The 57671-nt window shown below is 54.8% G+C and carries 36 protein-coding genes, 2 tRNA genes and 6 pseudogenes (1 of these 44 only partly in view); 14 read left to right on the top strand and 30 right to left on the bottom strand.

Features of this window, described 5'->3' with window-relative positions; all coding sequences use genetic code 11:
- Both QMZ29_RS17630 and gap read left to right on the top strand, forming a co-directional pair.
- Nucleotides 1–760: the 3' portion of a GlxA family transcriptional regulator gene (locus QMZ29_RS17630; RefSeq protein ID WP_173890076.1), read on the top strand. It extends 215 nt beyond the left edge of the window; only the last 760 of its 975 coding nucleotides appear in the window; its start codon lies off the left edge, out of view; it ends in the stop codon at nt 758–760.
- A gap of 77 nt (nt 761–837) precedes the next feature.
- Nucleotides 838–1848, top strand: coding sequence for a type I glyceraldehyde-3-phosphate dehydrogenase (gene gap, locus QMZ29_RS17625; protein WP_025303396.1), 1011 nt, complete (start codon nt 838–840; stop codon nt 1846–1848).
- A gap of 54 nt (nt 1849–1902) precedes the next feature.
- On the opposite strand, the gene QMZ29_RS17620 is transcribed toward gap, so the two are convergent.
- Together QMZ29_RS17620 and mtfA are read right to left on the bottom strand one after the other, a co-directional pair.
- A tRNA-Asn gene (locus QMZ29_RS17620) sits at nt 1903–1978 on the bottom strand.
- Nucleotides 1979–2077: 99 nt separating this feature from the next.
- The gene (gene mtfA, locus QMZ29_RS17615) at nt 2078–2878 is read right to left on the bottom strand and encodes a DgsA anti-repressor MtfA (protein WP_025303395.1); all 801 of its coding nucleotides are present in this window, start codon (nt 2876–2878) and stop codon (nt 2078–2080) included.
- Nucleotides 2879–2970: 92 nt separating this feature from the next.
- On the opposite strand from mtfA, the gene QMZ29_RS17610 reads away from it, so the two are divergent.
- Nucleotides 2971–3060 (top strand) — tRNA-Ser (locus tag QMZ29_RS17610).
- A 140-nt stretch (nt 3061–3200) separates the two neighbouring features.
- Here QMZ29_RS17610 and QMZ29_RS17605 read toward each other — a convergent pair.
- The 10 genes from QMZ29_RS17605 to QMZ29_RS17560 all read right to left on the bottom strand — a co-directional run bounded on the left by QMZ29_RS17605 (nt 3201) and on the right by QMZ29_RS17560 (nt 10217).
- Nucleotides 3201–4031 carry a DUF4942 domain-containing protein gene (locus QMZ29_RS17605; protein WP_282994225.1) on the bottom strand — a complete coding sequence of 277 codons (831 nt, stop codon included), beginning with the start codon at nt 4029–4031 and terminating at the stop codon, nt 3201–3203.
- 98 nt (nt 4032–4129) lie between these two features.
- Nucleotides 4130–4459 (bottom strand): DUF5983 family protein, encoded by a 330-nt coding sequence (locus QMZ29_RS17600; protein WP_282994224.1) that lies wholly within the window; start codon nt 4457–4459, stop codon nt 4130–4132.
- A complete protein-coding gene (locus tag QMZ29_RS17595) occupies nt 4456–4824 on the bottom strand; it encodes a TA system toxin CbtA family protein (RefSeq protein ID WP_282994223.1) in 369 nt (122 codons plus the stop codon). The genes QMZ29_RS17600 and QMZ29_RS17595 overlap by 4 nt, the downstream gene beginning before the upstream one ends.
- A gap of 59 nt (nt 4825–4883) precedes the next feature.
- Nucleotides 4884–5222, bottom strand: a complete 339-nt coding sequence (locus tag QMZ29_RS17590) for a type IV toxin-antitoxin system YeeU family antitoxin (RefSeq protein ID WP_282994222.1) — start codon at nt 5220–5222, stop codon at nt 4884–4886.
- A gap of 28 nt (nt 5223–5250) precedes the next feature.
- Entirely contained in the window at nt 5251–5730 is a 480-nt protein-coding gene (gene radC / locus QMZ29_RS17585) for a RadC family protein (protein WP_282994229.1), read from the bottom strand.
- Nucleotides 5731–5757: 27 nt separating this feature from the next.
- Nucleotides 5758–6192, bottom strand: a complete 435-nt coding sequence (locus QMZ29_RS17580; protein WP_282994221.1) for an antirestriction protein — start codon at nt 6190–6192, stop codon at nt 5758–5760.
- A gap of 202 nt (nt 6193–6394) precedes the next feature.
- Nucleotides 6395–7639 (bottom strand): O-antigen ligase family protein, encoded by a 1245-nt coding sequence (locus tag QMZ29_RS17575; RefSeq protein ID WP_502950677.1) that lies wholly within the window; start codon nt 7637–7639, stop codon nt 6395–6397.
- 51 nt (nt 7640–7690) lie between these two features.
- A complete protein-coding gene (gene rfaQ, locus QMZ29_RS17570; RefSeq protein WP_282994219.1) occupies nt 7691–8851 on the bottom strand; it encodes a putative lipopolysaccharide heptosyltransferase III in 1161 nt (386 codons plus the stop codon).
- A gap of 529 nt (nt 8852–9380) precedes the next feature.
- Complete coding sequence (locus QMZ29_RS17565) at nt 9381–9857, bottom strand: YfjT/YkfB family phage-associated protein (RefSeq protein ID WP_282994217.1); 477 nt, start codon at nt 9855–9857, stop codon at nt 9381–9383.
- Nucleotides 9858–9938: 81 nt separating this feature from the next.
- Entirely contained in the window at nt 9939–10217 is a 279-nt protein-coding gene (locus QMZ29_RS17560; protein ID WP_230201198.1) for a hypothetical protein, read from the bottom strand.
- 1024 nt (nt 10218–11241) lie between these two features.
- Here QMZ29_RS17560 and QMZ29_RS17555 point away from each other — a divergent pair.
- Together QMZ29_RS17555 and QMZ29_RS17550 are read left to right on the top strand one after the other, a co-directional pair.
- Nucleotides 11242–12675, top strand: coding sequence for a YfjI family protein (locus tag QMZ29_RS17555; protein WP_282994216.1), 1434 nt, complete (start codon nt 11242–11244; stop codon nt 12673–12675).
- Nucleotides 12676–13131: 456 nt separating this feature from the next.
- Nucleotides 13132–13716, top strand: coding sequence for an inovirus Gp2 family protein (locus tag QMZ29_RS17550; RefSeq protein ID WP_282994215.1), 585 nt, complete (start codon nt 13132–13134; stop codon nt 13714–13716).
- 89 nt (nt 13717–13805) lie between these two features.
- Here QMZ29_RS17550 and QMZ29_RS17545 read toward each other — a convergent pair.
- Nucleotides 13806–13904: pseudogene (locus tag QMZ29_RS17545) on the bottom strand (integrase core domain-containing protein); the annotation flags it as partial.
- Between the two features lie 325 nt (nt 13905–14229).
- Here QMZ29_RS17545 and QMZ29_RS17540 point away from each other — a divergent pair.
- Entirely contained in the window at nt 14230–14412 is a 183-nt protein-coding gene (locus QMZ29_RS17540; RefSeq protein WP_282994214.1) for a hypothetical protein, read from the top strand.
- Between the two features lie 719 nt (nt 14413–15131).
- Here the strand turns inward: QMZ29_RS17540 and QMZ29_RS17535 are convergent.
- Nucleotides 15132–15512, bottom strand: a complete 381-nt coding sequence (locus QMZ29_RS17535; RefSeq protein ID WP_282994213.1) for a helix-turn-helix transcriptional regulator — start codon at nt 15510–15512, stop codon at nt 15132–15134.
- A gap of 173 nt (nt 15513–15685) precedes the next feature.
- On the opposite strand from QMZ29_RS17535, the gene QMZ29_RS17530 reads away from it, so the two are divergent.
- Nucleotides 15686–15934 (top strand): hypothetical protein, encoded by a 249-nt coding sequence (locus QMZ29_RS17530; protein ID WP_282994212.1) that lies wholly within the window; start codon nt 15686–15688, stop codon nt 15932–15934.
- A 123-nt stretch (nt 15935–16057) separates the two neighbouring features.
- Nucleotides 16058–16207: pseudogene (locus QMZ29_RS17525) on the top strand (transposase); the annotation flags it as partial.
- Nucleotides 16208–16237: 30 nt separating this feature from the next.
- Here QMZ29_RS17525 and QMZ29_RS17520 read toward each other — a convergent pair.
- Nucleotides 16238–17388 (bottom strand): IS3 family transposase gene (locus QMZ29_RS17520; RefSeq protein WP_502950679.1). Its coding sequence is split into 2 segments (ribosomal slippage): nt 16238–17130 and nt 17130–17388, totalling 1152 coding nucleotides; the frame shifts between segments, so codons are not numbered across the junction.
- 80 nt (nt 17389–17468) lie between these two features.
- Between QMZ29_RS17520 and QMZ29_RS17515 the strand changes: the two are divergent.
- Together QMZ29_RS17515 and QMZ29_RS17510 are read left to right on the top strand one after the other, a co-directional pair.
- A pseudogene (locus QMZ29_RS17515) lies at nt 17469–18427 on the top strand (IS3 family transposase).
- Between the two features lie 30 nt (nt 18428–18457).
- Nucleotides 18458–18862, top strand: a pseudogene (locus QMZ29_RS17510) (DDE-type integrase/transposase/recombinase); the annotation flags it as partial.
- Between the two features lie 720 nt (nt 18863–19582).
- On the opposite strand, the gene QMZ29_RS17505 reads toward QMZ29_RS17510, so the two are convergent.
- The 9 genes from QMZ29_RS17505 to QMZ29_RS17465 form a co-directional block, all read right to left on the bottom strand.
- Nucleotides 19583–21739: a TonB-dependent siderophore receptor gene (locus tag QMZ29_RS17505; RefSeq protein WP_282995232.1), complete on the bottom strand. Its 2157-nt coding sequence runs from the start codon at nt 21737–21739 to the stop codon at nt 19583–19585.
- 155 nt (nt 21740–21894) lie between these two features.
- The gene (locus tag QMZ29_RS17500) at nt 21895–23628 is read right to left on the bottom strand and encodes an ABC transporter ATP-binding protein (protein ID WP_072265211.1); all 1734 of its coding nucleotides are present in this window, start codon (nt 23626–23628) and stop codon (nt 21895–21897) included.
- Nucleotides 23625–25391, bottom strand: a complete 1767-nt coding sequence (locus QMZ29_RS17495; RefSeq protein WP_047571354.1) for an ABC transporter ATP-binding protein — start codon at nt 25389–25391, stop codon at nt 23625–23627. Before QMZ29_RS17495 ends, QMZ29_RS17500 begins: the two co-directional genes overlap by 4 nt.
- A complete protein-coding gene (locus QMZ29_RS17490) occupies nt 25388–30799 on the bottom strand; it encodes a non-ribosomal peptide synthetase (protein ID WP_283225786.1) in 5412 nt (1803 codons plus the stop codon). The genes QMZ29_RS17495 and QMZ29_RS17490 overlap by 4 nt, the downstream gene beginning before the upstream one ends.
- Nucleotides 30796–32196 carry an FAD-binding oxidoreductase gene (locus tag QMZ29_RS17485; protein WP_060422555.1) on the bottom strand — a complete coding sequence of 467 codons (1401 nt, stop codon included), beginning with the start codon at nt 32194–32196 and terminating at the stop codon, nt 30796–30798. Before QMZ29_RS17485 ends, QMZ29_RS17490 begins: the two co-directional genes overlap by 4 nt.
- Nucleotides 32196–32906 (bottom strand): VOC family protein, encoded by a 711-nt coding sequence (locus QMZ29_RS17480; RefSeq protein WP_052133504.1) that lies wholly within the window; start codon nt 32904–32906, stop codon nt 32196–32198. Before QMZ29_RS17480 ends, QMZ29_RS17485 begins: the two co-directional genes overlap by 1 nt.
- Nucleotides 32899–35121 carry a bifunctional Gfo/Idh/MocA family oxidoreductase/class I SAM-dependent methyltransferase gene (locus tag QMZ29_RS17475; RefSeq protein WP_282995234.1) on the bottom strand — a complete coding sequence of 741 codons (2223 nt, stop codon included), beginning with the start codon at nt 35119–35121 and terminating at the stop codon, nt 32899–32901. Before QMZ29_RS17475 ends, QMZ29_RS17480 begins: the two co-directional genes overlap by 8 nt.
- A complete protein-coding gene (locus tag QMZ29_RS17470; protein ID WP_060422563.1) occupies nt 35118–36158 on the bottom strand; it encodes a Rossmann-fold NAD(P)-binding domain-containing protein in 1041 nt (346 codons plus the stop codon). The genes QMZ29_RS17475 and QMZ29_RS17470 overlap by 4 nt, the downstream gene beginning before the upstream one ends.
- Nucleotides 36155–43603 (bottom strand): non-ribosomal peptide synthetase, encoded by a 7449-nt coding sequence (locus QMZ29_RS17465; RefSeq protein WP_282995235.1) that lies wholly within the window; start codon nt 43601–43603, stop codon nt 36155–36157. Before QMZ29_RS17465 ends, QMZ29_RS17470 begins: the two co-directional genes overlap by 4 nt.
- Nucleotides 43604–43793: 190 nt before the next feature.
- Between QMZ29_RS17465 and QMZ29_RS17460 the strand changes: the two genes are divergently transcribed.
- Nucleotides 43794–45326, top strand: coding sequence for an MFS transporter (locus QMZ29_RS17460; protein ID WP_052133497.1), 1533 nt, complete (start codon nt 43794–43796; stop codon nt 45324–45326).
- Here the strand turns inward: QMZ29_RS17460 and QMZ29_RS17455 are convergent.
- From QMZ29_RS17455 to QMZ29_RS17440, 4 genes are read right to left on the bottom strand one after another with little or no spacing between them, the layout of a single operon-like run.
- Nucleotides 45311–46060, bottom strand: coding sequence for a thioesterase II family protein (locus QMZ29_RS17455; RefSeq protein ID WP_072021619.1), 750 nt, complete (start codon nt 46058–46060; stop codon nt 45311–45313). The genes QMZ29_RS17460 and QMZ29_RS17455 overlap by 16 nt on opposite strands.
- A complete protein-coding gene (locus QMZ29_RS17450) occupies nt 46057–48453 on the bottom strand; it encodes an ABC transporter ATP-binding protein/permease (RefSeq protein ID WP_052133495.1) in 2397 nt (798 codons plus the stop codon). The genes QMZ29_RS17455 and QMZ29_RS17450 overlap by 4 nt, the downstream gene beginning before the upstream one ends.
- Nucleotides 48446–49417 (bottom strand): ABC transporter permease, encoded by a 972-nt coding sequence (locus QMZ29_RS17445; protein ID WP_047571351.1) that lies wholly within the window; start codon nt 49415–49417, stop codon nt 48446–48448. Before QMZ29_RS17445 ends, QMZ29_RS17450 begins: the two co-directional genes overlap by 8 nt.
- Nucleotides 49414–50958: an ABC transporter substrate-binding protein gene (locus QMZ29_RS17440; RefSeq protein ID WP_282995236.1), complete on the bottom strand. Its 1545-nt coding sequence runs from the start codon at nt 50956–50958 to the stop codon at nt 49414–49416. The genes QMZ29_RS17445 and QMZ29_RS17440 overlap by 4 nt, the downstream gene beginning before the upstream one ends.
- Nucleotides 50959–51113: 155 nt before the next feature.
- Here QMZ29_RS17440 and QMZ29_RS17435 point away from each other — a divergent pair, with 155 nt between their 5' ends.
- From QMZ29_RS17435 to QMZ29_RS17425, 3 genes and pseudogenes are all read left to right on the top strand, one after another.
- Complete coding sequence (locus QMZ29_RS17435) at nt 51114–53300, top strand: TonB-dependent siderophore receptor (RefSeq protein ID WP_060427494.1); 2187 nt, start codon at nt 51114–51116, stop codon at nt 53298–53300.
- 135 nt (nt 53301–53435) lie between these two features.
- A pseudogene (locus QMZ29_RS17430) lies at nt 53436–54944 on the top strand ((2,3-dihydroxybenzoyl)adenylate synthase); the annotation flags it as partial.
- Entirely contained in the window at nt 54942–56291 is a 1350-nt protein-coding gene (locus tag QMZ29_RS17425; RefSeq protein WP_282995240.1) for a salicylate synthase, read from the top strand. The pseudogene QMZ29_RS17430 and the gene QMZ29_RS17425, both read left to right, overlap by 3 nt.
- 706 nt (nt 56292–56997) lie before the next feature.
- Here the strand turns inward: QMZ29_RS17425 and QMZ29_RS17420 are convergent.
- Together QMZ29_RS17420 and QMZ29_RS17415 are read right to left on the bottom strand one after the other, a co-directional pair.
- Nucleotides 56998–57225 (bottom strand): annotated as a pseudogene (locus QMZ29_RS17420) (DUF1525 domain-containing protein); the annotation flags it as partial.
- Nucleotides 57226–57467: 242 nt separating this feature from the next.
- Nucleotides 57468–57671: hypothetical protein (locus QMZ29_RS17415; RefSeq protein WP_283225785.1), on the bottom strand; the 204-nt coding region annotated here is incomplete at its 5' end.

The raw sequence follows: 57671 nt of genomic DNA, 5'->3' as shown, positions 1-57671 counted from the left end.
GCCGCGCGATACCGTCATTGTTGCCGGCAAGGGGGCAACCGAAGAAGAGGGCGCCCTGGTGGCGGATTGGCTGCGCCGCGCGGCGCCGCAGACGCGCCGTATCGCTTCGGTTTGCGGCGGGGCTCTGCTGCTGGCCGAGGCCGGGTTGCTGGACGGGCGGCGGGCGACCACTCACTGGCGGCTGGCGGAAACGCTGCAGGCGCGCTTCCCGCGGGTGCAGGTTGAAAACGGCCCGATCTACGTGCAGGACGGGCCGATTTGGACCTCCGGCGGCGTCAGTTCCGGCTTCGATCTGACGCTGGCGCTGGTGGAGGATGATTACGGCTTCGTGCAGGCGCGCGAAGTGGCGCAGGATCTGGTGATGTTTCTGCGCCGCCCCGGCGGGCAGGCGCAGTTCAGCCGCTACCCGCTCAACCAGGCCAAATCGCCGGGCCCGATCCGCGACCTGCAGTCCTGGATCCTGGAAAACCTCGCCGACGATCTCAGCGTCGATCGGTTGGCCGAACGCGTGGCGATGAGCCCGCGCAACTTTACCCGCGTATTCACCCGCGAGACGGGCATTTCTCCCGCCAAATTCGTCGAAGAAGGCCGGTTGCATACCGCCAGGCAGCGCCTGGAGCAGAGTGCGCAAGGCATCGAGCAGATCGCCCTGGCCACCGGCTTTGGCAACGGCCTTAACCTGCGGCGGGTGTTTGAACGCAAACTGCAGCTGACCCCGAGCGAATACCGCGAACGCTTTCACGCGCGCAATTTGGCGTAAATTGATCGGTAAACGTCATTTACGCCGCCTCGGGGCAGGGCTAGAGTTGAGGCAAAGCCCAAAACGAGGAGTGCATCATGGTGAGAGTAGGCATTAATGGATTTGGCAGGATCGGACGCAACGTGCTGCGCGCGGCGCTGGGGCGCAGCGATTTTGAAGTGGTGGCGATCAACGATCTGACGGACAGCAAAACGCTGGCGCACCTGCTGAAATACGACACGCTTTCCGGCACGCTGGCGGCCAGGGTGGAAGCCGGCGACAACCAACTGCTGCTGGACGGCCGGCCGATTCAGGTGTTTTCGCAGCGCGACCCCGCCGAGATCCCCTGGAGCAGCGTGGGCGTTGACGTGGTGATCGAAGCGACGGGCTTCTTTACCGACAAGGCCAAGGCGGAAGTGCACATCACGCACGGCGGCGCCAAGCGGGTGATTATCTCGGCGCCGGCCAAGAACGACGACATCACCATCGTCATGGGGGTTAACGACCAGCTCTACGATCCGGCGCTGCATAAAGTGGTCAGCAACGGCAGCTGCACCACTAACGGGCTGGCGCCCGCCGCGCAGGTGCTGCATCAGGCGTTCGGCATCGAATACGGGCTGATGAACACTACTCACGCCTATACCAATAGCCAGGCGCTGCACGATCAGCCGGAAAAAGATCTGCGCGGCGCGCGGGCGGCGGCGGAATCGATCGTGCCTTATTCCAGCGGCGCGGCCAAGGCGCTCGGCAAGGTGATCCCGGATCTCGACGGCAGGTTGACCGGTTACTCGCTGCGGGTGCCGGTGCCGGTCGTCTCGATCGTCGATCTGACGGTGACGCTGAAACGCCCGGCGACGGTGGAAGAGATTAACGCCGCTTTCCGCGCGGCGGCGGCATCCGGCCCGCTGAAAGGGATCCTGGGCTACAGCGATGAACCGCTGGTGTCGAGCGACTACCGGGGTGATGCGCGTTCGTCGATCATCGACGGGCTGTCCACGCTGGTGATCGGCGGCAATCTGGTGAAAGTGCTCGCCTGGTATGACAACGAATGGGGTTTCTCCAATCGGTTGGTCGATCTGGCGCTGCTGATGGAAAAACGCGGGCTGTAAACGCCCCATAGCAAAAAGCCCGCTTAAGTTTCCTTAAGCGGGCTTCTCTAAATATGGCTCCTCTGACTGGACTCGAACCAGTGACATACGGATTAACAGTCCGCCGTTCTACCGACTGAACTACAGAGGAATCGTGTGAACGGGGCGCATGATATCCAGCGGCCCCGGGTGTGTCAACGCTAAATTGCCCCAGGCGGTGCGACTGCTCGGTATCTGAGCAATAAGCCCGTCAATCAGCCCATTGCGCGTCGTTTTCCACCTGGCCGCGCAACAGGCGCGCCAGCGGATCCTGGCGGTAGAAGCGGCAAAAGTGCTGATACAGCGCCGGGAAGCGTTCGGCCAGCAGCTCGGGGGCGCTGAAGAAATACTCCGACAGCACGGCGAAGCACTCGGCCGCATCGGTGGCGGCATAGGCATCCATGCTGGCGGCCTCTTCGCCGACCATGTCGATCTCGTCCTGCAGGCTTTCCATCGCGGCGTGCAGATCATGTTCCCAGGCAGCCACCTCGCGCAGCGGGATCGGCGGCACGCCGGTGGCGACGCCGCCGTTGCGCATATCCAGCTTGTGCACCGCTTCGTGGATCACCAGATTGAAACCAGAGAGATCGAAAGAGTCCTGCACGTCTTGCCAGTTGAGCACGATCGGCCCCTGTTCCCAGCTTTGGCCAGACTGCACCACTGGCCCCGAGTGCACCAGGCCGATCTCGTCCTGCCATTCGTCTTCCACCACGAACGGGGTGGGGTAGAGCAGAATTTCGTTGAAGCCGTCGAGGCACTCCGCGCCGAGTTCCAGCACCGGCAAGGCGAACAGCAGGGCGATGCGCGCCTGCATTTGCGAGGTGAGCTGCAGCCCCTGCAGCGGCACGATGCGCTTTTGCTGCAAGATCTGCCCGGCAACGGCCACCAGCCGCTGCTGCTCCTGCTCATTCAGCGGCGAGAGCAGCGGGATCGCCAGCGCGTCCTGCCACTGGGCCTGAGTGTCTGCCTGGGGTTGAGAGGGTTGAGTCGCTTTCCACGGCCATTTAATCATCAGGTTGCTCGTAAAGTCGTCACTTGAACGTTCAGCGGTGTGCTAATGCTGTAAAAATGCCGTAAAAGCGGGCATGATAGCAAGCGTTGTTAGGAGAGATGCCGGAGCGGCTGAACGGACCAGTCTCGAAAACTGGAGTAGGGGCAACTCTACCGGGGGTTCAAATCCCCCTCTCTCCGCCACTAAATTTTATTATCTCATTGAGTTAAATGATTTTTTATCATTTCATTATCTTCCGGTATGCCAATCAGTATGCCATTCATGACTAGCTTGTTTTGATTCCTTTTGGACTCTATTAGACAACTTTCTGCAGAAGACGTTATCACTTAGCCAGCATATTCGGGTAGTGCTTTGCGACTATGTTATTCAATTTGTGAACTAAGTCGTGGCGTTTGAAAGTGATATGCGCGGTCCCTTTCTGGAAGTACTTTATCGTAAACATCTCATCCTCGTAGCTAGTGCTGTTCCTTTGCGCGTGAATGTGATCGCCGAGACGGCGAGTGACATTTTCGCGATTGTCCGGGATCGGTTTGCTATCAAGCAACATCAGCATGCGTTCAAGATCTGTCAGCCGGTCACGTTGCCAGCCCCAGTTCAGACCAAACCCCCATCTGTCGTGTTTTACGACGCCCTCCACAATGATTTTCTTACCAAAATTACAAGGCGAGTTAGACTTGTAATTCCAGCTCAGGCTTTTGAAAACGTTAATCACTCCGCGCTCAAATACCTCCTCTTTGCTCTGGTGTAACTGCTCAAAGGTGCTGAGAATGTTGGCTTCCCTGATGGCAGGGAGCTCGCTCCCTTCAAGATTCCTATCCCACTGCTCGCGGGCCTGGGCGTCCATCAAACTGAGCATTCCCGATTTCTTCATCAAATCTCGCCATATACCGCGATCAAGATTGCAGGTGATCACTTTCATTGCCGTCTCTGCTTTCTCCATAAGCCAGCAGCCGCAGCGGAAATCCTGCTTCATGGCCCAGTCAAGGGTGGTTTTTCCGCTGATATCACGGGTCAGTGTCGAAATGTCGTCAAGCTGGTGGATCAGCGCTTCAATTTGCGCCAGCGCGGCGTTGCGCCCGGTGACGATACGTTCAATGCTGGTCGAGCAAATCACCGCGGTGTAGTCAGTTAATACTTCAGGTTCAGTCTGCATATTTTCTACTCCATAATGAAAACACCCGCCGGTTTAAGGGCTGGTGCTATGTTGTGGTAGCTGTCATTGTGTTCGGGTCAGGGAGCATGCCGGGGCATTCACCAGTCAAAGGTCTCAATCCCCGACAGGATATCGCCTGCTGCATCGAGGTTCAGAAGAGCGATAGGGTGATGGTTCATCAGCGTAACAACCAGCTGGCGGCAGGCTTTTGACACTCCTAACCGTTTAAGATGAAGTACCGGATGTCGCCAGGCATTGAGTCTAATCAGGTAGCCCGTTCCGGTAAAATGGAGCCACTCACCGTGGCCATACTCTTCCTGTTGGTGTGATGCGTGATACAGCAGAGAGTTATCGCCGTCGGTGATGTGGGCGGTACTGCACTGGATACCCGTGAGGTACACATCGATGGGGAGAGTGTCGCAGTTCATGAGCGCTTGCCTCCCTGGATGGCACGTGTGACCTCCCGGTAACCGGCTCGCGTCATCAGGCCGCAGGCCCGGCGGGCACGTAGAATATCTATGGCGTTCACGAGGGGCGATTGCGTCTGACCGGTGAAGCCCCTGCGGTCAATGCGCACCAGATCAAACTTTTCCACCATGGCATTCAGCGCATCCGCGAGGGACATCCCGTTATCGATATGTACCTGTATCACGGCATCGTCGCTGAACTCGGTATCGTTGAGCGTCAGGCCGTAGTGCTGCGCCAGCAGGTAGGTGAGCAAGGATTGCCAGACAGTGATGGGGGACGGGCATGTTTGGGCCGCCCGTGAGGGTGGTGCGGGTACTGTTCGCATAAGGCGTATCTCTTTGTTGGATAATAAGAACGGTGTGAGACTAAAAATGCGGGAGCGTTTTATCTGGGCGTTCCAGGTGTCGGATAAATCGCAATGTAGACGTACCCGTATGAGCCGAGGCTGTCGGCTTCACAGGTCAGGCCATGGCAATACAGCGTGACGCAGTGCTGATGACGCGGATTGAGCTCACCGGAGAGCAACATCAATTCCAGGTGGTTGATGAACTGCGGGAAAGCATTCTCCAAATCATGGCGCTGTGCATCGCTGAAAATCCCGCTGATGTCAGCACGGTCGGCCAGAAAATGCAGTCGTTCACCCTCCTGTACCAGACGGGCGCCAAATTGCGGCGTGACGTTGCGTTTCAGTCCCCAGGCGGGAACATTATGGGTTGATGGCATGTAGCGCCTCCTGATAGCGTCGGATAAATCATAAGAGCCCGTGTTCGGCGAACGAGTACACCGTCATACCGCCGACAATGCAGTGGTCCAGCACCCTGACGTCAATCAGTGCCAGCGCGTCCTGTATCCGTTGGGTGATGAGTCGGTCTGCCTCGCTGGGTTCGGCATGCCCGGAAGGATGGCAGTGCGCCACAATGACCGCGGCGGCATTATGTTTCAGTGCGCCCTTCACTATTTCACGTGGGTGGACCTGGGTGCTGGCGATGCTGCCGCTAAACAGGGTCTCTTGCGCCAACAGGCGGTGCTGGTTATCGAGATAGAGCACCATAAAGACTTCGCGCTCCAGCCGGGCCATCTGCAGGCGCAGCCAGTCGCGCACCATGAACGGGGCGGTGAAGGCTTCACCCGGTTTTCGCAGATGTTGCTCCAGGAGAAATAAAGCGCGCTGAATGGTGCGTTGGGTGGGCAAGGGCAGACCGGCGGTTGCCGGAGATAAGGTGATATTCATCATGATGGAGTGCCGTTGTCTGGAGGGTTAGTCGATGATGCGCATGATGGCGTTGCTTTCGGGATGGCTGAGGGCGTAATCCCGCAGGCGATAGTAGTGTTCGGTCATGGCGTCGCATTCGGTGCGGCAGGCGTGGTGACTGTAGGTTATCAGACAAGCAACGATGCCGGCGGCTTCATGTCCCACCGTTGCGCCATTGCCGTTAAGGGCGTTAAAGAGCGTGTACTCGCCTTCGGTGGACGGGATAATGAATGCTCCCCCGTTACTGAGGGTATAAAACTCCCAATAATCTCCGTGGTAGTCCTTACACAGCAGGTTGAGCCAGGAAAATATCGGTGACTCGATATGAAGCCATTGCGGAATGTCACCAAAGTGCTGTAGCCAAAATGACTGGCGATCCGTATCACTAACGAGGCTCGCTGTCAGTGTTGATGGTGTGTTGTCGGCAGTATTCTCTTTCATAAATATTATCCTTACATCGAGGTTGATTGGGCCGGGCAGCAGCCGACCGCGTTGGGTACAGCGAGAAACGGCGGTATCACGCCATAAAAAATGCCCCGCTCGGATGAACGGGGCATGTTGGTGTTGCTCAGAGATGACAGGTTGTCATTGCCGGGATGAGTCCCTCTGACAAGCCGTAGTTTTGAGGCCTCTCAGGTCATTATCATGTTTGGGGCGGTCGGGCGCCTGTGCGCTGTGGTTGCCGTGCGTTGAGGGAAAGCCCGGCCAGCAAGGCGGCGATAATGACAAACAGGTGCCCTTCGGACGAGTCCAGCAGGAATGAATTGAACAGATGGCAGGCCATGTAGCTGCTGAGCACCGCAACGAACAGATTTCGGCGCGCCGGCGGCAAGCGCCAGGCGACGCGGTAGCAACTCCACATCCAGGTGAGGAACACCATCAATCCCAGCAAACCGCTCTGCACCGTTTCCAACAGGTATTCATTGTGCGGATTATGCACGCCATAGCCGGTGGATGGATTGCCGTACCAAAAGCTGCCGGCGCCGTTGCCCAGCAGCGGGGATTTCTTTATCAGTCGCAGGGCTTCGCGGGCGAAGGCGGTGCGTTGCCCCATGGAGTTGTCGCAGGCCGCATAAGCCGTTTGGGCCGGGGCGAAAACGCACCCCTGAATTTGCTGGACGCCCAGCGTCAGGCGCTCCATGGCGCGATTGGGGGTCATGACCAGCATCACGACAGCCAGTATGCCGCAGGCGAGCACGGCCACTTGCTGCTTGCGCCGGAGTGTGAGCAATAACCAGATGCCCATGCCAACGGCCAATGCCACATACCCGGTACGCCCCTGCACCATCAGCAGAACATTAACCGTCGCCAACAACACCAGTCCCGCATACCCCCAGCGCCGTTTTCCGCTACAGGCAAAAGCACGCGACAACCAGACCAGCGCCGCCAGCGCCATAAACACGTTTTGGGTGATTTGCAGCTTAAACACCGTAGGGTTGTCGGGGTTCAGCCCGCCCAATGTGACATGGCCAAGCCCGCTCATGAAGCTGATGGCCAATATCGCGGCATTGGCCCACAAAAAGCCGCGGACAAATTGCGTCATCAGCCGCGAGTCGGCCAGAAAGAACAGCGCCAGCGGCAGGACATACAGCAATTTTTGGTATTTGCCGACCATTTTGGGGCCGTAGGCGTGAGCATGCGTCAGCAATGACAACGCCAGCAGCGCAAACATCAGGGCCGGCAACCAGACCAGGGGATGACAAGCCAGTGCAGCCCACTGCCGGATATCGCGCAGCCAGAGCAGACAGACGACAATCAGCCCCAGTGAGATATTCATCAGGGGATTGGAGGTCGGGAGGGAGGCTCCCAGCAAAAAGGCGGTAAACGCAAACAACCGTTGCTGAAGGGGCGTTTGTATTGACGAGGAAACTGCTGAGTTGAATAGCATCGTGACGTACTCATTGATAAGAGAAAAAACACGGTGGAAGGCCGCGCAGGATTAACGCTGCGCAGATCCGACGAGGGATGCCAGTTGCCTGTTAACCGCCTGTATCACATCGCCGGCCGGGATGGCCGCGAGGTAACGCTCGCAGGTGTTGGTGTCAACGGCTTCCGGGGCGGGCAGCGGACGATAGTCTCCGGCCCACAGCAACGTGTGGGGCGCCTGCCACGGGGACCATCGCGCGAGGTCGCTGGGCCCGAACAGCACCACCGAGGGCGTATTCAGCGCGGCGGCCATGTGCATCGGCACCGAATCGACCCCAATAAACAGCCGCGCCCGGTCAATCAACACCGCGAGCTCCGGCAGCTCCAGACGCCCGGCCAGATTAATCACCCGCCGCGGTAACAGGCAGCGGGCCATGATGGCGCTTATCATGGTGGCTTCATCTTGCGTGCGTCCGCCGGTGAGCACCACCGTTCTGCCCTGGGCGGTCAGGTGGTTAATCACGGCGCTGAATCCGTCCACCGTCCAGGTCTTGAAAGCCCAGCGTGCGGTCGGCTGTATCAGCACAAAATCGGTCAGGTGATGGCGTCGACTGAGCCGGTCAACGTCATCCACATCAGATTGCCGCCAGGCCTGCGTCACCTGCGTGATTGTCGTGGGCAAGGCCAGTGGCGCCAGAATGCTGAGATTATTCAGCACGGTGTGTTGCGCCGGGCCGGCAACGTCGACCAGTAGCGAATGGCAGGCCCGCCAGAGTCGATTGTCGCGTTTGGGGTAGCGAAACCCCAGACTGAAGGTCGGTTTGAGAAAACGGCAATACAACGCCGCCCGCCACTGATCGGAGAGGTTGATCACCAGATCATAATGGCCGGTCCGCAGGCTGTTCCATAACGCATATTCGCCGCGGTATTGCGCTTTCAGCCCTTGGCGCTTGAGATCTCGATCCACGGTAAAGGCCAGATAAACATCCTGATTGCCGGCCAGCATCGCCTCGGTGCCGTCATAGACCAGCACATCGATCAGCGCATTGGGGTAGTTGACGCGCAATGTGCTGAGCACCGGCGTCATCAACAGGACGTCGCCAAAGTGGCGCAGCTTGATGACGAGAATGCGTTGCACGCTATCCCGGTGCAAAAGCGCATTGGGCACCCGGCGATCGGGGAGTGTGGCCAGCGGGGATACAGGGCGTTTGCCGGTGGTGCGATGGGCATTCATGGTTCGTCGCCTCAGAAAAATACAAAAGGCCGCTGCAGGGCCGAAAGAGTCCGTGAGGATAAAAATAGCGCTGCGCCACGGTTCGAAAACCCGAGAAGGCTGCAGGGAGAAAACGCCGTTCTCTCTGCCGTGCTCTCTGAACCGTCAATCTCGTTATCGCGGGAAAGCGGGCGATTAGCAGACGTTCTCGTCATGGCTGAGTACGGGGGTTTTATCCTGATAAATTGTCGAGCGCTACGTGGTATTCACCGGATGAATAAAGAGTTACCGCCGAATAATATCCTGCCCGATCTTAACGGCGACCGTGCAGCAAAGATAATTGGTTGTGCAGATCAATAAGATCTTACCGATCGTTGAAAACGATCAATCCTTTACAAATTGCAGGGTTACCGAGAAAACTCCTAACCCATTGAGGTTATTAATGCCTTTTATTGCTGCAGCTGCAATGCGGGCTGAACTCACTCCCCGATCGGAGAGTTCGGTACGGGAAGTGAGTTATCGTCAGCGAATAAACGTGGAGGGGGAAAGATTAGTTCTCACCAGCGGGAATGGCGGCGCCGACTTTACAGTCGGATTGTGGAAACGCGGGCAAAACCTGTCCGGCACCTTTCAGTGTAAAACGGGTGGTTTGCATCCCTTCACCGCTAACGACCACCGTCTTGCCTTTGCGCAGCTTGTCCCAGGCGAAGCGCACGCTATCCGCACCCACACGGGAGAGCACGTCATTGAATGGGATGGGGTCACTGCCATCAACAGAGACATAAAATGACCGCGTTTGCGTCTGCGCATCATAATGGGTAAGCGAGCGACCCGCGGTATCGGTGAACATCACGAACATGGCCTTATAGGGATCGCAGCCGATGTAGAGCTGCGATTGTCCCTGGCCACGCACGCTGTACTCTGTCGTTCCCTGTCCCCACCCGCTGGCCCATGTGCCGGTTTCGGCCTGAGCCATAAAAGGTGCCGCCAGGGCACAGCAAAAAAGCCCTTTCATCAGTGTCTTCATGAGGTTGTTTCCTTTCGTTAATCGTGTTTTCCAATTTATTGCGGTAGGTCAGGTGCGCTCACCCCTGCCAGTCAGTCGTTATCAGTGCACTATCAGCGCAATGCCCAAGAATACGCCGCCGGCCAGGCCAATCAGTTGAGGCCCACAAAGCCAGAACAGACGCAGCCCCACCAGGCTGAAGAAGCCGCCGGTGGTATAGACCGCATCGGGATGCGCGAGATTACGCAAGAACTGGCCCAGCAAGGCACCGAGGCATCCCAGCGCCGTGCCGACGATAACCGCGAGTATCAGCGTACCGGTGCCGGCCTCCTGGATCTGGCCGGCGGTATTGCGCGTGACCACCAGAAGTGAAAACAGCAAAGCACCAATACCCCAGCCAAGTAAAGAAGGGGTAAGGCGTGAAGATGCATTCTGTGGGGAAGTCTCCATAGACGGTTGTCTCCTGTGTGACAGTCATATCGTGAGGAAAGGCTATCCGGCTTCCTGCTGCCGGGAATGGTGGTGTGCCAACGCACGGGGAAAGTGATGCCGGCGTGGCCGTTTGAAGGGCTGAAATCCCGTTGGGAGGAGAGAAATACGGTATCCGCAACGGCGCCCAGGCCGATCTTAATGACGGTTGAAGGCCAAAGATAATGGGTTGTACAGATCAATAACGCAAAACCGATCGGTGAAAACGATCAATCGATGAGTCTGCGACGGCGCGGATACGATAACGTGTAACGTATTGTTGTAACGAAATTTATTTCATCTCCGCTCGGAGTGATATGGGAAGGCTAGAGGCTGTTCAACCCTTGTGCTTGTCAGGTCCGTGTACGTCGGACCGGGTGGAAGAGGACGATTTTGGGGCAGATGGAAACGGTGGCCCACCGTGTTGCAGCATGAGCCACAGACGCAGGACCAAAGTCAGTAACGTGCCGAGCATGCGAAAAATACGGCACAGGGTTTGCCAGGAAAAAAAGAGCGTCCAGCGCCGTTGCTTCGGTGCCTGGTAAGAAGAAGGCATGACAATAATCTCCAGGTAATGTGGCCAACAGACAGAAAAGCGATTCTGTTGGATATGCATACCGGGGATATAGGCGTGAAATTTTTTTGAAAATGCGGCTCAATAAGGAGGGTGCAATCACGCTATTGGCTATTGGCTATTGGCTATTGGCTATTGGCTATGGGGTAAAGGAGAGTATTCGATCAAGTAAGAGTCTTACGGAGTGCAATCACTAATCTAAAACAGTCTAATCAAGTATAAAAAATGCCAATAAAGTGTAATGGGAACTAATTTAATTCGACGCCTTTCTATCGGTTGGTTCTTTTGATTTCCATATTGACTTGCGATCGTGGTTGCGATTTATTGTCAGCTCCTAAAACAACGTGAAAAACAGGTGTTGCCATGAACCACTTTCCATTAAATGCGTTTCCGCAGCTATTGCGTGAAACTATTTTAGATGTGCGTGAATGTACTCAGGCTCCGGTTCCATTAATTGCATCATCGGTGATGAGTGCTTTGTCATTATCTTGCCAGGGCCTAATTGATATCAAAGTGAATGACACCGTGCTATCTCCGACATCACTTTTTTTATTGGTGATAGCAAACTCGGGGGAGAGAAAAACAACGGTGGACCGAATGGTGCTCAAACCTTTTTACCAACATGATGCGCGTTCGAACAGTCAATATGAAGATAAGGGAAAAGACTATGAAATTGAGCAGCAAATCTGGAATGAAAAGCAAAAGGCGATTTCAAGCCTTTTCAGGAAGAAAACCATTAAAGGGCAATGTACTGACGAGTTGTCACAGTGTTTACGGAAGTTACTGGCCGAAAAACCCGTGCCACCGAAAACCCGTAAACGTATTTATAATAATGTTACGCCTGAAGCATTACAGACTGCGATGCATAGCCATTCAGCACATATAGGGCTGATTGCTGATGAAGGTGCTAATGTTCTGGACAGGAAGGTAATGAATGATTTGAGTTTTATTAACTCAATGTGGGATGGTGTCAGCTTTCATGTTGACCGTAAAACGACACAAAGCTTTACGATAGAAAATGGGCGTATCACGCTGTCAGTTATGGTGCAGAAAAAACCGTTTGATCTGTATTTAAAACGACAAGGGGAACGAGCGCGTGGAAGTGGTTTTTTTGCGCGTTGCTTACCGGTATTGATTGATGAAGGTCTCACCACGCAGGGTGAGCGTTTTATTAAAGAGTATTCCAGCGAAAGAAGATTTTTAGAGGGTTTTTATCAGCGTATAAATGAAATATTAGCAGAGGATGTGGAAAGTGATGCATTAATCAAACGGGGGGGGTTATCGTTTGAGCATTCAGCTCAGTATGCATGGGAGGACATTTACAATCAAATAGAGAGCCGTATCGGTCCCGATGAAGAGTATGCCAATATGAATGATTTTGCGTCTAAGTTGGCGAATAACGTTGCCCGACTCGCTGCCCTATTAAGTTATTTTTCGGAGGGCGAATGCCCAGTAAAAAGGCATTATGTGGAGAGTGCATGGTCGCTATGTGAATGGTACATGCAACAGGCTGTAAATATTTTCGGTAATGAAGGGGGCTATTATGAAGCCTTGTTATTGGCCTGGTTGCATCGTGAGTATTCCCGAACGGGACGAAATCATGTCAGGTATAATGATATACGGCGCTTTGGGCCTAACGCGTTACGAAAAGGAAAGTTGTTGGACAGAGTGATTGATAGCCTTGAAAGGGAGGAAGCAATAGAAATTGACTATTCACGCAATGGTGCAAGAGTTGTGTGTGAACACCATCGTTTTCATAACAATTCGTTCACAAAAAATCCGGTTTTTGTGTACTAATGCATTGCTACCGTTGCGATTGTCGCAGGATTTGAGCAGCAATTATAGAAAAATAACGCCAAACTAATTTCAGAGTGAAATTGTTGTGCTCGTTGGTTATCGTTATGAGCTTTATTCCGGTAGTGGTGTTTATTTTAGGTGATTAATAAACAATGTGGTGTCGGTATAGTTATATAAATAATATGTTTATATGTTTGATACCACTATCCACACTCTCTCTGTAGAACAGCTCTGTTGATACTTTACTCATGTGTTGTGAGTATGAGTGATAAATCTATTAACGATGACATGTGATTAATGACGGTAGCTTGATGAGCCCATTATGAATTGCCTGGCTAAATATTGAATTGTTGTCGGGGTTATTCAATGTAACAGGTGTGGGTTTTTACTCTGCATACGTAATCGTGAAATAATCTTATTTAACCAAATGAGCAGGCGGCTTACTATGGAGCTAAGGTGAAAATATATTCCTATAATTCTCAATATCAACAGGTATTTTATGATGTTATTCAGGATGCTGTAAGTGATTTTCCTCGTACTTTAGCTTTGCGAGTTGACTTGCGCTTTCCTCAAGGTTATCAATATGGACTGTCGAATAAAGAGGTTACCCGATTTATCGAGTCGTTGAAAGCTAAAATTAAAGTGGATTGTCAAAAGAAGAATCGACGCTGGAGACGTAATTGGGTTAATAGATTGCGCTATGCGTGGGTGCGGGAGGTCGGTGAGCGTAATCGCCGTAAGCATTATCACGTTTTACTCCTACTGAATAAAGACTTCTACTACGGCGCTGGAAAATTTGATTCAAATAACAGTTTAGCTGCATTAATCCAGCAGGCGTGGTGCAGTGCATTAAATGTGGACAGGGAACAATATTCGGCATTGGTTAATCTGACTAAAAATGGGATGTATTATTTGAATGGTAATTCCTCTGATTATATGCAACAGGTTACCGATTTACTGAATCGTATGGATTACCTGGCAAAAGACCATACAAAGTGTTACGACGACGGATATCGCTCCATTGGGACGAGTCGTGGATAGGATTATTGGGGGGATGTCTACAGCCAGATAATGATGAATAGATTTGGTGGGTATGTCCCCCATAATTCCAGAGTCATCGGATCTATTATTTAAGCTTGCCGATGTCGAAGATATTCCCGCAGCGAACGGTAGCCTAACGCGCTGTGCGGATGCCATTCGTTGTAATGTTTGAACGCCATCGCCAGATTTTACACTGTCGTTCGCGCATCCGGACAGCTGCGCGCGACCTTCAGCAGGCCGGTGTTCGCCGAGTTGTGCCGCCTGCTGCGCACTCGTCGGGATGGCAATCGCACCCGCAGCTATCAAGGGCGACATGTCTCGTTGCATGTGCAGGAGAACGGTGACATCGGTCTGGTTCTGCCGAATTTGCGGCACTGGCGGAACCCGCCGCGTTGTACGGCGAGCTGTGATCACCGCAGCAACGCAATATTATCAGGTCTGCCCTATAGTTAGGGACGATCGTCGAGGAGAAGTTTTGCAGCAAAAGTTCATTTTTAACCAATGGATGATGACATGAGAAAACCTACGTTTGCCGCTGCGGTATTGTGCATTAAACCGACGCACGGTGCCGGTGCGGCACCGTACGCCATCATCAAAATCATCCCTGTTTTTCCTGAACAAGCTCTGTTGAAAAATACCAATGGCATCGTCAATGTGAAATACGATATCGAACATGATGGCACGGTCAGTCAGTGAAGGATCATGAATTTACATTTAACCTCACCATCAAACAGCATAACTCGGTCTATGGCAACGGGGTCCCGTTTCGCTGATTGCCCGAAAATCCAGTATGATGGCAAGCTCGAAAGATGTACAAGTCCGATGCTCAAGGAGGCGTGAATGACTGACATTGACTGTCTCAGCGACTTTCACGTGTGTGTACCCGTCGTCGAGAACCAGGTTTGCCGCTTTCCTGAGCGCAATGGATGCTTTGGAGCTACTGTTATCTAGGAAGTTGTGAGTAAACTGAATATTTGCATCGGAGCAGAGGCGTACTGACGTGACTCTACATCTTGAAAGGCATCTAGAACAATATGTTGATATTCTAATTATGCTGGGTGGTAACACCGGTGGCCGTAAGTTGTGGCATATGGCCATCCGCTCGGGTACCGTTATGTATCGGAAGCGACTGATATGTAGTATTTACTGCTGTAGCTAGTGGAGTTATATAAAAACCCATTTAAAAATGGATGGTAATGCTTCTAGTAAAATAATCACTCTTTAATGCTTTTGTTTTTTTGCATAATAACCGAGTGGTTGATTTAAGATGTTAACAGCGCGGATATAGTTCTTTTTTGCAATAGTCTGTTAAATTATAGTGAGGATCTGAAAAAATATCGCTAATGAATGTTTGACACTCATCTGATGGTCGTTAGTATCTGGGGTGTTGTTTCTTATAAAAATATGGATACAGGTCAACAATTTTTGCTTTTAAATAAAAAATATTGTTTTTTCAATTGGTTATCAATGGGGGATGTCATAATTCGCCTGAATTTTGCCGGTGTCTCACCAAAATATTGATTAAACCTCCTTGTAAAAGCTTGTTGGCTTGCAAAGCCTGAAATAAATGAAATTTCTATTATTGGAGTATCTGTTGTTGCCAAAAGTTTAGCTGCATTCTTTAATTTCAACTCTGTAACATATTGTCCAATGGTTATCCCTTTATATAGTTTGAATATTCTCTGAAGATGCCAGGGAGAATACCCTGATTTTTTTGCTATATCATTTATTTTTAAGCTGTCACAAGAGTTTCCGTGAATCCATTCTATAAGAGAGTTTATAATATTTTCTTGCATTTAAATCCCCCGGTAAAAGTACATTTCTTATAATAATAACATGATGGGGCGAATTTATTTTGTTTTTTTTGTATGTATTTTTTGATTATGATAAACAATAAAATCGTACAACTTTCAATTTTAAATTGTGCATAATGGGTGGTTTAATGTTTATGGTTTCTTTCGAGGGTTGAATGAGAACTATTATCATCAATGGCAAGCGGGTTTTAATTTTAAACAAAAATGAAAAGCCCCCAAACTTCAAATTGGATAATCATAATGGCATTTCAGTATGTATTGAAGCTAAAGGGAAAAATTGGTTGTTTGTCTATCATCAGGAGAATTGGCTACTTGTGTCAAAAAAACCATTCACTACCTTGCGTAAGGCTGTGGAGATAGCAACTATTTTTGAGTTTGCTAGCCTCTATGAGATTTATAACTAATACAGGTTTTTTAAGTTATTATAGTTTTATCACGCCCCCTTTTATGGGGCCTTGACCTGTTCCCCGTTGATTAATACACCGCGATGTTAGTAATGTCTTCATAAGCCACATGAGGACATGCCCATGAAGAAGCGTTTTTCCGACGAACAGATCATCAGTATCCTCCGCGAGGCTGAAGCCGGGGTTTCTGCCCGTGAGCTCTGCCGTAAGCACGCCATTTCCGACGCCACCTTTTACACCAGGCGTAAGAAGTATGGCGGTATGGAGGTGCCCTGATCCTACCCGCGTAATGTGGACACTGCGCTAAGCGAGGTTCTTGTTTTCAAATTGTTCCGGGCTGAGACCACCGCAGGCACTATGCCGACGCCAGCGGTTGTAATCGCATTCGATATAATTAAACACCGTTGTCCGCATTATTTCCCGGCAGGCGAAGCGTTCCCCGTGTATGCACTCTACTTTCAGCGAGTGAAAGAAGCTTTCTGCACAGGCGTTATCGTAGCAGCAGCCTCTGGCGCTCATGCTACCACGCAGATTATGCCGTTTCAGCAATGCCTGATAGTCCGCTGAACAGTACTGGCCACCGCGGTCAGTATGAACAATGACATTTTTCGGGCGTCTACGCCGCCACAGCGCCATCTGCAACGCATCGCAGGCCAGCTGTGTCGTCATTCGCGGTGACATTGACCACCCGATAACCGCGCGGGACCACAGGTCAATCACCACAGCCAGGTACAGCCAGCCTTCATCGGTGTGAAGGTACGTGATGTCTCCTGCCCACTTCTGGTTCGGGCCGCTGGCGCTGAAGTTTTGCTTCAACAGGTTCTCTGAGACTGGCAGACCATGCTCTCGGTAACTGACCGGGCTAAACTTGCGGGATGCCTTTGCCCGCAGCCCCTGACGACGCAGGCTGACAGCTATCGTTTTGATGTTGTACGCCTGGAGCTCATCCGCGAGTCGTGGCGCACCATACCGTTGTTTTGCATCAGTGAATGCCCTGAGAACAGCTGCATCACAGGTCAGACGAAACTGCTGCCGCCGGTTAAGACGATGGCGGCGCAGGCACCACGCATACCAGCCGCTGCGGGCGACCCGGAGCACCCGACACATGGCTTTGATACTGAACTCAGCCTGATATTTTTCAATAAAGACATACTTCATTTCAGGCGCTTCGCGAAGTATGTCGCGGCCTTTTGGAGAATAGCCAGCTCCTCTGCCTGCTCCGCAAGCTGGCGTTTAAGCCGGGCATTTTCAGCCGCCAGTTCGCTTTCGCGCTCAGACGATGTCAGTTGTTGCTGTTGTTTGCTGCGCCATGTGTAGAGCTGAGATTCATACAGACTGAGTTCGCGGGCAGCGGCAGCGATGCCAATGCGTTCAGCAAGCTTCAGTGCTTCCTGGCGAAATTCGGGTGTGTGCTGCTTACGTGGATTTTTATTGGCTGTTACTGATTTTGTCATGTGAGCTACCTCTGGTTGAGAGTTTACTCACTTAGTCCCGTGTCCACTATTGGCGGGTAAGATCACCCGAGGTTAAGCGCCTGAAGTCGCTTGAGGAAGAGAACGCCAGGCTCAAGAAGCTGCTTGCCGAAGCCATGCTGGATAAGGAGACGCTTCAGGTGGCTCTGGGGCGAAAGTACTGACGACAGGGCAGAAGCGTGAAGCCGTGGTGTTGATGTGTGATGCGACCGGTTTGTCGCAACGTCGTGCCTGCAGGCTTACAGGTTTGTCTCTGTCGACCTGCCGCTATGAGGCTCAGCATCCGGCTGCTGATGCACATTTATCAGGGCATATTACTGAGCTGGCGCTTGAACGCAGACGTTTTGGTTATCGGCGCATCTGGCAGTTGCTGCGTAGGGAGGGCCTTCACGTCAATCACAAGCAGGTATACCGTATTTACCACCTTAATGGACTGAGCGTAAAACGCAGACGACGTCGTAAAGGGGTGGCAACAGAACGTCTGCCGCTGCTCCGACCGGCGGCGCCCAACCTTATATGGTCGATGGATTTCGTCATGGACGCGCTGGCCACCGGTCGCAGGATCAAATGCCTGACCTGTGTGGACGACTTCACGAAGGAGTGTCTGACAATTACCATCGCATTCGGGATTCCAGGCATTCAGGTCACGCGTATCCTGGACGGCATTGCGCTGTTTCGAGGCTATCCGGCGACGATAAGAACTGACCAGGGACCAGAGTTCACTTGCCGCGCGCTCGATCAATGGGCCTTTGAGCATGATGTTGAGTTGCGCTTAATTCAGCCGGACAGGCCTGCGCAGAACGGATTTATTGAGAGCTTTAACGGACGATTTCGCGATGAATGTCTGAGTGAACACTGGTTCAACGATATCGTTCACGCCAGGAAAATCATTAATGACTGGCGGCAGGATTATAACGAGTGTCGTCCACATTCAGCACTAAATTATCAGACGCCATCAGAGTTTGCAGCATGGTGGCGAAATGGAAAATGTGAAAGTAAACAAACCGACATTACAAACTGACGGTTGTATCTAATACTGGGGACAGGTCAAATGTCGTTCTCACCGGACAGCAGACTCCCCCTAAAAGCGTTGGAAATGGCATGGGAAACTCGCAGTAAGTCCGTGGGAGTGATATTCCACAGCGTTCAGGGCAGTCATTATACGAGCAGGCAGTTCCGGCAGTTACTGGACGATACAATGTAACGCAGAGTATGAGCTGACGTGGAAACTGCTAGGATAATAGTCCAATGGAGCGCCTTCTTCAGGAATCTGAAGAACGAATGGGGGGCGATGACGGGTTACATGAGCTTCAGTAAGGCAGCCCACGCAGTAACGAACTAAATCGTTGGGCATTAGAGCGTGCTCAGGCCGCATGAGTATAGCGTAGGGTTATCACCAAACGACTCGGAAAACCGATACCGGGAAAACTCTAACGCGGTGGCCAGTTTTTGTTGACCACTACAACAGTTTAGCAAGTAGAGTTGTGGCCGTTCTGAGGCTTAGCTATCAATTATATCGACAAACAGCACACTTTGTTGGATGCACCAGAAAAACAGTAGGCGGTAAAGTAATTTGAGGCGAGTTTGCTCGGGCGAACAAAAATCGTTGGCATGTTCTGGCTACGACTATCCAGAAATCCGCGAAGACTGTAATCCGACAGCAGCAAATCATTCATCGCTTTCTCTGTATCATAAGAACTTTGCTGTATCTAGGCCTACTTTTTTCGGATTTCCACCGAATACAACCACAGAGCTTGTGGCAACCAGACGGGTGCGCTGCAGCAGCAGGGCACCCATGCGTTCCATAATCTGCAGCACTGCATCTACGTTGATTTTCAATCCGAGTTCGAAATTTTGCTCTTCCTATACAGATAGACAAGAGCCGCCAGATGAAACATCTCTATCTGTCCTCTCGTTAATCAGAGTAGCCAATTATTCCGGATTACTGATATCTCCGCAGGCTACATTTAAACGCGGATCGCTGATGCCGTGAGTGGTGAGATATCAAAGGCAGTAATTTGTAAGATTTACTTTTACTGACCATCACGATTAAGAAGTGAACCCTTTTCCAGTACTGTCTTGGCCTGCTTTTTCCGGAAAACCAGCGGCACCAGTGAATGACAATATTCATATTTTATCTCGTAATAAGTTGTGGAATTTATACAGTAAGCACTATTTAAAAATCCCAACTCAGCTTCGCTATCACGGCACGCTCAGCCCCATAGAAACAGCCCTGAGATTCGGTAAAGCAGCTGGTGATGTACTTACGATCGGTAAGGTTTTGCGCGGTGACCTGCACCTTTCCACCTTTTAGGTTGGAAGTCAGATGTCCCAGATCGAAATGCACTTCGGCATCCATCACGCCATAGCCAGCGGTGCTGAACTGGTTCTCCATGGTGCCGCCTTTGGTACCATTGCTGAAACGTCCCCCCACACCTGCACCAACCCCGGAAGCAAAGCTGGACTCCGGCGCTTCCCAGTTGACCCACAACGAACCGAAACGGGTAGGTATACGCAGTGGGGTGCGCCCAACGACATCGCGATTGCTGTCCTGGGTATATTCCACATTCTGCCAGGTCATGGATCCGATGATGCTGAACTGGTCAGTCAGTTGGCCACGCGCTTCTAACTCAATGCCGCGGGAACGAATCTTCCCGCCCTGTACCGAGTAGTTGATGTTGTTGGGATCAGTGGTCAGGACTTTGTCCTGGGTAAGATTAAAGGCGGCAATAGAGAATAACGCTGGCAAAGATTTGGGCTGATACTTAATACCTGCCTCATACAACTCGCCGTGCGAGGGATCAAACGCGTTCCCGCTGCTGTCCACAGAGTTGATCGGCTGGAATGATTGAGCGTATGTGAAATACGGAGCAATACCGTTATCAAACAGATAATTGACGCCGGCACGCCAGGTTGTGGCTTCATCACGCTGTTTGGTATCCGCGCTGTAACCCATTAAGTCAGTGGTACGCACGCTTGACCAGTCATGACGCACCCCCACCGTAGCGCGCCATTTTTCATAGCTCAGTTGATCTTGAGCATACAAACCGGTCTGTGTATTCATCAGCCGCGTATCCTGATAGTTCTCAGGCGTGCCGTAGGTGGCCTGGCCATAAACCGGGTTGTAGATATCCAGCGTGGGGACATCATAAGAAGCGGCGTAATTGCCGTGCCCGGTAAAGCGATCCCAGCTCATGCCAATCAGAAGTTGATGATCAATATCCGCCGTAGTGAAATGTCCGTGCAGCTGATTGTCGAGATTGATGGTATTGAAATGCTCGTCAGATGCGGCGATTGATCGGTTGATGGTACGCATATCGTCCTGCAATCCGGCAAAAATCACCGCGTTATATTTTGATGTCATCTGACTGTAGCGACCATTCAGGGTGACATCCCAGTCATCATTAAAGTAGTGTTCTGCGCTATAGCCAACAGAGGCCTGCTTACGCGAAAAGGTATTGTGATCCGGCTCGCCTGGATAAGCGTCTGTCGGTAATTTACCGTTAGGATTGTATTTGGCCGTACCGGCAACAGGCAGGGAAGTCTGGGCTGCCATTTTAGGATCGTTTTGCGCACGCGCATAAATCGTGAGCTTGTTATAGTAGTCAGGCTGAAAAGTAATGGAAGGCGCTAACGCCCAGCGCCGCATTTCGGTGCCCCGCTCCTGACCTTCTTTGGTAGTTGCCGTCCCGACCACGCGGTAAAGTACCGTGCCGTCATCATTGACTTTTCCGCCAAAATCGAAAGAGCCGCGCTGATACTGATGATTCCCCCCTTCCAGCTCAACATGGCGAATGGTCTTCGCAGTGGGCAGTTTACTCTGCATCGCGATAATTCCACCCGGACTGGCCAGGCCATACAGCACAGAAGCCGGGCCACGCACCACGGTAATATCCTCCAGCAGGAAGGGATCAACCTGTTGATAGCCATAAACTATCCCGTTGTTCATGCGCAATCCGTCGAGAAACTGATCGTTAAATCCGGTGGAGCCGTAATTGAATCCGCGAATTGAGAACTGGTCAAACGCACTCACCCCACCCCATTGCTCCGCCGCCACGCCTGGTGTGTAACGCAGCGCTTCATTTAAAGAGCGAACGTTCTGCATATCCATCTGTTGACGAGTAATCACTGAGATCGACTGCGGCGTTTCCAGTAATGGCGTATCACTTTTGGTTGCGCTCTGACTGTGTGTTGCGACCAATCCACTGCTGTCGGCAGATTCGGCGACGACATTTATCGTCTCTTCTGCACTGGCCTGCGATGCCACCATGATTGCCATCAAGGCCAAGCTGAGTGGTTTCAGCGATGGCCATTTCTGTGCCCTGTTTTGCATAAGGCCCAAACTCCCTAAAAGGTGAAATGATAATTATTTGCAATGTTATAACATATCAATAAAAGCACAATCATCTATTCTGCTTTTTTTGTTGTCAGTACCGGGGGAAGAATGAATGGCACTCGATTTTGCTGTGAGTGCCTGAAGAGAAAGGATTACCTGTCGAGGGCGTGATGCTGAGCCTCAATTAATGCCCGATAACGTCCCTCCTTTATGGCCATTAAGCTGGCGTGGTCGCCACACTCAACGCAACGGCCTTGCTCAATAAAGGCAATTTGGTCAGCTGCGCGAATGGTGGATAAACGATGCGCCACAATCACCACCGTTTTATCCGCCACCAGTGCGTCTATCGCTTGCTGCACATGATATTCCGATTCGCTGTCCAGCGATGACGTAGGCTCGTCCAGTAACACGACCGGAGCATCTTTAAGAATAGCGCGCGCAATCGCCACCCTCTGGCGTTCTCCACCCGACAACGCCCCCCCCGCTTCACCCGCCCGTGTCTCATAACCCTGCGGCAGACTTTCAATGACGTGGTGAATATGCGCTTTACGTGCAGCGTTGATGATCTCCTCCTGCGTGGCGTGCGGTTTACCTAACGCGATGTTATTCGCCAGCGTATCGTCCATCAGCCACACATCCTGAAACACCACCGAAACCTGTGCTAAAAGCTGATCGGGGGGGATATGCTTTAATTCCGCGCCTCCCAACGTGATAGTGCCCTGCTGTGGATCGGCAAAGCGACTCATCAATCGGGTTAGCGTGGTTTTCCCCCCGCCCGAAGGACCGACCAACGCCGTCAGGGATTTTTCTGCAATGTGTAGCGTCACATCCTGGAGTGCAGGTTTTTCCTGCTGCTGATAGTGAAAACTGACATTGTTGAGCGTAATCGCAAAGTGCTGTGGTTGATGGAGTGGCAGTTCAGTGACCAGATCCGCTTCATTGAGCACCGCATTCACCCGCTGCAACGCCGCGTCCGCTAGTTCAAACAGGCGCACCATGGAAAGTCCCAATGTCAGAGGCTCTACCATTTGCGCTACCAGCACCGTCAGGCAGAGCAGTGATGCCAGCGGCAACTGTTGCGTTGCGCATAACCCCATCCCCAACGCGACGGTAGCCACCAGAGTGAGCTGTATGATCAGTTGTGCTTTGGCAATCAGCCGTGCAGTATTGCCGCTTTGATGCTGCACCTGATGCTGGTGAGCAAAAACCCCGCGTAAACAAGGCGCGTTCAGGCCAGATCGGCCGCTGGCACGTAACATCGCCTGAGCCTGCACATACTCAACAATGGCTGCGCTGGCTGCCGCATCCACTTCATCAATGCGCAGAAAATCCTGATTGGCATCACGTTGTGCCCGCCGTATCAGCGGCACGATGAGCCCTGTTCCCGCCAGCAGCAGCGCCCCCAGACGCCAGTCCAGCGTGAAGATCAACACCAGCACCACCGCAGGTACCACCACCAGTTGAATCGCCAGCGTAGCCAGTGAAGAGAGCGCCGTTGCCGCAAAGGTGACGTTATTGCCAAGAATCGTTGCCAGATCGCCGCTTTTTCGCCGTGCCAACTGCTCCAGCGGCATGGCACGCAAGCGATGTGCCAGCCGCTGACGCATGGCCTCCGTCACGCGATGCCAGTAGTCATAGACAAAAGCCATTTCACGCCAGCGCACCATGCCTTCAAGCAGCAGCAAAACAATGAGCACCACTAGCCAGCTCAGGATGTCACGCACGGGCAGTGCGCCCGGTGTTAATACGAGCGAAAACAGCGGCAGTGTGATAATCCAGCCCGCGGCTTGCAACATCGCCGCCACCACCGCACACGCTAACGTTCGGCGAAATGGCGCAGCGAACTCCCCTGCCACCGCAATCATGTTGTGATAAATGCGCATCATACTTCTCCCTCGCGCTTTAACGTCCACTGACTGGCAAGCTGATAGTGCTGCCACAGACGCGCGTAATAACCGCCCTGCTTCAGCAAGTCAGCATGACGGCCTTGCTCAGCCACTCTGCCTTCGTGCATCACCACAATCACATCCGCGTCAATGACCGTCTGCAAACGATGAGCAATAGTGATCACAATGCGATCCGGCGCGAGTTGCGCCAGTGCCTGCTGAATATGCCTTTCGTTGTGTGCATCGAGATAAGAAGTTGCTTCATCCATTACCAGCACGGGCGCATTGCTCAGCAGTGCGCGGGCCAGGGTCACACGCTGACGCTGGCCGCCCGATAACGAGCTCCCTCGCTCACCGATCTGCGTGTTTAATCCTTGTGGCAGTGCCGAAACGATCTCGCTCACCCCCGTCGCGGCCATAACTTGCTGCAACGCTGCATCACTGGCTTCGGGCGCAGCCAGTCGTAAATTTTCCTCCAGCGTGCCACTGATAAGAAACGGCTCCTGTAATACCAGCGCCATCTGCTTCAACAACACATCACTGCGCATCTGGCGGATATCGCTCCCCCCCAGCGTAATGCTACCCTCTGTCACGTCATAAAAACGCGGGATCAGGCGCGCCAGCGTCGATTTTCCCGAACCGGAAGCCCCGACAATGGCACAGCGTGTTCCCGCTGCGAGCGTTAATGACACGTCGCTGAGTGCAGGCTGCGGCTGATCCGGGTAGTGAAAACTGACCTTGTTCAGGCTGAGTGCGTGTCCTTGCGGTTGCTGCGGATGTAGTGGCTCTGGCAGCACGTCCTGCCGCAGCACCTCTTCAATGCGGCCTGAGGCCGCGCCAGCGTCATTCAGATAGTTAGCCAGGTGCACTAACGGTTCGAGCGCTTTGATGGGTAACGTACCCAACATCAACGCCAGCAGCCACTGCGCCAGGGTAACCTGCCCGGCTTGATACAGCACAAAACCTGCTATCATCAGCACCGCAGCCGTCGGTAACGCGGCACCTGCCAGACGATTGATTTTCCAGGGCACTTTGCTGCCTGCCATCCAGGTTTCCACCGCCGACGTAAACTGTTGCAGCCGCGCGTTAAAGCGCCGCCAACCCGCGGCGCCATTATCAAAGGTACGCATAACCGCCATACCCTGCACCAGTTCAATCACCCCGGCATTGACTGACTCACTGGCCTCATTGTATCGGTTGCGTTGCTGGGGATTTTCACGCGCCATCATTGCCATACACACGAGATTTATCGGCAAAAACAGCAACGCCACCAGCGCCAGCCGCCACTGCACCAGCGCCAGCACCAGCAGCGCGGCCAGCGGTTGACTCAGACTGGCACCGATAAACGGCACCGCATCCGCCACCGCAATATGCAGCGCTTTAACATCCTCCTGGAGGATTTTACGTAACCGCCCACTGCCCCATTGCTGTACCACTCCAAGCGGCAAACAACTGAGGTGCTCCACAAGACGCCCGCGCAGCACTTCCTCTAATTGATAACTGGCTTCGTGGGCCCGTGCTTCTGCCTGTAAGCGCAACCAGAATGCCAGCACCAACAGCAGCACACTGCCGGTGAGGGCGATAAATGACGGCGGTGGTAACATCGGGACAGACAGTAATGGCGTCACCGCCCATGCCAGCAGCGCTATGCCGCTGACGTTTAGCAAGCCCGCCACGCTGCCAAAAAGAAGTGCCAGGTTAAGTGAGCGCGCCACCTTCGGCACGCTTGCCACTAGCCTGCCAGGCTGTCCCAGTAACTTCATTTCAGCCCCTCATTCACCCGCTGCGCCACGGCTTGTGCGTTGGGCGTATCGATGCAACTGAAGTGATTACCCGCAATCGAAGTAACCTGCAGATCGCCCAGGCAGACGTTACGCCAGAAGTTCAGCGTATTGTCATCCATACCCGGTGCGAATCCAGAGCCCTGATTGGGCAACAGGAAGCGGATATCGCCGACATAAGTGCTGGGGGTGAAGTGTGCGGCATGGAAACTCTGGCGGAATACGCGGAACAGGCCCAGTGCCATTTCGGCTGGCATCTGCTGACCGGTGAACTGTTCAACACCCGCGACATAACGCGCAAAACGCTCTTCAATCGGTAATGACTGCATCTGTTGGAAAAACAAGCCTGCTGCGCCGGGTAACTGCGCCAGCGCACCCTGCGGAATGCGACCATGATGTTGCTCAATCACCTGCATAAAGCCCTTCACTAATGCATCGCCATCAACCTCACCGAAACCGGCCTGCGCCAGCGTAATGTGCAGATTGGGGATAAACAGCGATTCGATCATCAGATCATCCTGCACCTCGAACAACACCGGATGGCTGCTGATCAGCACCAGGTCAGCGATTTCTGCGCCCTGCTCGCTGAGGCGACGCGCCACTTCTACCGCAAACAACCCGCCCAGACAGTAGCCAATCAGCTGGAAGCGGCTATGTCCGGTGGCCAGCAGGCGTTGTGCGTAATCATCTGCCATGCGCTCAACCGCCTGTTGTGGGGACAAGGCGCAATATTGTGCGGTATCGGCAATCACAATGCCGATGACCGGCCCGCGTGGATCTTTCTCCAGCTCCGCCAGCATCGGGCGGAAGCAATCCATGGTACCCAGGCCGGCATGGAACACCACCCGCAGCGGGCCTTCACTCCCGCCCCCCATCGGCAGCAGAATACCGTTGCTGCCCTCAGCCCGTCCCTCGATTTCTGGCTGCAGTTTCTCTCCGGCTTGAGGCGCTGCGGCAGCCGCATCAGGTGCATGCTGCGAACGGATGGCCTGCGCCAGCGCGCGCACCGTTGGGCCATTCAGCATATGACGCAGCAAAGTGTCAAAGGGTATATCTCCCATCTGCCAGGGGTCAGCGGCCAGCACCTGTCGCAACTTGCCTGCCATGCGTGCCATGATCAGCGAGTCAGCCCCCAGGTTATACACATCCTGGTCGAGCGCGATCTGTTTAATTCCGAGCGTTTCAGCCCAATGCTGGCACAGCAACTGCTCAAGCGCATCCCCCTGCGGTTGCAGGCCTGGCGGCGTATCATGCTCTGCAGCCTCCTCCACCCACCAGTTGACGACTGTATTACGATCCACTTTTCCGTTTGCCGTTAGCGGCAGTGCTGCAACCGACTGAATCTGCGCCGGGATCATATAGCGCGGTAATTTCTGTTGCAGCGCATCAAGCAGCACTTGCGGATACAGCGGCAGACGATCGCGTTTGATTTGTTGTGCCAGCAAATGGAAGCCCTGATAATGCAGCACGTGACCTGGTCGCGGCAGGCACAGCACCGGATCACCGCTGACCGATTGCATCAGCGCCTGCCAGCCATGCTGATCAAGATAGCTCTCCTGCTGACGTTCGCTGTCTTCCGGTGGCGTCATCATGAATGCCTGAGAAGCCATGATCCACGGACATTCACGCGTCGGCTCCGTCAGGATCACCCAGCCTTGTGGCGCGGTCAGTAACTGGATATTTTCCAGTGCCCGGCGTTGGTCACGGGCGTTTTCCAGTACCCCGGCGGCCAGCACAATATCAAAGCTCTCCGGGCAATAGCCCTGCGAGCGAATATCATCGTCAATATTCAGCAGGCCAAAATGCATGCCCGCTCGTTGGCCGTAGCGGGCACGCGCTTCAGGCAGGAAGAAGGCCGCCACATCAGTAAAGTGGTATTCAATCGTCTGCTCGCTCAACGCTGCCAGCACATCCGCCGTCGTGCCGCCAGTGCCTGCGCCAACTTCGAGGATACGTAAAGGCCGCTGGACGCGCTGCTGTGCAATCAGGCTCGTCAGGGCACTGACTGCCTGGTTCAGGTACTTCGCCATCAGATTTTCACGATACAGCGCTTGCACGTTGGTCAGTTGCCCCTGCGGGAACAGCAGCTTCTGAGCATCAACACGCCCTTCGAGCAGCCCGGCGAGATTCTCCAGGTTGCTGCGGATGTAAGCCAGAAATGCCGGGCCATCGAGCAGAGGCTGCCACAGCGCGTCAACCTGCTGCCAGCTGTAATCAGGCAAAGCGCCAGCCTGCGCAAGCATCGCTTGCCAGCGGCGCACCAGCCAGAAGAAGCGAGCATTCACGGGTGTTTCTCGTAGCTGAGCTTCACTGAATTCATCATTAAGACCATAAGCTTGCAGCGTGTCGCGCATCTGTTGTAATACCACAGCATCCAGGGCTGTCATCGCCTGTTGTAACTGCGTAGCGGTGATGTTCTGCACAAGACCTGCGGTTGCAGTATCAATACTATCTGTCAGGCGGTCGTAATCCACGGGGTTCGCTGGTTGACGCTGCGCGCTGACTAATGCCAGAAGTTGCCGCTGGCTACCTTCGCCATGGGGCACCACGCAAGCACTCTCCACGCCTGGTAAAGCGCTAAGCGCCGCTTCGATTTCCCCGGGTTCGATGCGGTGCCCTTTGATTTTGAGCTGATTGTCCGCGCGGCCAAGAAATTCCAGTTCACCGTTCGGCAGATAGCGGGCGCGATCGCCGGTCCAGTACAGTCGCTGTTGATCATGCGGATGATGGATAAAGTGGCGCGCAGTTTTCTCAGCATCTTTAAGATAGCCTTGCGCCAGTCCCGCACCGCTGATGTAAAGATTGCCAGGCAACCACACAGGGCAATCCGCCATGTTGTCATCCAGCACGCGGAAACCCTGATTGCTGAGCGGCAGACCGTAAGGGATGCTGCGCCACGTGGCATCACGGCCCTGCCAGCAGTGATAGTTAGACCAGATGGCTGCTTCAGTCGCACCACCGAGCGCTACCAGCTGAAGCTGTGGCAGACGCGTCGCCAGTGATTCCGGCAGCGTTAAAGGGATCCAGTCACCTGAGAGTAATGCCAGTCGCAAACTCGCCAGTTGCTGGTGCTGGAGCGCACTCTCCAGCATCTGCATCAGCGCAGGTACGCTATTCCAGAGGGTCACTTGTTGTGATTCGATGCATTCAATCCAGTGCGAGGGATCGGTGGCGCGTGCCGGTTCAGGATAGATTACCGCGCCACCCACGCTCAGCGGCCCGAACAGATCATAAATCGCCAAATCAAAGCCGAGTTGCGCCAGCGCCAGCACGCGGTCGGTGGCCCGCACGGCGAAACGTCGGTTGATATCTTCAACTGTATTCCGTGCCGCCTGATGTCCCATAACCACCCCTTTGGGCTGGCCGGTGGAACCAGAGGTGTAGATGATATAGGCCGCATCGCTACTGCGCGACGCGTGTGGGTCCAGCAGAGGCTCGCTGCCGTTCAGTGCATCCACATCAATACGCCACTCTCCACTGACGCCGCACTCTACTACCTGTTGCTGGGTCAGTACCCGTTGGATACCCGCGTTTGCCAGAATTTGCCGGCGACGTTCCGCCGGCTGTGAGACATCGACTGGCACCCAGACCGCCCCCACAGCCATGGCACCCAACACCGCCGCGGCCTGCATTACGCCTTTTTCCAACGTGATCGCGACCGGTTCGCCGATGGCAACGCCATGCCGTTGCAGATGGCCGGCAATGCGCAAGGCTGCGTCCGCCAGTTGACGGTAAGTCATCTGCTGCTGGGGATCGATCACCGCCAGCGCATCCGGGGTCAGGTGAGCCTGTGCGAAGAATGGCTGGTGCAGCCCGCCTTCGGGTAGCGGTGCGTGGGTATCATTGACCTGCAACCGTTGTTCACGTTGCCATTCGGGGAGTGCAACCTGCGCGGTCTGCTGCCAAATCGCATCTTCTTGCGCCATGGCATTCAGCAGTGATTCAAAGCTCGCAAACAGATCGTCGATCATCCCCGACGGGAATACCCCGTCGCGCACATCCCAGTTGACCTGTAAACCGGCAGCACTGTCCATCGCCTGACAGTCGATAAACACCTGCGGCGTCTGGGTAATGCCACGTCCATCCAGTTTGCCCTGCAACGCGTTTTCTGCATCGGTAGGTACCAGGCCGATGGCACTGGTAAAAACATAAGGCATCAAAGCGTAATCGCGCCCTTTGGCGCGAGCCAGTTCACGGATCACCTCGACGCCGGAACAAAGGCGATGATCCAGGTCATCATACAATTGCTGGCTGATGGCGCTGGCGCGCTCCGCCCAGCTCATTGGACGGCGTTGATCGACCTCCAGCAGGCTGACCGAGGTGAAATCGCCCACCAGACGATCCACCTGCTCATGCAGCGGCTGGCGGTTAAGTACCGTCAGATTGAGGCAGAAGTGTTCGCTGGCAGACCAACGCTGCAGCACGCTGGCATAGGCGGTTAACACCGCCGCTGTAGGGGTAATACCGCACTGTGCCGCCTGCTGTTTGAGTGCCGCCCAGCGTTCCTCCGGCAGTTGCAAAAAACGTCGTGTAAAGCGTGCGGGCTGTCGTTCCTGTGTATCAAGCAACGGGAGCTGCGGCGAGGCGGGCAACTGAGGAATACGCTGCTGCCACCAGGCACGATCGCGTTGGGCCGCCGGTGACTCATCCATGCCGCGCTCCGCCAGCAGATAATCGCGGAACTGAATCTTTAGCGGAGGCAGCGGCTGGTCAGGATGCTGGTAACGCGCTTCAAACTCGCCCAACAATAGCCAGATACTGGCCCAGTCGGCAATCAGGAAGTCCATCGACAAATGCAGCACGCTGCGTGCCGGCAACTGCGACAGACTCAGGCTGAACAGCGGCCACTGCTCGGGCTGGTAGAGTCGATGCCCCATCTGCTGCTTCACGCTGTCCAGCAGCGCTTCGCCCTGCTCCGCTCCGCTACTCGCGCAGTCAATGATCAGTTCCGGCACATCGGGTAAAACGCGCTGGCTGCCACTGCGATCAAATACCGCACGTAGCATGTCGTGTCGCGCGACCAGCTCATTCCAGATAGCGCTGACTCTGGCATGTTGCAGCAGTGGATAATTCACCTCCAGATAAACATGGCAGGCCACACCGCCATAGCCAAAGGCATCATTACGCCCGACCAGATACGCCGCCTGCACCTGGCTTAGAGGAAACGATGCGAAGCGCGCAGTCTCATCGGCTATGAGCGTGGTCTGCTGCTGTTCTCCTGCGAGAATGGCTAACACATTGGCTTTATGGGCCCTCAGCGTGTGTAAATCATCCGCTGAAATCACGCCCTGCGGCGCGCGGTAGTTTAGCTTGCCCTGCTCCTCCCACAGTTGTGCGCCACGGTTGCGCAGGCGTTGAAGCAGCTCAAAGGCGATGGAGTGGTCAGTCATGCTAAATCCTCCTTGCCCGGAGCCATCGCGCGGGATGACCGGGGCGGAATATTGACGTTAAAACACAGGCGATTAGTCGGGTCAAATCTCTGTTTGAGTGCCGCCAGGCGTGCCCAGCCGCTGCCATACGTGGCCTGCGCCCAACGCGGCTCATGGTCAGGCAGCAGGTTGGCGTAAGGACCGCAGCTCACCGCTTGCAGCTGTTGCCAGGCCTCAATGGCCGGTGCAAGCATCGCTGGGTTATCGGGCTCGCCGTACCACTGGGCGCAGACTTCAACAAACCAGTTGGCATCTCGATGAGCAAACGCAGTTGCGCCCGCCGGGGCGCGGGCAATGGCACCGCCAAGTGCACCAAACACCAGCGAGAAATTCGGGCCAGCACGCTGGAACAGCGCCAGCAGTCGTTCGAGCGTGTCATCATCCAGTTCACGCAGCAATTCGCCACGGTTGTAAACATGCTGCTGTAGGTAGTTGGGCGCCGAGGGCAGAAGGCGCTGATAATCGACGTAACGCATCGGTTGCAGCGTGTCGCACAACGCGCCCACCTTAAGGGGCGCAAGTACTTGTTCCGCCTGCTCTGGCGCACCAAACCAGGTGGGAATGAGCATGATACTGCGCTCAAAATGCAGTGATTCTGGCAAAAATGGCAGCGGCGGTGCCGTCCAGACAAGGGCAATCAACGAGGCCTGATCCGGTGCCTGCGCCAGCCAGTTACGTGCCCGGCGCAACACAACAGGAATGTCCCGTGCGGGCCACGCGAGCACGCCGGCCACGACGCCCTCAACGGGATGCAATTGAAACGTAAAACGCGATACCACGCCAAAATTGGCGCCCGCGCCGCGCAAACCCCAGAACAGTTCAGCATCGTGCTGTGGGTTCACTTCCAGCACGTCACCGGACAACGTAACCAGCTCGCAGCTCACCAGGTTATCGCTGGTCAGGCCAAACTGGCGCGACAGGTCACCAACGCCGCCGCCCAGGGTGTGCCCGGCGATACCGATCGTGGGATTACGCGGGCCGGGTACCGCCAGACCGTACGCCTGCGTTGCCGCATCCAGTTCGCCCCAGGTGGTTCCAGGGGCGACGTGCGCCAGGCGTTTATCCGGGTCAATAGCGATCTGCTTCATGCGGGACAGATCAAGCACCAGCCCATCCTGGCAGGTGCCGTAACCGGCCACGTGGGCGCCACCACCTCGCAGCGCAACCGGCAGTTGCTGAATCTCCGCCAGTTGAAGTGACTGTTGAATATCCTGCACGCTGACACAGCGCACAATCGCGGTGGGCCGGCAGTCAATACGGGCGTTGCGTACCCGGCGTGCAACTTCGTATTCCGCATGCTGCGGCAACAGTAAATCCCCTTCCAGCACCTGCTGTAAGGCAGAAAATAGCTCACGCATTACGCCTCCTGCGACGGGTTAAATAACGACTGAATAAATTCGGATGTCTGCGGCAGTGCCTGCCACCCCTGTAAAACCACGCTGCTGACATAGCGCCGCTCACCGTGCTGACTCTTGAGCCAGCGGTCCGTAGGCAACAGGCGTTGCAACTGGCGGTGGCTGGGCAGCGGGATATGAAAATCCACCCGGGTCACGGCGCGTGCGCCATTGGCATGCCGGACGCAAACCGGCCGCTGCAGCGGGTGGTAATGAGAGACGATAAACGGCAGATGGTTACCGCGCGGCATCATAAAGCGATAGTTCACCCTTTCACCCTGTACCGATTTACGGCTGCCATTTACGACGCGCGAACCTGCCAGCGCCTGCTGACGCAAATGCTGACTGACGTTATCCAGGCTAAGTGGCGCTTCGGGCTGATACTGTTCAGGTTCCAGCGCCACATCACACCAGCCCTCGCCAGCCTGCGCCCACCCCCTAAGACGTTGACCGGCGCTGGAACCGAAGCGCCAGCCAAAGGGATAGCTCAGCCAGCGGAACCAACGCGGCAGTTCAAAGAACTCCAGAAACGGTCCCTCTTCAAACCACACCAGCGCATTGTGTGCCCGAGCCGGATCGCCCCCCCACTGCACGCTGAACCCAGCCTGTTCAAGCTGGGCTACGCAGTCACGAATGTTATCGACTTTGCAGAGAATATGGCTGCACCTAAGCATTGCCGGGCCTCCGTGCGATAAACAGGCGCTGTCCGAGCGGTGCGAGCACATGCCCCTCGTCGGGCAGGCAAGCCTCACAAATCAACCCGGTGCGCTGTAGCAGATCCTGCCACTGCTCTGGTGAAAGAAAACGCTGTTCACTGCGCTGTCGGTCATCCTGTGGTGGCGGCATCATAAAGGCCTGTGAGGTGAGAATTTCCAGATGTTCCCGCGTCGGTTCGGTGATTAACATGCCACCGCCCGGTTGTAACACCTCCGCTAGCCAACGAATGGTTTGCTCGCTGTTCCGTGCATTGTTCAGTACCCCCGCCATTACCAGCAGATCCTGGGAATCTGCAGCGATGCCTTGTTCGGTCAGGGGGCGGTCAATATCGATCAGTGCAGTCGAGAGCCAGGAGAGATGGCTATAGCGCTGTTGCGCATTCACCAAGAAAAAGCGTGAGACATCGCTAAACAGCCAGTTGAGCGGCGGCGTTTCCCCATACACCTCATGCAGCCGTTCCCGTACCCGTTCGGTGGTGGCACCGGTGCCTGCGCCAATCTCCAGTACTTTTAGCGGTGCCGTTCGCTGGCTGAGCTGCTTCAGGACCCAGTCGGCAATCAGGGTGTTGAGATAACGGGCGGTGATGGTATGGCGATAGACCGCATCGGCAATATCGTTACGGCCTTCCGGGAACAGCAACAGTGCCGCCTTCTGTTCGCCGCACATCAGCTCACCCAGCTTTTCCGCGTTTTGCCACAGATAATCGATAAAAGTGGCAGAGCCCAGGCGGTTGTCCCACACCCTGTGCACCGCCTGCCAGCTGTGATGCAGCTCGGTATAGCCGATCGTTCGTCGGCTAAAGTAGTGCGCGCCTCGTTGCATCACCAGACCGGCATCGGCCAGCAGCATCAGCCAGCGTCCAATCAGGGCGTGATGCGCTTCGGCCACCTGGAGTTGTTGCAAAATCCCTGGCAGGTCGTGACCCTGATCGGGATGCGTCAACGCGCCTCCCTGTTGCAGGCTAAACAGCATGGCGTTCAGGCAAGCTTCATCCATCCGCGCGACAAAATCCGTCACCTGCTGAGCAGTAATGCCACTCACCAGCAGCTCTGCCCGCTGGGTAAAATCCCACTGTGGGGTGGCTTTAGGTTCCAGCCCGGTGGTGACAGGCAGCAAGGTACGCGCCAGAGGTTCAAACCGCTGGTCCGGATTTAGGCGCGGATAGCCGAGTGTTTTGGTCAGCGCCTGCCACATCTGACATTGAGCTAACAGGGATTGCGGACTCCAGCGGGGGGCCTCAGGAGACAAGATGCTCTCCGCCAGCGCCAGTAAATCCTGGGCAATGGCTTCTGGCCAGTGTTCCGCCAATGTGGTGCGCCAGCTGGCACGCTGGACCTCGCCGATAATGGCGCTGGTATCTTCCATCAGATGTGCTGATTGCGGGCTGCTAAAATCGCGGTCGCGTTTTACCGCCTCAGGGATATGCAAACGCGGGAACCACATCACGGGTCCATGTGTATCGATCAACGATAACCGTCCCGCGGGCAAGCCCAGCGTGATCTGTTGCAACAGCTGGAAATGGTTGTCAGGGTCCTGTGGATCGACTTCGTTATGTACACTCAACGTTAAGGGGATTCCGGCCAACTGTCCCTGCACCACCTGGAAAGGTGCCTCTGGTAATTGCGCCTGGGCATGAAACTGCCACGGGCGAGGTGCACCAAGGGCTTCCACCAGTATCGCGATCAGTGGGAACGCCACCTGGCTGGCACACGCAGCATCAATAAACTGAAGCTTTTGCCGCCGCAGTAGGCGGTGGGCAGACTGAATGAACTGCTGCACCGCCGGCAGATGTGGATAGAGGTTGCCGAGCCGATACTGCACACCGAATTCACGCGCTGAGCGCAGGTTCGCCACCACCTCATCATGATGTACAGGCTGCTCCTGAATGATATGAATGCGCCTGGCCATCAGTTGCTGTGCCAGAACGCTGCCTGCACCGCCCATCACGGTAGCACGCAACACCACGCAGGCCAGGTCAATGTCTTCAGGTAATGAGGCGATATCGGTGTAGAGCGGAATGTCATAGCGTTGCGCGCAATCACGGCTACGTGCGCTGCCGCTCGCCAGTAGCCCCACCACTTTAAAGCGCAGTGGATAACGCTGCAGTGCTGCCAACCAGAACTGGCCAAAAGTGGAGCCACATACCAGCACCTTTAACGGTACCGCGTTCATAGCGCACCTCCGCTCATTTCGTTTAAATGCTCAATCCCGCGGTCAAACAACTCAATATCAATACCGGTTTGCTCCTGGCAGAACAGCAGCATGAACGCTTCGATATCGATGCATTCGGCTGCCAGCCCCAGGACTGGCTCAGGTGACTTCAGCAGCCATTTAGCGCATGCCGCCGCGCAGGCGGCGGTTAACTGAGCAATGCCCGGCGCTCTCAGCAATAAGGTTAACGTGGTGCTAGTGCCCTGACGCACGCCATCTACCTGGATCAAAAAGTTAACCCATGCATGTCGACCCGCCACATCCAGTGTCGCCCCCTCCACCACCGCCTGTATTGCTGCCTCTCGTGGTAATACACGCGCTGTTTCTAACGCGCGGGCCAGGTGTTCACCATCAAGCGCGAGATACCATCGACTGTAACGAAGCGCCAGTTGTTCGGTGACCCGGAGCGACTCCTCATCTTCATACGGCTGCAGCAGCACCGGGCGTGGAAAGAAAGGCAGGATGACGTTGGACTGTCGCCGCGGCAGGGTATGCTGAGAGGCTGGCGTGCGCAGCACACCCTCAAGATAGTCTTCTGCTCCGCCTGGGGTGAAACGATCAAACACGCCAAACCAGCAGTGCAACGCATCGACGCGGCCCAGCTTACGCGCCAGCCACACAGGAAGAATGCCGGACAAACCTGGCAATGCGCCTGCTGCGAACAACGCGCTGCCCGGATGCCGGCCAACCGGAGGTGTTAACGCTGCCGGGCAATCAATTCCGCCCGCGTCAACCAGCGGAATACCTGCGGCGTGCAGTCGGTTCGCCACCTGTTGTGACAGTCGTGCCGAAGGCGCAGCACAGTTCACGATCAACCGACAGTCGGTGGCGAAAGCCATGAGACTTTCTTCGTCACTCACATCCACATAGCAGCTTTGTGCCCAGGCGACAGGTTGCGGGTGACGCCCTCCCACGCGCAGCGAAGTTTCCCCCCACTGATGCAGGATACGTGCGACCTCGCTGCCTACGGCACCAAATCCTCCCAAAATACCAATCACAGAACACCTCCTTCCATGGTGGCAACCTGAGCCTGCTGTGCCTCAATCTCGGCAGCCATTGCCTGCAGGCCAGGTGCGCTAAAGACTTTTCGCAGCGCGATATCGACGGCAAATTCATCACGGATAAGGTTAATCAGACGAGTGGCCAGCAAACTATCCCCCCCTAATTCAAAAAAGCCCTGCTGGCGGCCGATGTGCGGCGTAATGCCAAGTAATGTTCCCCATAGCTGAGCGAGTTTTTCTTCAGTTTCACTGAGTGTTTCCTGCTGTTGTTGTGACCTGGGCAGATTGTCATACAGTGACTGCAGGCGCTTACGATCAACCTTACCGTTTGCGGTCAATGGCAGATGTGTCAGCAGAACCAACCGCTCCGGCACCATGGCTTTGGGCAGTTTTTCCGCCAGCTGACTCGACCAGTCATCGGGCAGCGTATGATGATGTGAAGGGCGTAGAGTTAAGGTGGCGGCGAGACCGCTGAGGTTACACTCACAGGATGTAAAACCACTGGCCTGAGCTCGTTGCTGCCACACCGCGCCAGTACGCAGCGGATCTTTTTTGCTATTGCCATATCCTCCCGCCAGCAGCCCGGCGCTGATCATGGCAACCGGTGTCAGGCACTGGCGTTCCATCATCCACAGCTCTCCTGTAGGCCTCAGCAACTGAGAAGCTGCCTTCAACCCATGTAAGGGTTGGACGTAGCGGTGCAACGCATTCGCCGCCAGCACGATGTCAGCCGAGTTTTGCAGTTCTTCCGGCACATACAGTTCATTCAGCAACAAGAAATCGATCTGATGACCGCTGTTTGCGAGTTGAGTCCGCGCTTGCTCCAGCGCCAATGGGGAGGATTCAAGCAAGGTGTAATGCACGCTGCCCTGCGGCAGGCGCGCCAGCAGCGCAGCACTGTGCTGACCGCTGGCCCCGTTGAGTTCCACGATGTTGATCGGCTTGCCGCTCTGGTGGTGCAGGCTGTTAACATGCAGCGCCAGCTGTGACAACCATTGCCGTGTCTCATCATCCGCGGCCGACAGGCTGGCAGGGCTGAATACGCTGTCGGTCAGCAGTGCGACATGGTCTTGCTCACCTCGCAACATGGCGCGCCAGCTGGCATAACGGGTGCGTGCCGCAACGATCTGCGCCGTTTCAGGTCTGGCGATCACGGCAGCAGTTCCGGTGGCAATGTAGTGTGTATCCTGTGGCTGAACCACACCACGCGACACCAGCCATTTCAGCCACAGCTGCAGCACCTGCTCGCCCTTTTCATCGGGCTGAAGCGCGTTCACTTGCCAGACTGCACCGACTTGCGCAGGCAGTTGCAGGAGCTCCGTCAGAATGTGTTCGGCCACCGCCGATTCATACTGCAGCAGACCGCGTTGAGTACTGTCAGGATGGAATACCTCATCCTGCTCGACACAGGTAGGAGTGTGGGGGGCGACGGCAGCTACAAGTCGCTGTGTGATGCCATCGTGCCACAATGAGACCACCGCCTGGTCGATGCCTTTAAGCGTCTGCAATGCCTGTTCAACCTCACCGGCCTCAATGCGATGGCCGCGCAGCTTCATCTGCGTATCCAGTCGACCCAGGAACTCCAGCGTACCGTCTGGCCAGTAGCGGCCGCGGTCGCCGGTACGATACCAGCGCTCGCCATCAAGCACAGGGAAACGAGCCTCAGTCAGCGCTGGATCGCCGAGATAGCCGCGAGCCAGACCCGCACCGCCGATGAGCAGTTCGCCCTCCACCCAGTCAGGACAATCGGCATTGACCGCATTAAGCACACGCCAGCGCTGATTATGTAGCGGGTAGCCATATGGGATCGAACGCCAGTCAGGTTTGATCGTGGTCACCGGGAAAATGTTTGACCAGATAGCGGCTTCGGTGGCGCCCCCCAACGCCAGTAAACGACATCCCGGGGCGCTCATTTGTAATCTCTCTGGCAGCGACAGGGGGACCCAGTCACCGGAAATCAACGACGCCCGCAGCGCAGGCAACGTGACGTTTTGCGCGGCTGTCAGCAGCATTTCCAGCAGCGCTGGCACTGAATTCCACAGGGTGACCCGATGAGTTTGCATTAAGTGTATCCAGTGAGCTGCATCGCGACGGTACTCCTCATCCACCATCACCAGCGCGGCCCCGCAGCCTAACGGCGCAAACAGATCAAATACCGAAAGATCAAAATCGAGTGCCGAGAGCGCCAGAATGCGGTCTTGCGGCTGTATCGCCAGTCGCTGGCGCAAATCGTGCACCGTGTTATGGCTGGCGGCGTGGCACATCTCAACGCCTTTAGGTTCTCCGGTCGAGCCAGATGTGAAGATGACATACGCCAGCTGTTGGGGGGAGATTGCTACCGGATGAGCCAACGCCGCGACTTCCGTCTGCACGGCCTGATCGCCGGTCAAGGGCGTGTTCTGATCGAGCATCAGCCGTACGTCAGCCCTTTGCAAAATCGCCTGTTTGCGTGCCTGTGGCTGATCGATACCAATCGGTACCCAACTGGCCCCCGCAGCCAACACCCCCAGCACCGCGATCACCTGCTGCGGGCCTTTCGGGAGTGAAATCGCCACCCTATCGCCCGCCAGCGTCCCCTGCAGTTGCAACCAGTGCGCCAGTTTCAGCGCCTGCTGTGCCAGCTCAGCATAAGAAAGCTGACAGGTTTGCTGCTCTTGCATCCAAATCAACGCCACCAGCTGCGGTGTCTGACTGGCTTGCTGGAAAAAAGCGTGATGCAATGTTTCCGCTACATAGGGGTGATGTGCGGCGGCAGTGATTGCCTCTCGCACCTGACGTTGGGGCACAGGCAAGAGGTCGGGAAGCGACTGCAGCCAGTTATGGTCACATAAATGATGGATGAGCTGCTGATAGGCGGTGAACATCGCATCCAGCATACCCGCCGGGAACAGAGCCTCTACCGCATCCCAGACCAGCGAGACACCGCCTGCCAGCTCGGTTAACTGGTGATCCAGCCAGACCTGCGGCGTTTGTGACAGGCCATAAACGGGTTGACTGAAGATGCCCTGCTCCGGTTCTGCGCTAATTCCCAAAGCGCTGGTAAACACCACCGGCATCACCAGTTCAGGCGCCTGATGCAGGCGAGCCAGTTCACGGAGTACCTCAACGGCTGAGAGCGAACGGTGATCCAGCGCGCCCCACATATCGCGTTGTACCTGGCAAACTTCATCCAGCCAGCCGCCGTCGGCATGACGACACGGCACCAAAACCAGCGAAGTGAAATCCCCCATCACTCGGGTCATATCATCGTGGCCTTCAGGACGATCAAACAGGGTCAAATTGAGGGTAAAGTCCGGCTGATGGCTCCAGCGCCGCAGTACTGTCGCAAATGCGTTGAGCATCACCGCTGAAGGTGTTACACCGTGTTGGCGGGCTTTTCGCATCAGCTGCTGCCAGCGATCCGAACCCAGCCAGTACTCACGGCGGGTAAACTTCGGTACCGATATCGCTTCAGGTTGCCGGGCCAGCGGCAACTGCGGAGCCAGCGGCAGGTGGTCGAGACGTGGCCGCCACCAGTCCCAGGCAGCCTCACGTTGCGCCTGCTGTGGCAGGCGTGCCAGTAGCGCATCACGGAACTGAACAGCGGGGACGGTCGGCAACGAACGCTGATGATAGAGCGCGTCCAGTTCCTGATAGAACAACAGGATACTGAGCGCATCAAGGATCAGGTTGTCGATAGCAATTGCCACTCGATGCGCTTCACCCCACTGCGCCACGCTGACGCTAAAGAGCGGCCAGTGCTGTGGATCGAAGCTGTGTGAGGCATATTCTGCGCGTTGCAGACCAATGTTATCTTCACCCGGCTGGTTGAACAGCGGGATCTGATAGTGCGGCACCTCTTTTTGAACCTGCTGCTGGCCGTTACTGAATACCGCCCGCAGCATGTCATGGCGCACAATCAACTGGTTCACCGCGCGCTCCAGTTGTGCGAGATCCAGATGATTAACCTCAAATTCACGATAGAACGTACAGCCAATGCCGCCCAGCGCAAACTCACTTTCCCGGCCAAACAGGTAAGCCTGCTGCACATCCGTCAGCGGGAAGGTATCGTAACGCCCGTTAGCATCATGAACGATGGCAGGCGTGGCGGTTGTCGGTTGATTGCCGCGCAATGTCTGGCAGAAATCTGCCAATACCGGATGAGCAAAGAGTTTTGAAAGGGTAACATCGCTAAATCCCTGGCGACGAAGTTCTGCCACGGCACGGGTAGCCAGCAGTGAATCACCGCCTGCCATGAAGAAATTATCCTGACGACCCGGTAATATACCGAGTGTTTTATGCCAGATCGCAGCCACCTGTTGTTCTACACCTGGCAAGGCAGCCTCGTAGGTATGGGCCGTTTCCGGTGTAAGGTCGGCCAGTAACTGTCGCAGTAAATTGCGATCAATTTTGCCGTTGTGGCTGAGCGGAAGTTCAGACAGTGCCACCAGTCGTTCCGGTACCATTTCCTGCGGCAGATAACGTTGCAGATGCTGACGCAGCGCCGCACTCTCCACCGGCTGCTGGCTGGTATAGGCCGCCACCAGATGTTGTTCATCATCGAGCAGAACAATGCCGCGTGCCACGCCAGGGTGGGAAATCAGCGCGGATTCAATTTCGCCCAGCTCAATACGGTAGCCCCGCACTTTCACCTGATGATCGCGCCGCCCCAGAAACTCCAGAGAGCCACTGGGGTGATAGCGTGCTAAGTCGCCGGTGCGATACCAGCGTTCACCGTTCTCTACGACAAAACGGTCGGCGGTACGCTCGGGATCGTGGCGATAGCCCAGCGCAACGCCTGCGCCGCCAATCCACAGTTCACCGCTGACCCAGTCACAGCGATCCCGGCCCAGGCTGTCCACGACACGGCAACGAACGTTGTTAAGCGGATATCCGTAGGGCACCGAGCGCCATTCAGCCGGCACAGTGGTGATCTCCTGAACCGTCGAGTGGATCGCCGTTTCAGTCGTGCCGCCCAGCGCAATACAGCGACACTGCTCAGCGACTATGCGTAACTTCTTCGGCAGATCAAGCGGGACCCAGTCGCCGCCCAGCAGCACAATCCTGAGTGGTAACGTCAGGTTATCCGCAGCGGCACTGGTGAACGTCATCTCCGCAATGGCGGGCACACAGTTCAGTACGCTGACCTGATGCTGCCGTATCAACGTCACCCAGCGCTGCGCGTCGCGCCAGCTCTCATCCTCAATGCATACCACCGCCCCACCCACTGACAGCGGCGCGAAGATATCGTACACCGCCAGGTCAAAGCTCAGCGCCGACACCGCCAGAGTGCGCATGCGATCGCCCAGTGGATAGCGGCGGTTAAGATCGTCGATGGTGTTTTTAGCTGCCAGATGGCTGATCTCCACCCCTTTCGGCGTGCCGGTTGAGCCAGAGGTGTAAATAACGTAAGCCAGATGCTGCGGATCGCTGTGAGTGACTTCCGCCAGAGGGAGCCGCGAATCTTCATCCGGTAGTTGGTCAATAACCTGTTTCACCCCGGCATTTTGCAGGATGGCTTTAATGCGCGGCTCCGGTTGCAGGTGGTTGAGCGGTAGCCACGCAGCACCGCTGGCAAGTACCCCCAACACCGCAATGATCTGCTCCGGTCCTTTGGGCAAAGCGATCGCCACCAGTTCCCCTGGCTGCACGCCCTGATTGAGCAGATGGGTCGCCAGGCGGCGTGCACGTTTAGCCAACTCACCATAACTGAGCACCTGATGGGGTCCAAACAACGCGGGCGCTTCCGGCTGCAGCTGTGCCAGACGAAAGAAAGCGCTGTGCAAATCGCTCTCAGGTAAAGGGGCATCGGTGGCATTCGCCCGCTGGCGTACGACCTGTTGTGCTGAGGGTAACGCACTCTGCACCGGCTGTTGCCACGCCTGCTCACTGGCGATGAGTGCCTCAATCAGCCCTGTAAATTGATTGAACATCAAATCAAGCATACCCGCTGGAAAACGGGACTCACGCGCATCCCAGTTCACCAGAAAACCTTGATTTAACTCGGTAATTTGTGCATCCAGCCACACCTGTGGCCCCTGTGAAACAATCCAGCCGGGCTGCCCAAAGGCCTGCTGGACGCGTTCGCTGAACAGCTCTCCCAGTCCCAAAGCGCTGGTAAATACCACGGGAGCAAACTGCTGCTGACCGCGCACGCGTGCCGCTTCACGCAGCACTTCTACGCCGGAAAAACAGGCATGTGCCGCATCCTGACGGAACTGCTGTTGCAGGCGCTGCGCGCGTTCAAGGAAACTGCCGGGGTTGCTGCCCCGCCACGCCAGCAACACTGACGAAGTGAAATCTCCCACCAGCGCAGGTACGCTGGTGTGCAGCGGTTCACGGTTGAACAACGGCAGGTTAAGAATGAAATCTTCGTCGTCACTGAACTGGGTCAGCACTTCGGCAAACGCAGCGGCAATCATCATCGGCAAGGTCAGTTGATGTTCACGCGCACTGGCCTCCAGCTGTTGACGGGCCCTGGCATCAAACCAGCGATGGCGACGGACCACCGTCTGCTGCGCACTGTCCGGGTTTAACCCAACGCTGGGCAACATCGGTGCGCCAGGCAAATCGGCTAAACGCTCCAGCCACCACTGCTTGTCTTGTGCGTAGCGCGCCTGCTGCTGCGGTTCCTGCAGCCAGGCGTGGCGCAGTTGTTGATACTGGCAATAGGAGAGATCCAGCACAGGCAGCGGCTGTTGCGGCTCCAGATAGAGCCTCGCCAGATCGTCCAACAGAACGCGCAGGCTCATGGCATCCGCCGCGATCATATCGAGATTAAAATGCAGGCGGCAGCCACCACCGAGGGCGGCGGGCTTATGCGTCACACGCACATCAAACACCTCGCCTTGTGCAATATTTAACTGGCGATGTGACAGCGCGGCGCGAATCGCCTCCATTCGCAGGGTGGCGATATCTGCTGTCTCCTGGCGTAAATCATATTCCCTAAGCCCGGGCCACTGCGCGTGTTCAAGAACCTGCTGCTGCCCCTCCTCCAGAATGGCCACCCTTAGCATACCGTGACGGGCAAGCAACTGATGTACCGCATTTTCCAGGCGTGCAACATCCAGTTGCGGTAGATCGAACTCATGGTAGAAATGCGCAGCAACACCCCCCAGATGCTGAGCACTGTCGCGTCCCACCCAATATGCATGCTGCATGAGCGCCAGAGGGAAAGGTTCGTTTTCATGTGTGCCTGGCAACACGGCCTTTTTTTCCTGCTCCGCGGATGGCGTTTGTTGCGTCATCAAAGCCAACCAGGCATCCAGGCGTGGCTGTTCAATCAAGCGGGCAAACGACACATCGTAACCTTGCCGACGCCACATAGCGGCCAGTTTCATCATCGCCAGCGAGTCGAGCCCGAGGCCGATCAGGTCGCAGTCATTAGCGAGTCGATCCGGCAATATGCCGGGGAGAAAGGGGGCCATATCTGTGCATATTTTATGCTGAAGGGTGCTTGCCATAGTCCTTGTCCTTCTCTCAATTACATCATAAAGGCATTAAAAAAATTTATATCGCAGCGTTGGCTTAACGTATTGCCGCAAATATTTATATGTTATAACGTTACCAAAGATAAATATAAATGATAATCATTATCATGGTGGTTTTTTAATACAATTTGTAAATGACGGGATGAAAACAAGGAACAACGGCATGTTGATGAATGAAGAACAGGCAAAAAATCGTAGATGGACCACACTGGTGGCCGCATTGAGTGCTGCTATCATGACGCTGGACATCACGGTCGTGAATATTGCGCTACCAAAAATAGGTGAAGGTTTCCTTACCAATCTCGCACAGTTACAGTGGGTAATTAATGGATATACCCTGAGCTTCGCCGCCTTGTTATTGCTGGCTGGCGCCATCTCCGACCGGTTGGGTCGGCGCCCGATTTTTTTGTGTGGTAATGGATTATTTGTTTTGGCTTCATTGGGCTGCGCAATGGCGCCTACCATCAATGCGTTGATCGTTGCCCGTGTACTCCAGGGCGCTGGCGGTGCCATGGTCTTGGGGACTGCGCTGGCACTGATTGCCAGTGCCTGTGAGGGTGAATCACCCAAGGTTCGCACCAGCGCGGTGGGGTTATTTGCCGCAGGGGGAGCCGTGTCAGCAGCAACTGGTCCCCTGATTGGCGGCATACTCATCCAATGGGCCAGTTGGCCATGGCTGTTTGCCATCAACATCCCCGTCGGACTACTGATCATTTTTCTCACCCTGCGCCATGTTGATGAAAAACCCGTACCCGCACCGCGTTATCCTGTCGATGTCGCTGGCGCGGTTTTCGTCACTCTCAGCCTGTTTAGCCTCAACTACGCCGCACTGAACTTTTCATCTGATGCCACTCCCTTTGTCCGCCTCGCACTGCTCATCGGGATCGCTTCGGCTTTATTGTTTTTATGGATTGAGGCTCAGCGGGGCGATCACGCCCTGCTGCATTTACGTTTGTTTCGCATCCCTACGTTCCTGGCGGCAATCCTGCTCAGCTTTGCAGGCCGCATTTTCAGTTTTGGCTTGCTGCCGTTTATTACGCTTTGGCTGAGCGGCCTGTTGCACTATTCGGCGTGGCACACCGGTTTGATTCTTTTGAGTCAGTCACTGGCGATGGTGGTCGCCGCCGGATTAAGTGGTCCGCTTTCAAGACTGATTCCAGTCCGCATAGTGCTGGCAATTGGCATGTTCATTGTGGCTCTCGGTCTGACCCTCAGTAGTCATGTGCAAATCCACAGCGACTGGCTGGTGATCCTTCCGCTGCTGTTGATGCTGGGTATCGGTGCAGGATTAACCATGCCGCATCTGATGGATCTCGCTGTTAGTGTTGTTCCTGCGCGTCAGGCTGGCGCTGCATCGGGCACTGCAAATACGTTCTTCCCGCTCGGTACTGCCGTGGGTATCGCGTTGTTTGGACTGTTACTCAACCATGTGATCCAGCAAGCTTTGCCGCTCTCCCTGTTAAGTGCCTCTGGTATCAGTCAGCCTGCATCAGCCCTTCAGGCCATCAGCAGCGCGCAGTTTGATGTGCTGAATGCCGTGCCCGAACTGCAGCAACGGGCCTTGCAGGCATGGGTAGATGGATTAAACCTCTTATTCCGCGTTGCCGCCGTTGCAAGTGCCCTCGCCGGTCTGGCGGCACTGTGGTTGATTCGTCCGGTACAACCACAGCCGGAACAGACTCAGGACAGTGCCTGAATCGCACTTAAGCGTGCCAGTAATCGTGAAAGAAGTGGCTGTGGGTGTTCCCTGAAGTAAAAATGTCCACCGCAAAAACAGTCCAGGGTGAAACTGGCTGTTGTCCAGCTTGCCCATCCTTCCGCCTGCATCTGATCAAGTTCCGGATCTTCGCTGCCCATGAAGGCAGCGATGGGGCATGACAGCAGCTGTCTGGAACTCAGCTGCCACTGCTCAATCAACGCATAATCCGCCCGCATCGTGGGCAGAATGAGTTCGCGCATCTCGGGTAGGGTCAACAACACGGGATCGGTGCCGTCCAGGCGCAGTAGCTCTTGGCACAGTGCTTCATCATCCTGTTGATGTAAAAGGCCGGGCTGATGAAACTGCGGCGCCTCACGGGCGGAGACCGCCAACAGTTGCGGTGGAGGTAAATCATCGCATTTTAATGCCAGAATCGTTTCATGCGCGACAACGGCTCCCATACTGTGGCCGAAAATAGCCCAGTTCTCGCCAAGATGCGGAGCAATAGCCCGCGAGACTTCCCCCACCAGCTCCGGCATCGTCGCGGGGATGGGATGCTGCCAACGCTCCAGACGACCGGGATAGCAGATCACATTCAATTCAATTTCCGGCGGAAGATGTTCACGCCAGCCGCGATAGAGCCCAGCGTTGCCGCCCGCATGCGGCAGACAAAACAGTTGTAACTCAGGCTTAATGTATCCGCTTAATGTTCGTATCCAGGGGGAAGTCAACGCGTAGTCTCCTCTATGAGTTGCGCTGCTGAAATGAGCCGGGACGTCACTGAATGCGTGGGCCGTGTAAGCAATTCGGAAACGCGCCCCTGTTCGACAACCCGCCCGTGCTCGATCACCATGAGCAAACCGCCCAACTGTACAGGAAGGGTTAAATCATGAGTCACCATTAACAGAGCGATACCCTGCTGCTGTTGCAACTGTTGCAACAGCAGGACCAGCCCCATACGCGTCGGCCCATCTAAAGCACTGGTCACTTCATCACACAACAACACGTCAGGGCGGGTAATTAATGCTCTTGCCAGTGCCACACGCTGCTGCTGACCGCCGGAGAGTTGCGACGGTTTTCGAGTAAGCAAATGGGCCTCAAGCCCGACCTGCGCCATCACGCTGATGACCCTCTGTTCACACTGTTCAGCGCTTAATGTGGGATCGCTAAGACGCAGAGGACGGCGCAGCAGCGCACGCACGCTATAGAAAGCATTCAGGGAGCTGGCGGGATTCTGCGCGACATATTGCAGTTGCCATTTTTGCGACGGGCTGCGTTGATGGATACTGAGAGGCAGCGGCATGTTATGCAGGCTTAAGGTGCCGCTGGCATCAGGTTGTAAACCTGCCAGAATGCGCAGAAGAGTGGTTTTACCGCCGCCGGATCGGCCCGCAATGGTCAGTGTCTCACCGCGTCTCAGAGAAAACTGAAGTGAGGTCAGTGCGGTGCGTCCGCCATAAGCGGCCTCTACGGCCTCAGCACGCAGGACGACCTGAGCAGAGGAGGTTTCCTGCTCAGGAGAGGGACAAGGCAACCAGGCATTGAGCAGGCGCTGACCGGCCTGGGTATCAGGCGTGCGCAAAAATGCCTGAGTGGATTGTTGTTCAACCACTTCCCCCTCTGACATCACCAGAATCCGGTCGGCTATCTGACTCGCCTGTGGTAAATCGTGTGCGACAAACAGCACGCTCATCTGATGTGCGCGCGCAGTTGAGGCGATCCAGTGCATCACCGCCTGGGTACTCAATCCATCCAGCGCGCTGGTCGGCTCATCCATCAGTAGCAAGCCAGGATAGCCAAGCATGGCGGCCACTGCCATCACGCGTTGCAGTTGTCCGCCAGAGATTTGATGTGGATAGCGCCGCAAAAAAGCCGCATCATCGGGCAGCCCCAGTTGACGGAAATGAGACGTCACCTGCTGATCGCGTTGAGCATCTGTGAGTCCGCGACGGGCGGCCATCCAACGTAAATACGCGCCCAGCGTTTGCGAAGGTACCATACTCAGACGGGGATCTTGCGGCACAAAGCCAACGTGCCGGGCACGAAGCTTTCGCAATGCTCGGGCATTGATTGAAAAGAGCGACTGCCCTGCGAGCCATACCTCACCGCGAATGGCAGTTGTGGTGTCGGGAAAGAGCCCCAGTGCCGCACGCAGTAAAGTGCTTTTACCACTGCCTGAAGTACCGACCAGCGCCGCAATTTCACCCCTTTTTATCTGCAGCGAAACGGTGTTGATCAACGTCTGTTCAGGAAGTTCCACGCTAAGCTGTTGAATATTTAGCCTGCTATCGGCAATGCTTTGTGCGTGCGAAAACGAGGCCACCGGAGGCGCATATCTTCTACGCGCAGAAACAAACAATCCATCCAGACTCAGGTTCAGAGGAATAAGCAGCAACAGGATGGCAAAGATCGGCGCGAGGGTTGCCCAGGGTTGAAACGATAACCCCTGACGGTTCTCCATGATCATCAGCCCCCAGTCAGCCAGGGGTTGTTGCGCCGCCAGCCCAAGAAAACTGGCGGTGGCCAAAATAAAAATGGCTGCCAGCAGGCGAAGGCCAATATCTGCACTGAGCAGGGGTAACAGGTTAGGCATGATCTCCCGACAGAGAATCGCTGCCAGTGACTCTCCCCGACAGCGCGCCATGTCGACGTAATCTTGCTGTAATTGTTGCAACGTCGCGGCACGAACCAGACGGAAAATATCGGGCACCATCACCAATATCGCCGCCACCACTGCGGCCGTATAACCGCGCCCGCTAACGGTAACCACCAGTGTCAGTAACAGCAGCCCCGGAATACTGAGCAGGATGTCAGCCAGCGCCAACAACATCCGTTCAATCCAGCGTCCTTTCAGCGCCGCAAGCATCCCCAACAGCCCGCCAAGCAGCCAGGCCAGTAATACGCTCAGGCAGGCCAGCAATAAGAGTTGTTGACCACCGCTGAGCAGGCGGCTGAAGACGTCTGCGCCGAGATAATCTGTCCCCATCCACGCCGTTGAATTTGGCGCAGCAAAGGGCATATCACGTATCTCATCGATCGCATAAGGTGCCAGCCAGGGGCCGATAAGACCTATGAATGCCATCAGGCTGAAGAAAACGAATCCTGCATATGGCCATTTACGCATCGCGCCCTCCCCGGAAAGCAGCGGGGTTAAGCAACGCGGTCAAACTATCCGCGAGGAGATTCAGTAGCACCGTCAGTGTACACATCACCATCGAGATGCCCATCACCACCGGCGTATCGCGCGATAGCGTGGCATTAAGAAGTGCCGCTGCCAGGCCTGGCCAGCCAAACAGTGTTTCTGCAACCAGTGCGCCAGCAAACAGATAAGTGATGTAACGTGCCAGGACCGGTAAACAGTGGCCTAATGCTTCGGGCAGGATCCAGTGCAATACCACGCGGTATTCCGCAATTCCATTCAACCGGGCGCATTCACAGGCTGGAGACTGAGAAGCACGCATAACACCAAGGCGGACCAATTTGATGTTCTGCGCTAACGCGACACTGAGCAGTGTCATTATTGGCAAAATAAACAGTGGCCACTGTGACCACAACGATTGGCCCGGGGAGAGAAGCGAAAGCGCAGGCAACCAGTGAAGCGTTAACGAAAACACCATCACCAACAGTGTGCCCGTCACAAATTCCGGTAACGCCACGAATCCCAGGGAAAGAAGACTGATGCCCCTGTCGATGACACTGCCTGGGTGCAGCCCACAATAGATGCCTAAGCCCAGGGCGATCACCACCAGCAACACGCTGGCGCTGGCCCCTAATGCCAGTGAGGCCCCCCCACGCTCGCGAATAAGCGTACTTACGGATCGCCCGTTTAAGTAGCTGGTCCCCCAGTCACCGTGCATGACACCCTTGGCCCACTGCAGATAGCGTGCAGCTAAAGGCTGATCAAGACCCAGCTGCGCGCGTAACGCCGTCACCTGCTCGCGGCTCCCCGTCCCTGCCAGACGCTGGCTGGCAGCATCACCTTTAACCAGCGACATGGCACAAAAGATCATCACCGAAAGAAGCCACAAAGTGAAAACCGCCTGCGATGCACGCCATAGCAGGCGTTTAATTAAAACCTGACACTTCATGCTGAACGCAGCCAGGCATCACGCAGCAGCGGATAGTCAAAGAAGCCAGCCGCTTTGACGCCAAACACACCTGGTGCAGAAGCGGCAATAGACGGAATTCGCGCAAAGATCGCGTCACCGCCCTGCTGCCACAGGTAGTGCTGGACATCAGCAACACGCTGGCGCAACGCATCACCGCGTGCTGCCTGCATCGCATTCATCAGATCGTCAAGTTGCGGCGTAGCCGGGCCGGTGAATGACCAGGGAGCTGCATGGCCATAATAGAATGGCAACGCAACGGGCAGCGGCATCGGGCGATAAAGATTGGTTTGTAATGGTGTATTCAGCAGCAGGTTAAAATCGCTGTAGTAATCGGCAGCGGGAACGCGGTCCAGTTGCAGATCAAATCCCGTCCCTTTTACCTGGCGTAACAGTAATGTAGCGCTTTCGGCCGTACCGTATTCGTAGTCGCTGGTGCGTATCTTTGCGGCAACAGAGGCTATGCCTGCCTTCTGCAACAGCGCACGGGCACGTTCAGGATCGTAATGGCGGGTAGGCAATTCCCCATTGAACCACGGTTGCCCCGCGCCCAGGGCATCATTCGCGACTTCGCCTAATCCCATGGTCACTGCGCGTACCATCGTTTCCCGGTCAATCGCATATTTCAGCGCTTCGACAACCGCGGCGTGATTAAAGGGCGCCTTACTGAGATTCATACTAAATGCCAGATTGCTCATCTCCGATTTCGGAGAGTGCCACAGTTTCACTGACGGATTAGCTTGCTCTGATCGCGCGGTGAGTAGCGCCATCCCCCCCACATAATCAAACTGCCCCGCTTTCAAACCGTTGAGGCGTGCAGTGGTGTCACCTACGCTGTAGAGGTGAATCTCATCCAACCACGGACCACCGTTTGCCGCATCCCAATAGTCTGAACGCGCCTGCAGCACACTTTTATCCTGTGACCAAGATTTGAGTGTGTAAGGCCCACTCCCCACTGCCGCAGTAAAGTCCTGCGTATTTTCTGGAAAAATAAAGATTGACTGCGCCAGTAATAAATCAAATGAACCCACCGGTTTGTGCAACTGCAATGTCAGTGTGTGATCATCCTCAAGACGTGATGCCGTCAGGTCGAGTGGCTTCAGCCAGCCACTTTGGCTACCCGGCTGGCTCATCCAGGTACGCAGGCTGAACATCACATCTTTGCTGGTGAGTTGACGACCATCACTGAATGTGACGCCCTGCCGAAGTTTTACGGTCCAGCGTGTCGCATCGTGATTAGGATCTGCTGATTCCATCAGGCGCCATACGATACGTTGGTTGTCTACTTCCGCTAATGAATCCCACACTAAGCGTGAACGTACATAGTCGATATTACTGTTGGTGGATCGCAACACATCGGTAGAATCACTGCTGGAACCTGCGAACGCAGCACGCAGTGTTCCCCCTCGCTGCGACTTGGGTTCATCCGCCCATGCCAGCGGTAAAAATCCATTACTGAGCACGATGCCCGCGCCAATACCCATTGTTTTTATCAGCGTTCGTCTGGTTAAACCCTGGTTCATATCCCCGCATCTCCCTTAACGAAATCATTAAATTTCCGCTTCATTAATGATCATATCATATGTTATATCATTACATAGTAATCAACGCTATTGATAATCATTCTCAAAAAAAGCATTAAGAAAACCTTTTGATTTGTATCAGGCAGAGGATTGTTATGGAACGCACCGCTTCGTATTTGGCAGGAAAACAAATCACACAACGCGCAGTAACGGGCCTTTCACTTTCTTTACTCACCCTCGCGTTGCAAAGTGCCTGGGCGCAGCCGCAGCAGAACAGTTCAACAATAACGGTCATCGCACAAGATGAGGAATCACATAGCGGCCGGCTTTCGGCAAAAGAAAGCAGCAGCGCAACTAAAACCACGACACCGCTGGTGGAAACACCGCAATCGATCTCGGTAATTCCCCGACAGCAGATGGATGATCAGAACACGCGTAGTCTTAATGAAGCGCTACGGTATACGCCAGGTGTGGCTTCCGAGCAATGGGGCGGAGTAACCGCATTTGATCAGTTCACTATTCGCGGGTTTAATTACAGCGACACTGGCTATTCCGATGTGTTTCAGGATGGTTTACGCAATACCAATGGCCTGCTCTTTGGTGTGCAGCAGATCGACCCTTTCCTTCTGGAACAGATCGATGTCTTACGCGGACCCGCTTCCGTGCTGTATGGGTTATCAAATCCCGGCGGTATCATTGCACTCACCAGCAAATTGCCGACGAGTGAAACGATTCGTCATGTAGAAGTTGAAGGTGGTACGAAGAATTACGGACGGGTCGGCCTGGACTTTGGTGGGGCAGTGAATGACAGCGGAAGCGTACTCTATCGCTTCGTCGCTACCGGCCATCTCGCCGACGGCATGCAGCAGGGCACGAAACTCAAAGGCTATGCGCTGGCCCCCTCCATCACCTTTAATCCTGATGACAACAACAGTCTGACGCTCTACTCACGTTTTCAGTACGACCCGGATTTAGGGGTGATCACTTCTTTGCCTGCCTATGGCACGGTGTTCACCAACCCAAATGGCAAACTGCCGCGGGATGCTTACCCTGGTGAGCCAAATCACAACACCTTTAGTCGTAAGCAATCAACGGTGGGCTACAGCTACATCCATAATTTCAGCGAAGACTGGTCCACGGTCTTAAAAGGTCGCTATTTCGGCGAAACGTCCAATTATGATGCAGTGATCATGTCAGGTCTGAACGACGATATGCGCACCATTAGCCGCAATACCGCAGTCTCTGACGAGCATTACAACACACTCAATTTTGATAATCAGATCCACGGTTTTTTCGATACCGGTGCATTGAGTCATGAGTTACTGACGGGTGTGGGCGTTGACCATATGCGCGGCCATACTGACTACGGTAGTGGCAGCGTGTCATCTCTTGATATTTATCATCCTGACTATGGTGTCGCCGAATTTGGCCCAACCGCGCTATGGCAGGATAGCCGCGTTTCATCCACGCAAACGGGCGTCTATCTGCAGGACCAGATTGCCTGGCAGCAATGGCGTACCACAGTGGGTATCCGCCACGACTGGAGCAAAATCATCAATAAAGATTTTCTCTACGGCCAGAATTACGAGCAACACGATCAGGCCACCACGGGACGTGTTGGCCTGAATTATCTGTTTAACAATGGCATCTCGCCTTATTTCACCTGGGCGCAATCTTTCCAGCCGGTTGCCGGTCTTTCTCGCGATCAACAACCCTTTAAACCCAGTCGCGGCGAACTCTATGAGTTTGGCGTGAAGTATCAGCCACCGGGTACCACGACCCTGCTTTCTGCCGCTGTGTACAACCTGACACAGGACAAGAGCCTGAGCACTGATCCGGCGAATTCCGCTTTCCAGACTCAGGGCGGAAAAATTCGTGCACGCGGGCTGGAGCTGGAGGCACGGGGTGCCTTAACCGAACAGTTCAGTGTGATCGGTAGCTACACACTACAGCAGGTGAAGTACACCCAGGACACTCAAGGCCGCGAAGGCAAAACCCCACTGCGCGTACCACGGACATTTGGTGCGCTATGGCTGGACTGGCAGGCGCCAGCAGGCACAGAGGTTGAGGGCTTAGGCGTCGCTGTGGGGGGGCGCTTCAGCGGCGGCACCAAAGGAGGAACCATGGACAATCAGTTTAACACCGGGGGTTATGGCCTGATGGATGCTTCAATTCGTTATGAGCTTGGCAAACTCGATCCTTCTTTACGCGGTGGCAAAGTGCAACTGACAGCACAAAACCTGCTGGACCGCAAAGTTGTCGCGGGTTGCTATTCCACCGACACAGGCTGTTTCTGGGGGGCAGGCCGTCAGGTGATTGCCAAATTTAGCTGGGACTTTTGATGTAATTGCCGGCCAGTAGTCGGCAATCCTTTTTCGGCAAGGAGAAAGATGATGAACGAACGTCAACGTTACAGCGCCTGGAGTGACAGTGAGCGTGAACACTATCGACAAAATGGCTATTGGGTCGATCAACCTCTGGGCGAACAGTTACGCCAGTGGGCAATTCGGCAACCCACCAGCATCGCACTGGTGGCAGGAAAGCAGCATCTGAGTTACGCCGGGCTGGATAATCTGGCCGACAGACTTGCTGCGGGATTAGCCGCGCGTGGGATTCGCTCTCAAGATAATGTGTTGCTGCAGTTGCCAAACTGTATTGGCCTCGTGGCAACACTGTTCGCTCTGTTCCGTCTCGGCGCACGCCCGATTCTTGCCATGCCTGGCCAGAAAGCGGCAGACATTGATGCCTTGAGCCAACTGGCAGAACCCAAAGCCTGGTTTTATCCTCATCACTATCTTGGGCATGACTATCAAACACTGGCATCGGATATGGCGGTTAAACATCCCGGTATGCAACGCTGGCCGGTGAATATCCATGACGATGCAGACTCACTGATGACAGCGTTCCAGTCTGAGCCCCAGCCTTTGCCTGCACCGCATGCTGAAGATATCGCCCTCCTCCTTCTTTCTGGTGGCAGCACCGGTACGCCCAAATTGATACCACGCACGCACGCCGATTACTTTTACAACGCACGCCGCATGGCGGAAATCTGCCAGCTTTCCAGCCAAAGTGTGTATCTGGCGACATTAGCTGTGGCACACAACTTCACCCTCTCCTGTCCGGGAGTGCTGGGCACGCTATTCTCAGGCGGCAAAGTGGTGCTAGCGCAAACCTCAGGCTGTGATGAAGTGTTCCCTCTTATTGAGCAGGAGAAAGTCACTTTTACTGCATTGGTACCACCGCTTGTCACCCTGTGGCTGGAGTGTCGGGCATGGGATGAAAGCGACCTCTCCAGTTTGCAATTTATTCAGGTAGGGGGAGCACGGCTGGATAGTCAACTGGCAGCAAAAGTCAAACCCACCTTTGACTGTCAGCTCCAGCAAGTTTTCGGTATGGCTGAGGGACTGATTTGCTGCACACGGCTTGATGATAGCGATGACGTGATTTTACACACTCAGGGTCGTCCGATTTCAGATGCGGACCAAATAAGAGTGGTGAATCAGGATGGACTTCCCGTAGGAATCGAAGTCTCCGGTGAACTTCTTACCCACGGCCCCTATACTATCGGCGGCTATTATCGCGCTGAAGCGCAAAACCTGCAGGCGTTCACACCGGATCATTTTTACCGTTCTGGTGACCTGGTGCGCCTGACCGATGCGGGCAACTTCGTCGTGGAAGGTCGGCTCAAAGAGCAAATTAATCGTGCCGGGGAAAAGGTGGGTTGCGCAGAGGTTGAGTCGTTTATCGCTAATCACCCTGATGTGGCAAGCTGCGTCGTAATTGGTGTTGAGGATGCACGCCTAGGTGAACGTATCTGTGCCTGTTTACCGGGTGATACCCACCTGACACTGGCTGATTTACGTGGCTACCTGCAGCGACAAGGTGTCAGCAATAATAAACTGCCTGACCAGTTATTACCTGTTAAGCGTTGGCCATTAACCGCCGTTGGCAAGATCGATAAGCGTCAGCTGGCGGATATTGCCATGCTTGCCCTGGACAGCAGTGAGTCCAGCCATACCCTCATCCTGCAGGCTGACCCGCTCGATGTCATTTATCACTTGCTGAAGAACGAATCTGATTGTCACATTGCCTATGAGCGCGACGAATGCTGGGATATTGGAATAGGCAGTCAGGTAAAAATCTCACTGTATGGTAATCGTGCTGAACTTACCCTGCCCAACGCGGTGGAAAAGAGCTGGCAAGGTGGTAACTGGCAGACAAATCTGCAACAGGCGCTGGATGCGATTCCCTTTAGCGACTGGCAGGCTTATGGTGTGAGCCATTTCGAGTTCTCACACCTGATACACGATGTGCAGCCAAAACACTTACCTGAGGCAACGCCCCTGCTGACCCTCTTTATCCCGCATGTGCAAATCAAATTAAAGCCGGGGGAAGCACAACTGATCGCGTCTTCTGATCAGGATTTATCGCAACTGGTGAAGCGTGTTCAGGCGGCGGATCGTGTTGCAGTGTTTCCAGAACCTGATGCTCAATGGCAAGCTTCAATCGCCAAACAGATTCGCGAACAGGATGCGCGCGACTACTGCCAGCGCGTTGCCCTGGCAGTTGAAGAAATTCAGCGCGGTGAATATCAGAAAATTATTCTTTCTCGTCGAATAACCCTTGCTGCTCCAGTCGATTTATTAGCTAGCTATCACGTTGGCCGCCGGTTCAATACCCCGGCACGTTCGTTTATTGCCCGATTGAACGGCGATCACTTCATTGGGTTTAGCCCTGAGACGGTGGTTGAAGTCTCTGATTCTGGCGCTGTCAGCACTCAACCACTGGCCGGCACGCGAGCACTTACCGCTGACGAGGCCGAAAATCGGCGATTGCGCGAAGTGCTCAGTAACGATACGAAAGAAATTGCTGAGCATGCGGTGTCCGTCAAGCTCGCCATTGAAGAACTGATCCCCCTATGTGAGAACCATTCAACCCACGTCAGTGATTTTATGCATGTCTCACTGCGTGGCAGTGTGCAGCATCTGGCCTCCCGGATAAAAGGACAACTTCGCAAAGAGTTCAATGCCTGGGATGCCTTTGGCGCACTGTTTCCCGCAGTAACTGCTTCGGGGATACCTAAGCGCTCGGCGATAGAGGCGATTCAGCGGCTGGAGCCGGTCTCACGCGGTGCCTATAGCGGCAGCGTGTTCATGGTCAATAGCCAGGGTGAAAAGGATGCGGCGCTGGTGCTCCGCTCGCTTTATAAGCATGGTCGTGGAGTGGCGTTACAAGCTGGTGCGGGGATTATTGACCAATCGTTGCCTGAGAGGGAGCTGGAAGAGACTATCGAAAAATTACAGTCGGTTAGCCGTTTTATTATTCCTCAGTAAGGTTTGCTCGTGATGAAGGGCCTATGCGGCTCTTCATCAAAAAACTAAAGAGCGATTTCGCGGAAGATGATTTCGGCTTCCAGACGTGTTCATTCAATCGCTGGTCGACGTGAGGCATGAAGGATAAAAGCTGTTTCATGTGCCACCGCACGGGTGCAGTCAATTCTGCAGGCGTGCTAAGGTTTCACCGTACTGTGCGCAATATCTAGCATGTGCGCGCCATTAATGCGCATCTGTTCTATCATGAGACAATCCTGTCTGCTTAACATGGGGTCTCTCTCTTTCCGGTGTAAGAACCTTAAGAGAGCTTATGCAGGAAGGGGTGGACAAAAGTCACAAGGTTCAGCGGTCAATGCTATTCGTACTAGGCACCAGACGCTCGACATCCTCACGCTCATAACTTTTGATGATCGCCATGTATTATTGCTCCAACTCTTCACCCGGACAAAAGCGGTTGTGTATAGCTATCGCACAGTACTGAACAAAGTCAGAAAAGAGTTTTTACCGGTGATGATAGCGTGCCGTTTGGCCAAAGAGGCCGATGTATTGGTTTTGTGCTTCCGTAAACGTCTGCATGATTAGCTCCTTTGGTAAAGGGAGTTCACCCGCAGAGGAAGAGTTCCCCCACGGGGAAAAAAACACCGGGATACCGGTGGCCATACGTTAGTTCTTCAGCAAAAGTCAGTGATTAGCCGGCTGCTGCATTCGGTGACTGTAGTACGGCTTGCGCCTGGCGCTGCGCTTCATCCGGGTTCGACGACAGTGAACCAAACAGCCCCATTTGCAACTGCTTCGGACCGTCAAGATAAATCACGGTCACCGAGACATCATTATTCATCGGGGAATGGTGGGAATCGGTATAGAGTACCCTGCCGGCAAGCACCGTTGTCGGCATCAGCAGAGGAAACAACGTCAGCAACGTGCTGATTTTCATTGCGTGCACTCCTGTGTGGATAGAATCCACATAAGGTGCTACGAGTGGCCAGAAAGGCAGCAAGGAAATCTTTATTGAATTGCAATAATTCTCAATAAACCAACGAATGGATATTTAAAAAATAAAACGCTAGTAACTCTAGGCTTGTAACTCCTATATATCAGTAAACCTTTCTATTTCTCACCTTTCAGCATGAGGCCGTTAGAATAATGTAAAATCCATTCCACCTTTTATGCTTTGGCTTATTCAAAGCGGTAAGACAAGGTGGCGCCGCCACCCCAGTTGCGACCCGGCGCCGGCTCGAAATAGCGGCCGTTGCCTTCGTTGACGATCACCGAACCGACGTAACGGCGGTCGAAAATATTGTCCACCCGGCTGAACACGTCCAGCGCCCAGCGGTTCCAGGTAAAGCGATAACCGGCGTTTACGCCGGCCACGGTGTAAGA

Origin of the sequence: Serratia sp. PF-27, assembly GCF_030053255.1 — a bacterium.
GTDB lineage: Bacteria > Pseudomonadota > Gammaproteobacteria > Enterobacterales > Enterobacteriaceae > Serratia > Serratia bockelmannii.
This window is presented reverse-complemented; position numbering and strand designations above follow the sequence as displayed.

Bases quoted from the DNA above. Each gene is read 5' to 3' on its own strand.
- gap (WP_025303396.1), top strand. From the start codon at position 838: ATGGTGAGAGTAGGCATTAATGGATTTGGCAGGATCGGACGCAACGTG.
- QMZ29_RS17505 (WP_282995232.1), bottom strand. From the start codon at position 21,739: ATGCAAAACAGGGCACAGAAATGGCCATCGCTGAAACCACTCAGCTTG.
- QMZ29_RS17600 (WP_282994224.1), bottom strand. From the start codon at position 4,459: ATGAACTGCGACACTCTCCCCATCGATGTGTACCTCACGGGTATCCAG.
- QMZ29_RS17590 (WP_282994222.1), bottom strand. From the start codon at position 5,222: ATGCCATCAACCCATAATGTTCCCGCCTGGGGACTGAAACGCAACGTC.
- QMZ29_RS17465 (WP_282995235.1), bottom strand. From the start codon at position 43,603: ATGGCAAGCACCCTTCAGCATAAAATATGCACAGATATGGCCCCCTTT.
- QMZ29_RS17475 (WP_282995234.1), bottom strand. From the start codon at position 35,121: ATGAACGCGGTACCGTTAAAGGTGCTGGTATGTGGCTCCACTTTTGGC.
- QMZ29_RS17435 (WP_060427494.1), top strand. From the start codon at position 51,114: ATGGAACGCACCGCTTCGTATTTGGCAGGAAAACAAATCACACAACGC.
- QMZ29_RS17440 (WP_282995236.1), bottom strand. From the start codon at position 50,958: ATGAACCAGGGTTTAACCAGACGAACGCTGATAAAAACAATGGGTATT.
- QMZ29_RS17575 (WP_502950677.1), bottom strand. From the start codon at position 7,639: ATGCTATTCAACTCAGCAGTTTCCTCGTCAATACAAACGCCCCTTCAG.
- QMZ29_RS17605 (WP_282994225.1), bottom strand. From the start codon at position 4,031: ATGCAGACTGAACCTGAAGTATTAACTGACTACACCGCGGTGATTTGC.
- QMZ29_RS17580 (WP_282994221.1), bottom strand. From the start codon at position 6,192: ATGAAAGAGAATACTGCCGACAACACACCATCAACACTGACAGCGAGC.
- radC (WP_282994229.1), bottom strand. From the start codon at position 5,730: ATGAATATCACCTTATCTCCGGCAACCGCCGGTCTGCCCTTGCCCACC.
- QMZ29_RS17450 (WP_052133495.1), bottom strand. From the start codon at position 48,453: ATGCGTAAATGGCCATATGCAGGATTCGTTTTCTTCAGCCTGATGGCA.
- QMZ29_RS17490 (WP_283225786.1), bottom strand. From the start codon at position 30,799: ATGACTGACCACTCCATCGCCTTTGAGCTGCTTCAACGCCTGCGCAAC.
- QMZ29_RS17495 (WP_047571354.1), bottom strand. From the start codon at position 25,391: ATGAAGTTACTGGGACAGCCTGGCAGGCTAGTGGCAAGCGTGCCGAAG.
- QMZ29_RS17565 (WP_282994217.1), bottom strand. From the start codon at position 9,857: ATGAAGACACTGATGAAAGGGCTTTTTTGCTGTGCCCTGGCGGCACCT.
- QMZ29_RS17530 (WP_282994212.1), top strand. From the start codon at position 15,686: ATGAGAACTATTATCATCAATGGCAAGCGGGTTTTAATTTTAAACAAA.
- QMZ29_RS17555 (WP_282994216.1), top strand. From the start codon at position 11,242: ATGAACCACTTTCCATTAAATGCGTTTCCGCAGCTATTGCGTGAAACT.
- QMZ29_RS17445 (WP_047571351.1), bottom strand. From the start codon at position 49,417: ATGAAGTGTCAGGTTTTAATTAAACGCCTGCTATGGCGTGCATCGCAG.
- rfaQ (WP_282994219.1), bottom strand. From the start codon at position 8,851: ATGAATGCCCATCGCACCACCGGCAAACGCCCTGTATCCCCGCTGGCC.
- QMZ29_RS17425 (WP_282995240.1), top strand. From the start codon at position 54,942: ATGCTTGCCCTGGACAGCAGTGAGTCCAGCCATACCCTCATCCTGCAG.
- QMZ29_RS17500 (WP_072265211.1), bottom strand. From the start codon at position 23,628: ATGATGCGCATTTATCACAACATGATTGCGGTGGCAGGGGAGTTCGCT.
- QMZ29_RS17460 (WP_052133497.1), top strand. From the start codon at position 43,794: ATGTTGATGAATGAAGAACAGGCAAAAAATCGTAGATGGACCACACTG.
- QMZ29_RS17485 (WP_060422555.1), bottom strand. From the start codon at position 32,196: ATGCGTGAGCTATTTTCTGCCTTACAGCAGGTGCTGGAAGGGGATTTA.
- mtfA (WP_025303395.1), bottom strand. From the start codon at position 2,878: ATGATTAAATGGCCGTGGAAAGCGACTCAACCCTCTCAACCCCAGGCA.
- QMZ29_RS17540 (WP_282994214.1), top strand. From the start codon at position 14,230: ATGAGAAAACCTACGTTTGCCGCTGCGGTATTGTGCATTAAACCGACG.
- QMZ29_RS17535 (WP_282994213.1), bottom strand. From the start codon at position 15,512: ATGCAAGAAAATATTATAAACTCTCTTATAGAATGGATTCACGGAAAC.
- QMZ29_RS17595 (WP_282994223.1), bottom strand. From the start codon at position 4,824: ATGCGAACAGTACCCGCACCACCCTCACGGGCGGCCCAAACATGCCCG.
- QMZ29_RS17480 (WP_052133504.1), bottom strand. From the start codon at position 32,906: ATGCTTAGGTGCAGCCATATTCTCTGCAAAGTCGATAACATTCGTGAC.